Genomic DNA, 57,671 nt, shown 5'->3' with positions numbered 1-57,671 from the left:
GCGGATTCAGTGAACACAGGCCGTTGGATAAAATTTCCGGCAGCATCGGGATAACTTGCTCAGGAAAGTACACCGAGGTGCTGCGATTATGCGCTTCCTTGTCCAATTCACTGCCAATTTGTACGTAATGCGACACATCGGCAATAGCAACCAGCAGTTTCCAGCCTTTCGGGGTTTTTTTGCAGTACACGGCATCGTCAAAATCGCGTGCATCTTCACCGTCAATAGTCACCAAAGGAATTTTGCGTAAATCGGTGCGGCTTTCTTTAACCGATTCGGGTACTTCTGCGGTCAAAGGTTTGATTTCTTCCAGCAGCGCATCCGGCCAGATATGTGGTAAATCATGTGAACGCAGCGCCATTTCTATTTCCATGCCTGGTGCAAGATGGTCACCCAAAATTTCGGTGATGCGACCTATGGGCTGGCGTTGTTTGGTGGGCTGTTCGATGATCTCGGCAACCACGATCTGGCCTTGTGTAGCGCCACCAATGCCGTCTTTTTGCAGCAAAATGGTTTGTGCGATATTTTTCTTGTCCGGCACGACATAGGTAAAGCCATTTTCCTGATACAAACGCCCAACCACAAAATGCGTGTTGCGCTCCAGAATTTCAACAACCGCGCCTTCCCTGCGGCCTTTTTTATCGATGCCAACAATGCGCACCATCGCACGGTCATTGTGCAGCAGCGGATCCATTTCGCGCGGTGACAGGAATAAGTCATCCGAACCGTCGTCCGGCTTGATAAAGCCAAAGCCGTCGATATGGCCGATCACACGGCCAACGATTAAGTCTTTATTATTAACCAGACAGTATTTTTGGCCACGGTTGAACAACAATTGGCCATCACGTTCCATCGCTCTTAGGCGGCGGCGCAAGGCTTCTAATTGGTCTTCATCGGTAAGGGAAAACGCTTCGGCAATATCGGTGCGTGAAAGAGGCTTACCTTTATGCTCAATCAGTTGCAGGATCAGTTCCCGGCTGGGAATCGGTTGTTCGTATTTTTCAGCTTCGCGCTGAGCGTAGGGATCTTTGGTTGAGGTGAAATCAACCTCTTTTTTAGTTTTTGGGGGCATTGATAGAGCTAAGTAAGGAATAAGAGTGACAATAAGTGATAATGTACATGACGACGGGTTGGTTTGAGTGAAAAGGCGTGTTTATTTTATAGAACACGAATCATGTGGCTTGGACAAGTTTACACCGGATTTAGTTGCATCAGCTTGTAAGTTGGGGTGGATACGAGGAACCCAAACACATGATCACCGTAAGCGTTGGGGTTCGTTACCTCACCCCAACCTACAAAACGTGTCTCAACAACTAAGATCGTCTTTTCAATCAAGCGACCCATAACTCTTCAACCTTACGAATATACGGTACTTGCCCAGACTCAAGGTCAATTAACAAGTCTTTCAAGTTTTCGATAAGCTCTTCTTTAGTCAAACCTTGGGTTTGATAATCAGGGTATTCATTAAGAAAACCCATAAAAAAACGGTCTTCTTGCCACGAGGTAAATTTGATTGCTCTCATGATAAACGACTCAACACCTTAATGTTAAATGACCGACACGGTTTAAGCCAAGCCACCAGCACAAGCGCACTAATTTTTAATGCCAATGCCTTTGTGCAACAAGATCAAGCTAACCAGCGTTAACAGCACAATAAACCCGCCCATCATAGCAAACGCTACTGGCACATCAACATCGGTAATGCCAATCAAACCGTAGCGAAAGCTATTGATCATGTACAGTATAGGATTTCCCAACGATATTTTTTGCCAAATAGCGGGCAGCATATCAACAGAATAAAATACGCCGCCTAAGTAACTGAGTGGCGTTAACACGAAGTTGGGGATCAGCGATATATCGTCAAAACTTTCAGCCAGTGTGGCGTTGATAAAGCCCGCCAAGGCAAACACGGTGGCGGTTAATAGCGCACTTGTTAGGGCAATCATAGCATTGTTAACGGCAATATCGGTAAATATCTGTGATATTAACGCCACAACTGCGCCTACCAGTAAACCTCTGGCAACCCCGCCACAAATATAACCTGCCAAAATTACCCCATTGGGTACCGGTGCCACCAGTAATTCTTCAATATTGCGCTGAAATTTAGTGGAGTAAAAAGACGACACCACGTTGGAATACGCGTGGCTGATCACCGACATTAAAATAATGCCCGGCACAATGTAATCCATATAACTTGCGCCATTCACCGCGCCAATGCGCTCACCCATCAACTTGCCGAATATTAAAAAATACAAGGCGGTGGTAATCGCCGGTGGCAACAAAGTTTGTGGCCAAATACGCAAAAAACGGTAAATTTCTTTTCTAACAATGGTTTTAAAGGCAATGAAGTGGTTCATGGGGGGGCACTAACGGGCTTGGATTCAATTAAATCCATAAACAATTGTTCCAGGCGATTGGTTTTGTTTTTCAGGCTGACAACCTTGATGTTTTGTGCGCTGAGCTGGCTAAACAGATGGTTAAGGCCGACTTCTTTGGGCACAGCGACATTCAGCACCTTAGCGGAAAATTTTTCCACCTGATAGCCATCCAGTTGTGGCGACATGACCAGTGGCTCCGCCAAATCCAACACAAAATGATCCAGATTCAGCCTCGCCAGCAAACTGGCCATATCGGTGTTTTCGACAATTCTGCCCTGGTCGATAATGGCGATATTGCGGCACAGGCTTTCAGCCTCTTCCAGATAATGCGTGGTTAAAATAATGGTGGTGCCTTGCTCGTTGACTTCCTTCATCAATTTCCACATGGCACGACGAATTTCTATGTCTACACCTGCTGTCGGCTCATCTAAAATCAACAATTTGGGGTCATGCACCATCGCACGGGCTATCATCACACGACGCTTCATACCACCGGACAAGCGTCTGGAGATACTGTCGCGCTTATCCCATAAATCCATTTGTTTAAGGCAGATTTCGGTGCGCTGCAACGCCAGTTTACGCGGCATGCCATAATAACCAGCCTGATTAAAAACAATGGCTTTGACCGTATCAAACTGGTTAAAATTAACCTCTTGCGGTACTAAACCAATACAACTTTTGGCTTTATCGCGCTCACGTTTTAAATCATGACCAAACACACTGACGCTACCGCTGGTAGGGTTCACCAAGGAGCTAATAATGCCAATTGCACTGGACTTACCGGCACCATTGGGGCCGAGCAGTGCGAAAAAATCGCCCGCTTCCACGTCCAAATCGATGCCTTTAAGCGCTTGAAAGCCATTATTGTAGGTTTTTGTGAGATTACGTAGGGACAATGCGTGCATAGTGAAACTATTACTTAACGGAATCTCGGAAATAAGTTAAATTAATACCTGTCTTAGACGGCAATATCATTAAGAACGGCAGTGTAAAGCCGTTGATTTTAGCAGAAACTACCAAGTTTTGTAGGTAAAAAACCGGAATCCTCGTGCCAAAAAAAGTCCCCGAAATTGTTGCTGCTGTAGATTTAGGCTCAAATAGCTTTCACATGATCATCTGTAGTTACCATAACGGCAGCCTGCAAATTATTGATCGGCTGAAAGAAATGGTGAGATTAGCGGCGGGTTTAGACAAAAAAAACCTGCTCGACATCAAAACCCAGGAACGCGCGTTAAGTTGCTTAGAACGCTTTAGCCAGCGACTTCGCGATGTGCCGCCTGGTAATGTGCGCGTGGTAGGAACCAATACCTTACGCACCGCCAAAAACGCCCCACAATTTTTACTGCTCGCCGAGCAAGCGTTAAACCATCCCATTCATATTATTTCCGGTATTGAAGAAGCGCGCTTGATTTATATGGGCGTGGCATACAGTCTGGGCGGCAATGGCAATAAACGCTTTGTCATGGACATTGGCGGTGGCAGTACCGAGTGTATTATTGGCACTGGCAACACACCGTTAAAAAAAGAAAGCCTGAATATGGGCTGTGTGTCTATGAGCAATCAGTTTTTTAAAGATGGCCGTTTATCAAAAAGCGCTTTTACGCAAGCGACATTATTTGCCGAACAACGTTTAGAACCGTTTGAAAAAGATTACCACAGCAAACATTGGCAAGAAGCGATAGGTGCATCTGGGAGTTTGCGTTCAATTGCCAAAGTGTTACAGGCCAAAAATTGGAGTAATAACGGCATTACCCGTGATGGTTTGGAACAATTAGTTGCTTATATGAGCCAGTGTAATCATGTTAATGAATTAAATTTGCCTGAATTAGATGACGAACGCTTACCGGTCTTTGTCGGTGGTGTGGCCATTGTCTATGCCGTGTTTAAAAGCCTGAAGATTGAGCAAATGACAATTTCAGACGGTGCGTTACGCGAAGGTTTGGTCTTAGATTTATTAGGCCGTTTATACGATGACGATATCCGCTCAACCACGGTTAACGCCTTGGCAGAGCGCTACCATACCGACCAGGAACATGCAGCCCGTATTCAGCAAACCATTGCGAATATGCTAACGCAACTGGGTATTGATACACCGCTGTTCACTAACAACACCGTAGTGCAATTTTTAAACTGGGCAGCGGCGCTACACGAAATCGGCATGGACATTGCCCACAGCCAATACCATAAACACAGTGCCTATATTATTGAAAATGGCGATTTAGCCGGATTTTCCAGTCAAGATCAAAAGATTCTGGCCACCGTAGTAAAGGCGCACCGACGTAAATTCTCGAAAACAAATTTCAGTGATTTACCCACGCCGTGGGATGAGCAAGGCATTTTTCTGAGTGTTATTTTACGCTTGGCCGTGGTGCTACACCGCAATCGCTACGAACATACGCTGTTGGACTTTAAAGTCAACTTAGTAAAAAACAAAATTCGACTACACTTTTCTAAAGACTACTTATTACAACTGCCCTTAACGCATGCCGATCTTATCCAGGAGGCCGATTATCTTAAATCAGCTGGCTTTAAATTGGAGTTTTCGTAAGTTTTCTGTATGAAAACCTTATTACGCCTGATACTTTATGGCTTAGCGGCTCTGTTGTTAGCCTCTGCCGTCTTGGTATTTTGTGCCGTCGGCGATACCCCCGATGTTGCCTTAAAGTGGATCATGAAGCCTGCCGATATTGTGCGTGCCAAAAAAATACTCCACGAAGGCTCTAAAACTAAACCCGATGCAATCGCTACACTGGAATTAAGTCACGCCGATTTAAATCTCGCCGCCAATTATTTATTAAACCGCTACAGTAAAAGTGCCGTCCATATTTCCATCAAAGAAAATAAACTTAAGTTTATTGTTACTGCGACTTTACCGGAAAACCGTTTAGGCAAGTATATCAATATCACCTTCCGCCTAGGCAACGAAGACAATGCGGCATTGCCTAGCCTTACCAAATTTAAAGCCGGAAAATTATTACTGCCGTCTAAATTAGCAGCCTTTATTATCAATCAAGTGATTGAACACAGCTCATTAAAAGATTATTTTATTCTGGCCACTCACCCTATTCAAGCCATTAACATAAGCGATGATAAAATCACCATCACTTACCATCCTAATCGAGAAGCGTTGGTAAAAGCGCGTAACTTATTAGCCCACGGCGGCGAAAGCACTATTAGCAACGCAGTTAATCCGTACCAGCAAACACTGGCAGATGTTATTAAGCGCCACGATCCCAAGTGGCGCTTATCGTTGGCTGAATTACTTAAACCGCTGTTTGCCTTGGCGTACCAGCGCTCAACGCCAGAGACGGCGATTGAAGAAAATAAACAGGTTATTTTTACAATTAATGATTACGTCAATAAAGAAGGCATGCTCGCATTGCCTGGCCATATACTAGATACCACTACGGTTCGGCGAACATCAACGTTTTTATACAAACGAATTGATTTAGCGCAACATTTTATTGCAACAGCGGCGATTACTGCATCGGCTAATGGCCAACTTGCTCAAATGATGGGCGAAGAAAAAGAATTAAGTGATGCCAAAACTGGCAGCGGCTTTAGTTTTATTGATTTAGCCGCCGACAAAGCCGGCACACGTTTTGGCGAAACCGCAACACAATCACCAGAAAGCGCACGACAATTGCAAAAATCTATGTCAGAGATTACCCATTACCGTGATTTTATGCCCGATCCAACAGACTTACCTGAGCACATGAGCGAAGCAGAATTTAAAAAACGCTATAGCTCAATTAACAGCGGCATTTACAAAAGAACGATAAAAGACATTGATACACGGATAGCAAAACTGCCTATTTACAATTAGAAGGCGTAAAATCCAAGCTCAATTAACATTGATTTAAGAGAGAGATTTTTAAAACACGTTTATGGTAAGCTTGCCGAAACAAAAATCCTATGTCCTTCGGCAAATTTAAAATAAATGGATAATTGTTTATATTCGTTAGACTAAAAATGGCTGTAGTAATGTGTTATCACTTCTTATCCGGAAAGCTGTTAACACATCACCCCAAAACGAAGATGACAAAAAATCAACTTACCACTTATCTATGGATTAGCACGGGATTACTGTTATGTCACGCTCTTGCAGCCGAACCATTGGAGGAGCCGCTTGCGCCCCTGCCGCTTACCAACACCGAAAATCCAGGGAAAGTAGCTTTGGGCAAGCGCCTGTTCCATGACAACAGGCTTTCCAATCAACACACACGATCATGCGCCACTTGCCATCCACTCGACAGCGGCGCAATGGATGGCAAACAACGTGCCGAATCAGCCGATGGTGTTGCTGTTTTGCGCAACACGCCCAGCCTGTTCAATGTCGGCTTTAACTACTTTTACAACTGGGACGGCGTAGTAACCACCCTGGAGGCACATACCGAAAAAGTGATGCTAAACCCCAGAATTATGAACGCCACCTGGCCCGAATTGCTGGCCGCCCTCAGTGCTGATGCCAGTTATAAAAAGGATTTTGCCCCTATTTACCCCGATGGCCTGAACAAATTCAATCTGGTTGATGCATTAACCTGTTTTGAACGTAGCTTGGCCACCCCCAATGCCCGTTTTGACCGATTTCTACGCGGTGAAAAAAATGCGCTGAATACGGGAGAACAGCAAGGCTACCAGCTGTTTAAGTCGCTCGGCTGTGTGGCCTGCCACCAAGGGATGAATATCGGCGGCAACCTGTTCCAGAAGTTTGGTATTTTTGGTGAGCCCAAGGGTAATCCCAAAGTGGCCGATGACGGCCGCTATACAGTCACCAAAAATGAACGTGACCTAGGTGTTTACCGCGTACCCAGCCTACGCAATGTGGCTGTTACCGCGCCGTATTTTCATGATGGCCGTGCTACCAGCCTGGAAGAAGCTGTAGATACGATGGCCGAGGATCAGCTAGGCAAGCCGCTTTCCAGCCAAGAGCGTAGTTTGCTCGTCAAGTTCCTAAACAGCTTGACAGGGGAATACCTGGGTAAACCTGTCACCCGAAAGGCCGTGGAGCCCCGCTAATGGCTAACGTCTGGAAGCCTATTTTGATCATTAGCAGCCTGTTATTGGCACTGACTTATTTATGGCTAAAAAGCACCCCCCCGGATCTGGATCGCCGTAACCGCCTGCAGGAAACACTGCGTGTCATTGAATTGCGCGAGGCGGAGCTGATGCGCGATATCCTGCTGGCACGTGCCGGTTTATTGCCCAATTACGATGCGCTGACACTGGCGGGACATGAATTGCTCCGCCTGGCCAATAGCTTAAAAACAGACTCACGCCCTGTCGTTAGCGGGACGGGGCAAAACTTGGCCAAATCGGCTGATGCCTTGGCCACGGTATTACAGGACAAATTGGCAAAGGCCGAATACTTCAAGTCTGACAACGCCTTGTTACGTAATTCAGTCATGTATTTCAACTTGGTTGGCAAAGCATTGAACCCAAGGGGCAAATCGGACACGCCTGCACAAACAGGCCCATTATGGCAAGCCATGTTCAGTTTTATGGCCACGCCTGATCCTGAATCGGCGCAAGCTATACAGGGTGAGCTGAATCGTTTGGCCAAGCTTAAGCCGCTGCCAAAAGATTACCGGATTTTACTGGCACACGGCGGGCTTATCGTTAAGGTACTGCCCAAGCTGGACGAGTTGTTACGTGACATTATCGATACCCCGATCACCGCCGCTGTCGATGATTTCCAGATAGCCCTAAACAGCCACGGCAGCGCGGCGGAAGACAGGGCAAAAACGCATCGGCTGTGGCTTTACCTGGTTGCTGTTGTGCTGGTGGGCTATGTGATTTACCAGTTTTTGCGCCTACGCAAATACACGCTGGATTTACGCCGTGCCCATAGCCATTTGCAGCAGGAGATTGTGGAACGGCAACACGCTGAAGTGGCATTGCGGGATAGTGAAGAGCAATTGTGCGCCATTACGGAATCCGCCCATGAAGCCATTGTATCGGTTAACAGCTATAAAACGATTGTGTCGTGGAACCGGGGTGCTACCGCTATGTTCGGTTACACACGGGATAACGCTTTGGGCATGCCATTGGTGCAGTTGCTACCTGGGTTTACATTTACAGATGGCAATAGCCCGTTAAATCCTAACCGTACCGCACTTGAATGGGTTGGGCGACGGCAGGATGGCAGTGAGTTTCCATTGGAGCTGTCGATTTCCAGCTGGGTACGCGGCGAGGATGTCTATGTAACCGCTATCATACGCGACATCAGCACCCGCAAGCAGTTGGAAGAAACCGCACGCCAACAGGAGCTCAAGCTCATCCAGGCCAACAAGATGACTGCGTTGGGGACGTTGGTGGCCGGTGTGGCGCATGAAATTAACAACCCCAACCAACTGATCTTGATGAATTCCAGCCTGTTGGAAGATAGCTGGGGTGATGCCCAGGAGATATTGGATGACCATGTCCAAGATGCCGGTGATTTCTCTTTAGGTGGCTTGCCGTACAGTGAAATGCGTACGGCTCTGCCTGTGTTAATCCATGACATCAAGGATGGTGCCAAGCGCATTGAACGCATTGTGGCGGATTTAAAGCATTTTTCCCGGCCTCAAGTGGCATGTACCCAGGTACAGTTTTCCCTGAATGAGGCTGTCGAATGTGCAGTGCGCTTGTTAAACCACCTCATTACCCGCAAGAGCGGGCACTTTACCATGCAGCTGGCGGACGGATTGCCCCTGCTGTCGGGCGACCCCCAACAAATAGAACAGGTGGTGGTCAATCTACTGGTCAACGCACTGGAAGCTTTGCCCGACCCAAGCTGTGCCGTGGCCATCACCACTTTTCCGTTGCCGGAGAGCCAAAAAGTCTGCCTTGAAGTCCGTGATGAAGGTTGTGGCATCGCCGCCGAACACCTCACACAACTTTGCGACCCGTTCTTTACCACCAAGCAAGGCTCAGGTGGTACGGGGCTTGGCCTTGCCATTACGGCCTCTTTGGTGCGTGCCCACGCGGGTCGATTGAGTTTTTCTTCGGCTGCCGGTAAAGGTACCCGCGCCCGTGTTGTCTTCCCTGTATCTACCCCTAGGCTCTAACCATGTCCTATAAGTCACTGTCCCATTGTTCGGTGTTGCTGGTTGATGACGAAGCACAGTTATTACACAGCGCCAGCCTGGTGCTCAGAACATCAGGTTTTCCAGAGGTTCATAGCCTTGATGATAGTCGTGCCGTCATGCCATTATTGGCAACACAGACGGTCGATGTGGTCGTGCTGGATCTGATGATGCCGTATTTATCGGGCAGGGATTTGCTGGAACAGATAGCCGCCGAATACCCCGATAAAGCAGTGATTATGATGACCGCCACCAATGACCTGCAAATAGCCGTGCAGTGTATGCAGGCAGGTGCTTGTGATTACCTGGTAAAACCTGTGGATAAAGCCTGCTTGGTCGCCGCTATCCGGCGTGCTATGGAGCTTCGGGTTTTACGTGCTGAATTCCTGTCCATTAAAGACCGCCTGCTGACCAACAGCCCGCACCAACCGGCGGCGTTTGCCGACATTGTCACCCAAAGCCCAGCGATGTTTGCCATCTTCCGCTATATCGAAGCCATTGCCACCTCCCCGCAGCCTGTGTTGATTGCAGGGGAAACCGGCACCGGCAAGGAGCTCATTGCCCAGGTCTTGCACCGCTTGTCAGGACGGCCTGGCCAGTTGGTGGCGGTCAATGTGGCGGGGTTGGATGACACCATGTTTTCAGATACGCTGTTTGGCCATGCCAAGGGTTCGTTTACCGGTGCTGACCGTCCCCGCGAAGGCTTGGTGGCCAGTGCGGGCGAGGGGACTTTGTTTCTTGATGAAATAGGCGACTTGGCGATGGCCTCCCAGGTGAAGCTGTTACGGTTATTGCAAGATGGCAGTTATTATCCCTTAGGTGCTGACCGGCCACGGCAAAACCGCGCACGCGTGGTGGTGGCCACCCATTGTAATGTACGGGGCGATGTCGAGAATGGGACGTTCCGTAAAGACCTGTATTTCCGCCTGCGTACCCACCACATCCAGCTACCTGCCTTGCGTGAACGCCTGGAAGACCTGCCGCAGTTAACTTCGCATTTTGTGGAAAAAGCCGCACTGGCTTTGAATAAACCTGCGCCCAGCATACCGTTGGCACTGTACCAGTGGCTTAGAAATTATCCTTTTCACGGCAATATACGCGAGCTTGAAGGCATGGTGTTTGATGCGGTCGCCCGCTGCCAAGGGACAATGTTACCTATACAAAGCTTTAAAGATGCGGGGGCTGTGGAACTTGGCACACAGGCCATTTTGGATGCCCCACTCGCACAGGTGTCGGCCAACAATTTTCCTGAACGCTTGCCGACCTTAAAAGAATCCGAAGAGTCATTAATTAATGAAGCTTTGCGCCGTGCCGACAGTAACCAGGGCTTGGCGGCCAGCTTGCTGGGCATTTCACGCCAAGCCCTGAACAAACGCCTGCTACGGCGTGAAGATGACTGCTCTGGTGCTGGGCAGTGACTTATATGGCCTGACGACCAGAATAACCCCTCTATCCCTGTTTGACTTTATCTACCCACCATAAAAAACCCTGCAACAAAAGTTGCAGTGAGACAATTTATCGGCATCCATTCCTGTTGGCCTACGGGTCTAATTTACTAGGTATAGCAATTTTTGTCGCAGCCTTTTCATGTCCGCCATCTTATAAAATCAATAAATATAGCATTGATTTATAATGAATATATTTATTTTATTTAAGTTGGCACGGTAATCGCTATGTTATTAATGTAACCCGAATAAGGGAACTACATTAACAACTCTTAACATTATCAATATATTTTAAAAGGTGATTATCATGAAAAACTATCAATCTGTTTTAGTAACCGCTGTTTTGGCTTTAAGCAGCGTCTCCACAACCCACGCCTCAACTGTGCGCATAGAAGGCAACCTCAGTAACGGTGACAACACCGTCTTTTATGTCGGTGATGACCCTGTTAATGGCGGTACTACTGGCGTAAACAACGTGACCGTCTCATATGAATCTTTTGAACTGACTGGGAAATTTCCTGATGGTTACTACGTCGAAGACAAGACGGGCATTACCGCAGGTGCTGGCTGTAAACAACAAAGCAGAACATTAGCGATTTGCGGTATAGGCGGCATGCCTAAAAAAGTAAAAGCTGACTTAAAAGGCGGTAACGATATTTTTACCCCGGTTCCCTACACTTTTTCTGACTTGTCCTTTGGCCTGGATCCTATCATGGAAGTGAATGGTGGCGCTGGTGATGACACGCTTAACGGCAACCAAAGAAACGATGTGCTGTCTGGCGGTGCGGGAAAAGACATCATTAATGGCCAACTGGGTGACGATACCCTTTTGGGTGGCGATGGTAACGACACCATCAACGGCAACAGTGGCAAAGACACCATTAATGGCCAGGCAGGGGATGATATTTTAAACGGTAATGAAAACGATGATGTCATCTTCGGCGGCTCTGGTAAGGATAATATTTGGGGCGGTGCTGGCAAAGACAAGATCAGTGCGGAAAGCGGCGATGATTTTATCAACAGTGACGATAAGGAAGCTGACAATCTTTCCTGTGGTATTGGGCTTGATCGCGTAAAAATTGGCAAAGATGCCCTAATTGATGTTATCAACCGCGACTGTGAAGATTTGTTCTAAGTCTTATGGTTTCTAGACTCTTTAGCTCTAGCGATACCTCGAAATTGACTGGGTTTGTTCAGTAAAATGAACCCAGTCATCAACTTGATTTCTGAATCCTTAGAAGGTGATTATCATGAAAACGACTAACACTCACTTTAACACCACGTTTAGCTTGTTGGCCTGCGCTGTTTGCTTAACCGTTAGCCAAACAGTCCACGCCGTAGATGGCTTAGTCATTCCTGAAAAACTAAAAGTACCTGCCGGTAACCAGGTGGTCTTGGAAACCTTTGTGACTGAAGGTGTGCAAACCTACAAATGCTCATCCGCCTATAAATACGAGTTTCTTGGCCCAACCGCGATGTTGCGAGGCACTGCCGGACAATACGTAGCGCATTTTTTTGGTCCTCGCTTTGATTACCACGATGGCAGCGGTGTTTTGGTAAAACTGGTAGCCAGCAATCCACGCGATAACGCCATTGCAGAATTGCTGCTCAAGGTGGGCGAACACAAAGGCTTGGGCGCATTTAGCAAGGTAAATTATGTGCAGCGATTGCAAACGTCGGGTGGTGTGCCACCTACACAATGTAATCCTGCGGTTGATAAAAAAACCTTACCGGTACCGTATTTTGCCCATTATCGGTTTTGGGCACCAAAACAGTAAGGTCTGTAACCTTTGTAATGCCTTGCATGTCGATGCACTGACAATGACTGGACTAAGTTGGGTTGAAAAAAATATTCAACCCAACCTATATTTTTGTCTCAGTTTAAGTGACTAGTTGTATTACCACTTAAACTTAGTTAAACGTACTACCGGGCGTGCCAGGTAAAACCGGCATTTTTTGTTCAGGGAATTCACCGGTCAGTGCATTTAAAAATGCCACGATGTCAGCAATTTCTTCCTTAGACAAGTCTTTGTTTAACTGGGTTTTGGCCATTACTTGTACCGCAGTATCCAAATTTTTAACCGCACCATTGTGGAAATACGGTGCTGTTAAACCAATATTACGCAAGGTAGGCACTTTCCAGAAATGCTCGTCTTCTGCTTTTTTAGACACTTCAGCTAAACCTTTATCTTTATTGAAGTGATATTGCGCTTCAAAAAAACCGTTGCTAATAACAGGGAATTTTTGGAATACGCCAGGACCATTAAACGCAGGGCCACTGTGGCAACTGGTGCAGCCTAATTCCGCTACTTTTTCCATACCTTTGACTTGTTGCGGGGTTAACGCAGCTTTATCGCCACCGACAAACTTATCGTACGGGCTGTTTGGGGTGATGAGGGTTCTTTCATACGCGGCAATCGCTCTCGTGGCATTATCTTTAGAGATTGGCTCGGTGCCAAACGCGGCATCAAAGGCTCTTTGGTAGCCTTCAATTTTATCTAAACGCGCCACGACATCATCCCAGCTTTTCATACCCATTTCAATAGGGTTGGTGACAGGACCTGCCGCTTGTGCTTCTAAACTGTCCGCACGACCATCCCAGAATTGAACGGTATTAAACGCAGAGTTCCATACGGTAGGCGCACTGCGGCCACCGGTTTGGCCATTAACGCCCATCGAATTAGGCCGATTATCTTCGCCACCCAACATAGTGTTATGGCAGGATGAACACGAGACCGTGCCGGTAGAAGACAAGCGTGGATCGTGGTACAGCATTTTACCTAACGCAATTTTAGCGTCGGTAGTTGGATTGCCCGCAGGTGCAGGTGCAGTGGTTGGCAAGGCTTCCCACGCAGACGCTGCGGAAATTGAACCCAGCAAAGCAATTGCTGTGACCAATGAGCGAATTTTAAACATATTACCCTCCAAAACTTACTTATTATATTTAGGGTGGCTTTCTTACAGCACGGTAAGAAAAACCAGAGACTCTACACATCCAACTGAATTGTAAAATATAAAACCAGCGAGGTATATCAAATTTCTATGCCGTATCTACAGACTGTAGGCTATTCATTAATGTGGGACAAAAAATAACAACATTCAAGTCGGTTGGGCTACCTGCTGTTGGCAACCCACCATTTACACTGCCTTGGAAAGGATGGGTTGAAAAAAGCGTTTAACCCAACCTCCATGTTGTCCCTTATTAAGCCAGTAGCCCGATTACTCTAAACGGCTAGGCAAACACTTACCACTGCGACTCGCCAGTTTCTGGATCGTACATTTCATGGACAATTTTAGTGCGGTTAGCAATTAATTCTTCAATGCTTGGAGAATTACTCATGGCACGAGAAATAGCCAATTTCATGGCTTCGTAATTGGTACGGTATAAGTCTTTGCGATCTAAATCAGGATTGGTGGCGCATTCAGGCGCAATCCATACCATAGCAATAATACACAGATCATTAGCTTGGTCTGCGGGGATAACACCAGCTATCACGCTGTCTAATACCGCATCAGCAATAGCAGACTGTACGGGGCCACCGAATAAATTGATGTAAGCACTCGATTTCATAGTGACTTTAGGCACGATGATAGTGGCTGGCTTGACTTGTTGGTTGCATGCGCGAATAGCAAACATGCGCGTGTGGCCTTCGGTTTGTCCCATTAAATTAGCAAACGCATGACCAGCCGGGCCTTTTACGTTACCGATTAATATTTCCGGCATGGCATCAGTACCTTGGCCATCACTGGAAAATACCGTGGCTTCTGCGGTTCTAAACCAAATTGAATCTGACATTGATTATTCCTATAGCGTATAAATTAAGAGAGGCATTTTATGATGGATAAACACAGATGAGCAACAGGTAAGATGTCAAAAGTTGCAAATACTACAGGTATTTGGTTTTGGTGTTACTCAAAATGTACTAATTAATTTTCAAGGCTTTATTTTAAAAGTTTATCCAGTAAACTATTGCTATTGTTACTGGCTACACACAAGGAAAACTAATGCAGATTACCCTGCCCCACGTTAACACATTTATCAGCGGTATTATTTTGCTTGGCGTTAGCCTTAACGCGACAGCAGCGGAAAAATTTAAAGTCTGCGCCGACCCGCTCAATCCGCCTTACTCCAGCAAAAAACAGGATGGCTTTGAAAACAAGATAGCCGAACTGTTCGCCAAAGATTTGGGGCAAACCCTGGAATATACCTGGCTACCCCAGCGCATTGGTTTTATCCGTAACACCTTGAATGCACCGGTCAATGACAAAATCGTCGATTCCAAGGACTTTAAATGCGATGTGGTCATGGGCTTGCCGACCGGCTACGACATGGCGCTAACGACTGAGCCTTACTACCAATCCACCTACGTGCTATTAATGGCCAAAGGCCGTGGCTATGATGAGGTGACTCAAGATGCTGCACAATTAACCCATCTGCCGCTAGAAAAACAGGAAAAATTGAAAATCGCCATGTTTGACAGAGGCCCTGGCACCACTTGGCTACAGCAAAGCGGTTTATTAGATCAAGGCATTCCGTACCAAAGCATGACCAGCGACGAAAACAACAATGTCGCCATGCAAATAGACCAGGATTTAAAAGCAAAAAAAATTGATATGGTGATTTTATGGGGGCCAATGGCAGGCTACGTCATCTCACAAAGCCCGAAAAATACCTATAACGTCGTGCCGATGAAATCATCGACCAAGTTAAAGTTTGATTTCCCCATGTCAATGGGTGTGCGCAAGAGTGATAAAGACAAGAAAGCCTTGCTGGACAAACTCATTAACAAATATCAAAAACAAATTCAGGACATTATAGCAACCTATAACATCCCGTTGTTACCCATCAGCAAAAGCGCCACCAAGGATGATGACTGAAAAAATGCGGCTTACGCACGACGATTAAACAAACCCACTAAATGCGTCAATCGAGCCACCCGCTCCGGCGTTAATTGCTGCCATTGGAAACGCCAGTGCCAATTGCCCTCGGTAGTGCCCGGCGTGTTCATGCGATGTTCCGTACCCAATTCCAAAATATCCTGCATCGGAATAATGGCCAAATTAGCTACCGAACCCAACGCTGCATGAATTAACGCACAATGCAAAGGCACTTGTGGGTAATCCAAATACTCATTGATATACCGGCGCTCATCATCAGTTAACTTATCCACCCAACCCACGGTGGTGTCGTTATCATGCGTGCCGGTATACACCACGGAGTTCTTCTCATGCCGATGCGGCAAATAGGGATTGTCTGCACCGCCACCAAAAGCAAATTGCAAAATCTTCATACCCGGTAACTGGAAATCATCACGCAAGGCATCAACTTCCGCAGTAATAATGCCCAAATCTTCTGCTACTAAAGCAATCTGGCCAAATTTAGCCATAATCGCCGCTAGCAGGGGTTTGCCTGGTGCGGTTACCCAAGTGCCGTGTATCGCGGTTTCCTCGTGTGCAGGGATTTCCCAGGCCGCTTCCAGACCACGAAAATGATCGATACGCAGCACATCAAACTGTTCCAGCTGGGTTTGCATTCTGTCCAGCCACCAGGCAAAACCGGTGGCTTGCAAATACTCCCAGTTGTAATGCGGATTACCCCAACGCTGTCCGGTTTCGGAGAAATAATCCGGTGGCACACCCGCCACCACCAGCATTTCACCCGACGCATCCAGCTTAAATACCTGTCGATTCGCCCACACATCGGCGCTGTCGTAAGACACAAAAATGGGAATATCGCCGAATAAATACACATTTTTTTGCTCAGCGTAAGCTTTTAACGCCAGCCACTGGGTAAAAAACACATATTGCTGAAATTTAATTACCTCAATCTGGCGCTTAAATTTACGCTGTGCCGCAGCCAATGCTTTAGTGTCACGCTCTTTTAAAGCCTGTGGCCATTGATTCCAGCATTGCTGCGCAAACTCTTGGCGCAATACCGTATACAACGCAAAATCCTCCAGCCAAAACGCCTTATCTAAGCAAAATTGCTTAAAAGCCTTTTTTTGTACAGCACTCGCCCGTTGGCTAAAACCATGAAACGCTTCCGTCAAGAGATACGCTCTGTCATGGTCGGCGACATCAGAATAGCTGGCAGAATTCACCGGCGCGTACAACCAGGTTTGCTGAACCAACCCATCTAAGCTAATTAGCCCAGGGTTACCGGCGTGTGCAGACAAACATTGATACGGCGAACCATCATAATGGGTAACACCTAGCGGCAATGTTTGCCATACACTCACACCTGTTTCATGCAAAAAATTAACAAAATGATAGGCTTCCTGCCCCAAATCACCTTGTTGCTGATTGCCGGGCAGCGACGTGATGTGCAATAACACTCCGGCACGACGCGTGTTTAAAATATCATTCATTGTTTCTAAATTCCCTGATTACATCTGTCTAATGCTGCTGAAAAACCAACCACAAAACTTCCGGGCTATTTAGCGAACATAACGCAATTTTTGCCCTAACATATCCGGTGTCACCAACACCACACCGCCGGGACTGACGTGAAAACGTTTTTCATCATCGGCTCTGTTTTCACCAATAATCGTGCCTTCTGGCACTTCACAGCCTTTTTCAATAATGGCTTTGGTAATACGGCAATGGCGACCAATATTCACCTGTGGCAACACAATGGTATCTTCCACCGTGGTGTAAGAATTAACCCGTACATTGGAAAACAACAACGAATGCCGTACTTTCGCACCCGATACGATGCAACCACCGGAAATCATAGAATCCACCGCTTCACCGCGTCTGTCATCGTCGTCAAACACAAATTTAGCGGGGGGGCATTGTTCTTGGTAAGTCCAGATAGGCCACGCTTTATCATAAATATTCATATTGGGTTTAACGCCAATCAATTCCATATTAGCCGACCAATAGGCATCAATTGTACCTACATCGCGCCAATAGCTTTGTTCGCCGCTTTGCAAATCTAAGAAGGGATAGGCATTGACCATGTATTTGTCAATCACGGCAGGGATAATATCTTTACCAAAATCGTGCGTTGTACCTTTGGTATCAGCATCTTTAATCAATTGCTCATACAAAAAGTCGGCGTTAAAAATATAAATACCCATTGATGCCAATGCGGTATCGGTACGCCCTGGCATAACTGGCGGATTGGCCGGCTTTTCCACAAACGCTTTTACCCGACGATTAGCATCGACATCCATCACGCCAAACGCAGTGGCTTCTTCCAGCGAGACTTCTATGCAACCTATTGTTAAATCAGCATTTTTTTCAACATGATCCGCCAGCATCGCGCCATAATCCATTTTGTAAATATGATCACCGGCCAAAATTAAAATATGTTTGGGCTTGCGAGTGCGTAAAATATCAATGTTCTGAAATACCGCATCGGCGGTGCCTTTATACCAGGAGTCTTCATCGTGGCGCTGTTGCGCGGGAAATAATTCCACGTATTCGCCAAACTCGCCGCGTAAAAATCCCCAGCCTTGTTGGATATGCAAAATTAATGAATGCGCCTTGTACTGGGTTAATACGCCTATCTTGCGTATGCCGGAATTAACGCAATTGGATAAGGGAAAATCGATAATCCGAAACTTACCGCCAAACGGTACGGCGGGCTTAGCACGCCAGTCCGTCATATTCATCAACCGTGAACCCCGACCGCCGGCCAAGATTAACGCGATAGTGTTTCGGGCTAATTGATGAGTATTTTGTTGATTTGAGCTTGGCATGCGTAATCTCCTGATGAATAGATTCACTTCTATGGTGGTGTTTGGTAACATCTGCGTAGCGATTATTCTATACTACAGCGGGACTCTTACAAGTGCAAAAAACTACAAAAAAAACAAATAATGCGACAGCTCCCACGGAAACACCGGAATTACCTCCAGCTGTAGCCCCCAAAGCCACGCGCAGCACCAAAACTAAAACACCGGCTACGCCTGTTATAGCGCCCGAACCTGCCGCCGTTGTTGCCAGCGAAATAGCCAAAAAATCGGCTAAGCCACAAAAAACCGCCACAAAAACCTCATTGCAACCCACAGCCGAGGCTATTCCAGTGCCAACAAACCCACTTAATGCCGATTTTACAAAAATAGCCGATGCCAAACACCATGATCCGTTTGCGGTGCTGGGTCGTCATGAGGTGGATGGTCAGTTACACATCCGCGTGTATTTGCCATCGGCAGAAACTGTGCGATTAGGTAACAATGATGTCATTTTTGAGCGTGTCGTCGGTACAGATTTTTTTATCGCGCCTGTTAACGCGGATACATTACCGGCACATTACACACTGGCGTGGACCGATAAAAATCAGCAAGCCCATGAAAATTATGACCCTTATGATTTTACCGCACAATTACCGGCTTTCGATCAGCACTTATTTGGTGAGGGCAAACATTGGCATATTTACCAAAAACTCGGCGGCCATTTACACAGTATAGACAGTATCGACGGGGTATTATTTTCGGTATGGGCTCCCAATGCCGGTAGAGTGAGCATAGTCGGTGATTTTAATCACTGGGATGGCCGTTGCCACCCGATGCGTAGCTTGGGCGGAAGCGGTATCTGGGAATTATTTATTCCAGGGTTAAGCATTGGTTGTTTGTATAAGTTTGAAATTTTAAACCGTTACAGTAACGAGATTTTGCTGAAATCTGATCCTTACGGCCAGCAATTTGAATTCCGCCCCAATACCTCATCCATTATTGTTGATGAAAAAAATTACCGTTGGCAAGATCAACACTGGCTAACACAACGTGGCCAACGTGATTGGCAACATACCCCAATGTCGATATACGAAGTACACCTAGGTTCGTGGCGACGTGATCCGTTGGGCAATTTTCTAAGCTATCGGGAATTAGCGGTAGAGCTGGTTGAATATGTTAAATTTATGGGTTACACCCATATTGAATTACTGCCGATTACTGAACACCCGTTTGATGGCTCGTGGGGTTACCAAACCACCGGCTATTTTGCTCCCACCAGTCGTCATGGTTCGCCGGATGATTTCCGGTTTTTTGTCGATACCTGTCATCAAAATAATCTGGGGGTGATTTTAGATTGGGTACCGGCACATTTTCCTAAAGATGCCTTTGCTTTGGCTAATTTTGACGGCAGTGCCTTGTATGAACACGCCGATCCGCGCAAAGGCGAACACCGCGACTGGGGCACGTTAATTTATAACTATGGCCGTAACGAGGTGAAAAACTTTTTGATCGCCAGCGCCATGTTCTGGCTGGAAGAATTCCATATCGACGGCTTGCGCGTGGATGCAGTGGCTTCTATGTTGTATTTGGATTATTCACGCGAAGCCAATGACTGGATACCCAATATCTACGGCGGTAACGAGAATCTGGAAGCCATCGAGTTTTTACGGGAATTAAACACCGTCACTCACTCGCAACACCCTGGCACGGTGATGATGGCCGAAGAATCCACCTCATGGCCACAAGTAACGCGCCCCACCTGGACAGGCGGCCTGGGTTTCTCCATGAAATGGAATATGGGCTGGATGCACGATATTTTAAGCTACATGAGCCAAGAACCTATCCACCGGCAATATCATCACGACAAGCTGACGTTTGGCATGTTATACGCCTTTTCCGAGAACTTCGCCCTGCCCTTCTCACACGATGAAGTGGTGCATGGCAAGGGCTCGATGATTAATAAAATGCCAGGTGATATGTGGCAGCGGTTTGCCAATCTACGCTTGTTATACACCATGATGTACACTTATCCTGGCAAAAAACTGTTGTTTATGGGCTGTGAATTTGGCCAAGGCACCGAATGGAGCGCCAATAAAACCCTGGACTGGTACGTATTGGATTACCCACATCACCGTGGCGTACAATCCTTGGTAAAAGACTTAAATCAGCTGTACAAAAGCCATCCGGCACTGTATGCGCATGATTTTGAAGGCGACGGTTTTGAATGGATCGATTGCCATGACGTACAGCAATCCATCATCAGTTACCGCCGGAAGAGTGATTTGGAAGATTTAATTGTGATTCTTAATTTTACCCCTGTGCCCAGACACAATTACCGTATCGGTGTGCCTGAAGCGGGCATCTACAAAGAGATTTTCAACTCAGATTCCGAATACTACTACGGCAGTAATGCCGGTAATGGCATGGCGGTATCAGAACCTAAGCCGTGGATGAGCCAATTACAATCGATTAATCTGACTTTGCCACCGTTGGGGGCTATTATTTTTAAGCGGATTTAAAGCGCACTAATGTAAATCGGTGTTACGCTCGTTCTTAGGCTCAGGACTTAGATCGGGTGTAATGCTGAAGCTTGTTGGACTAACAAACACATACAAGAACGGAGATATTACTAAATCGAAGGAATTGTGGCTTTAATTTCAGCAAATAAACTATCTACGCTATAGGTTTTTTGCCATTCCTGACGATCAAGCGTGTAATTACCGTAGCCTTTGTCATACTGTTGCATAAACCTAATTAAACCGACTACGCCAAGACTGCTGTGTAGTGCTTGAAAAGCTTGCTGCTGAATTTCATGCTCGGTTGGGTAATGTATTACAGCACTCATGGTAAAACCTCTTCTAGCCATTGCAACGGGTTCAATACTTTAACGGTTAAGCTGGAAAACTGTTGTGCCTTTTTATAAAATTTGTCATCTGTTGTTAGAACCGACATTCCGCACCCCTAAATAAAAATTCAGCATTTAAATAACATATTGATATTTAATGAATTTTAGTATTTTTTTGGATTTTAGACTTTCGAATTAAAACAAGAAAAATTCATCTCTCGTTTTTTTTTCTTAAATATAAGCTGATATAAATGACTTTGAAAATACGCCAAAAATTCGACAAATTTATAACGTACTGAAATTATTAAATTAAATTTAATCATAAAATTATGAATAGGGGTGCGGAATGTCGGTTAGAAAAACATCGACCTCACCTTCAGCACTTGCCAAATGTAAGGCATCAAACGCTTGCAAGCCCGAAGTTTCATAGATTTTTGCTCTTTGCCTGATACTCTCTGTCAGGGGAATAACTTTGCTTGATTGTTGACCAATCAATTGGAGAATTCTTTTACGCTGTATATCCGGTGCATTATTAATTTCAAAAGCCAATACATCACTACTAACAAGCAACCACCGCCCTTCTCCGCATAAAGAAATAATGGCCTTTACCGCCTCTGCCTCCAAATGAACACGTGGACTCGATTGATCATCGAACGGTCTATTCAGGCAACAGTTATCAAGATATATTTTCATCCCTGCAGTATATCAAAGGGAATAAACAACAAGCAGCATTTGTTCGATTTAAAAGTACAATCCACTCTCACAATAAAACCAAAACCTAACGTCTATTTTTCTTACTTGGACGCACTGTAATGATAGGTGGGAGTGGCTTATTATCTTCGTAATCATCGTCATAGTCGTTATGATAATCAGAAACAGTGGAATCCTTAATCCATAACTGCCAGATAAGCGCCAACTGCGTACTTTATTTCAATGTCATCACACCCGCATCTTTATTTTCCAGCACCACAACAGATTGTGCCGCCACCGTATAATGCGGTTTAGTAACACACTGCTGATGCTCTGGCGCAATATTATCGTGCGGTGATGCTAAAGCCGTATCCACCGCCAAATACCATATCTTGCCGGTTATCAGCGGCAACTCTACCGCTATTACTTGATCGGACATATTCATCACAATGTGCAGATCAGCCTCTTCGGCATCGTAACCTGCTAAGGTAAACGCCAATAATCGAGCCTCCGCGTCATCCCACAGCGGCTTATTAACCTGAATACCGTGCCAGGTAATATCGGCAATATCCCTGCCCTCCACAAGTTTGCCGGTTAAAAAGCGCCGACGCATAATAGACGCATGACGTTTACGCAAGGCAATCATATTACGAACAAAACATAAAATATCCGCATTTTGCTGAGTTTTTCGCCAATCAATCCAGCTAATAGCATTATCCTGACAGTAACTGTTGTTATTGCCTTGTTGACTGTTGAGTATTTCATCACCGGCCAACAACATGGGTACGCCTTGACTTAGCAACAAAATAGCAAAAACATTTTTGGCCAATTTTCTGCGTAGGCGCAAAATTGAAATTTCATTAGTAGCTCCTTCCACCCCGCAATTAAAGCTGTTACTGTTATTACAGCCATCGCGATTGTCTTCACCATTGGCCAGATTGTGCTTCTGGTTATAACTGAACAAATCGCTCAGGGTAAAACCGTCATGGCAGGTGACAAAATTAATACTGCTGATCGGTAAACGTCCTTGGTGCTCGTACAAATCGCTGCTGCCACATAATCGGGTGGCCAAATCTTTAATGACACCTTTATCACCACGCACAAAACGCCGCACTATATCTCGGTATATACCATTCCATTCTGCCCACCGGTAACCTGGAAAACTCCCTACCTGATACAAACCCGCCGCATCCCAGGCTTCGGCAATTAATTTGGTTTTGGCTAGCCGCTTGGATAATTCAATACCCCATAACACCGGTGGGTCGGGCAGCACTTCGCCGTCTTCACCGCGTGATAAGGCACTGGCCAAATCAAAGCGAAAACCATCAACGTGCATTTCCTTAACCCAGTACTCCAGACAACTGATGATAAAGCGGGTGACCAACGGGTGATTGGCATTAATGGTATTACCGCAACCGGTATAATCGCGAAAAATACTTTTATCATATTTATCATGATGATAAAAAATATTGTCGCCAATACCCCTGAAGTTAATAATCGGCCCATCCACGCCAGATTCCGAGGTATGATTGAATACCACGTCCATGATAATGGCTATTTTGGCCTTGTGCAGCGCCTTTACCAGATCACGAAATTCCTGAATATGCGTGCCCTGTTCCGGTGTAACGCAATAGCCTGGGTGCGGACTGAAAAAACTGTGCGTGCTGTAACCCCAGTAATTTTTTAAACCTAAGGCGGCGGTTGAATGCGGTACATCTTGCTCATCAAATGCCATAACAGGCAATAATTCAACATGAGTAATACCCAGCTCTTGCAGATAAGGGATTTTTTCTATCAAGCCCGAAAACGTGCCTGGGTGTGTTACTTTGGAAGACGGGTGCTTGGTAAAACCACCTACATGCAGTTCATAAATAATCGACTTCTCGCTACTCACCCGCAGCGGCGTATCACCTTGCCAATCATAGCTGTCGTCAACCACCACACAGCGCATCGCAGTTGTACTATTATCACCCGCTCTACACGCCGCCGCCCGATCCCAGTTTTTATGACTGACCGCACGCGCCCACGGATCAAGCAACAACTTATCTTTGTCAAAGTGCAAACCGGTTTCACGGACATTATTCGGCCCGTCCATCCGCCAGGCATACCAAGTGCCTACGGGCAAATCCAATATATACACATGCCAAGAAAAAAAAGTACGATTAATTTCCCGCTGTAATTCGATAACTTGAAACGGCTCTGCGCTGTCCGAGCTATCAAATAATAATAATTCCACGCGCGTAGTATGGCGACTAAAAATTGAGAAATTAATCCCGCCGTGACTCAGCTTAGAGCCTGAAGGATACGGTGTGCCTGGCTTTATTTGGTACAGTTTTTTTTCCATAAATCTTTACGCCCTAACTAGGTGTATTTGTCCTCATAGCAAGCGCCAAACTTAGGCGTGCTGATTAATTATTGGGTTTACTGCGAGTATTTGGGGCGGCAATTTTAGTCTTTCGTGAACACAGTATTCAAGTTCTAAATTACAATACATTTACAATCACCGCAGAATAGAATTGCTTGTATCTTAACAGAGCGTTGGTGGTTTGCTATCAAGTACCGTTAAAATTGTAAGAAATCTTAAGAGAACCTGAAAAAACACCATGAAAAAAATACTTTTTGTTACCAGCGAAGCTCATCCTTTTATTAAAACGGGCGGTTTAGCCGACGTGTCCGGCAGCTTGCCTAAAGCCTTGGCCGAATTAGGTCAGGATATTAAAATTATTATGCCGTATTACCAGGCCATAAAAACTTTTTCCAAGGTGTATGTCAGATGCTCATTACGCATAGATAACCGCGACATTAAAATATTGGAAACCCACATGCCAGGTAGCCTGATTGCGGTATGGTTAATTGATTGCCCTGAATTTTTTCAACAAGCCGGTAATCCTTATGTTGATGAACTGGGCAATCCGTGGAGCAATAATGCCGAACGCTTTGCTTTGCTATGCCAGATTGCCGTTGAAGTGGCCATGAACCGAGCGCAACTGGATTGGCAAGCCGATATTGTGCATTGCAACGATTGGCAAACCGGTCTGGTGCCTGCCTTGTTATCATTGGAAGATAACCGCCCTGCCTGTATTTTTACTATTCATAACTTGGCTTATCAGGGCTTGTTCCCCTCCAGCGTACTGACATCCTTGAACCTACCAGGGCAATTATGGCAACCGGAAGGCTTGGAATTTCATAGCATGTTATCGTTTATTAAAGGCGGCTTAGTATATGCTGATCGCATTACCACCGTTAGTCCAAGCTATGCACAAGAAATTCAGAATGCAGAATTTGGTTACGGACTTGAAGGTTTATTAAGCCACCACAACGAACGTTTACTCGGCATTATTAACGGTATTGATGTTAATGAGTGGAATCCTGAAACCGATAGTTATCTGCATAAACACTATAACAGCGACACTTTAAACCAAAAGCAAGACAATAAGACCGCCCTACAAAATCAGCTGTCCTTACCCATCAACAATAACATACCGCTAATTGGCTTAATTAGTCGATTGGTAGAGCAAAAAGGGATTGATTTAATTTTAGACTGCCTGCCAGAATTATTAACCATGCCGGTGCAATTTGTTTTATTGGGCAGTGGCGACAAAGTCTATGAGCAGCAGTTACACCACCTAATGGACTTACACCCTGGCAAAATGTCTATTACTATTGGCTATAATGAAGCATTAGCGCATTTAATTGAAGCCGGTGCCGATATTTTCTTAATGCCATCACGTTTTGAGCCGTGTGGTCTAAACCAAATGTACAGCCAGCGTTATGGTACTATTCCTATTGTTAGAAAAACCGGTGGCCTGGCGGATACGGTTATTGACAGCATTCCAGAAACCATCGCTAATAACACCGCAACCGGTGTGGTGTTTAACGCTGCCAATGCCAGTGCGTTAATGGAAGCCATCAAACGCACTTTAATTTTGTATGACATGTGCGATATTTGGGAAGACATGCAAAAAAATGCCATGAGTGCTGATTTTTCCTGGCAACAAAGTGCCAAGCAGTATCTTGCCTTATACAACACGATCCTACCACTGAAGCGGCATTGATTTATCGGTTAGATTGTTAAAACTACTCTTCGTGCGTTTGTTGAATCCTAAGTCAACGGCTTTTTAGCCAACGCACGGTGCGCAGTTAGTATGCTATCGCGCGGAACAAATACATCACAGTTACAGCGTTTTCACAGTTCAATAGTTACAGCGTAACCGTTCGCACTGAGCTTGTCGAAGTGTGCCGTTCATGCTTCGACAAGCTCAGCACGAACGGTGGCTGTAACTGTCCTACGTTGAAAACGCTGTAACTATTTAATCGTTATGGTAACTGTCGCTGGCAATGTTGATACACCATTGGCTGTTGTATTGTATGTGAATTGGTATACGCCTCGCTTAGCGGCTTGTTTTTGAGCATTTGTTAACGCTAAAACAGGTGTAGTAAGTGTATAACTAAAAGCCCCTGTTGTGGTATTAAGTTTTAACGCAATATACGCCTTGCCCGTGCCGCCAATTCTTTTTATGCGACTGCTGACAGCAAATGTACGCCCAATAAAGTCTACAGGAAAGTCATTTTTACCAATACTGTTAAGCGCCGTCACTGAAAAAGTTTGGCTGCTAGCGCTATTGGCAACGCCGGTGTAGGTGTCGTTTTTAGAGTACAGCACAGCAACATCCACTGTCGATGTATTAGAAAGCCCGGCCGCATTTTGCAAAGCGTAACGAAAGCTGTCTGTGCCTGCAAAACCACGATTGGGCGTGTATTCAATACTGCCACAACAAGACGGCAGCACAGAACCGTGTGTTGGTGCGCCCATAATAACGGCTTTACTGTCAGCGGCATTATTATCGTTTTTAGTCACCTCAATAATGCTGCTCAGACCTAATCGCGTTGCTGCGGTATCTGGCATTGTAACTGTCGGGTTATGTAAACCGGTTGTTTTGCTAAGAAAATTAGCCGTACTGCCTATTTTTTTGCCCGTGGCAACAAACTCAAGATCACGGCCATTAAGGCTTAAGGTATCGGTAATTTGATCTTGTGTCACCAGCCCATAAACACGTAAATTTTGCGGCACAACCGTCCAATCGGTATAAATATCCACCTTAGCGGCTAAGCCCCAATGCAAACCTGAGTCAGTTGACTTCCACAGATGAAGTTTCTTTTCCGTGGCAAGGCTGTCTCTAAAAGAAGCCCAATAAATATTACCGGTAGTGCTACGTGCGCCCAATATCGGCGGAATATGATCAACATAAGGCACTTCGCCAGTAGCTTCAAGCCCTGTTAAATCGTAATTAGCCCGTTGTCCGTAAAGTTTTTCACCTGGCTTCAGCGTGTCAACATCGGGAATCCAAACACATTTACCATTGGGGGGTGGGGTAAAAACCAAATCTCCTGTTCTTACGCGTTGTGAGCCAGCGGTAATTTTCCAACCTTTATAATCAGCTATTTTATCAAGTGCTGTATTGTCGAGCGGTGCTACTGAAACGCCGTCCCAGGCAATAATAGCGGATTCCGAATCGGTATCGCCTAATAATATATAAATCCAGCCGTTGTAGGGATTTTGTACAATGCCACGAATGTTCCGTGTTTGCTGACCGACAGTATTCCACTCGATGACTTTGTCCCAAGTATCCCCCATAGTCGTGGATTTCCACAGTGCCACCCAGTTTTTATCACTGACATTGTATTCGCCATAAAATAATGCGGTTTTATTATGGGGTAGCTTAGCAAACAACACAGAACGGTGATGTAAACTACGAATGTTCGCTTGCGGCACGCCACCGCGTTCGCCCATGTTCATCAGCGCTTGTTTATTATCGTAATTGGGCGGATTATTTCCCACCGTTCCGGTTTTGGAATTGAATTTGTACAGATAACTGGAGCGTTTAGGAAGAATTTCGCTAGTAAATAAAACATCGCCATTTGGTAAAGGCCAAACTTGCTCTACATAACCACTGGCGTTATCTAAACCGTGTGAAATTTCACTGTTTTTCGGCTTAAGATCAGCAATATAAGAATTAGGATACGCTGTTCGACTAACGCTGCCATTAGTATTAATATGAAAACCGACTAATTGACTGCCGTCATTAGCGCTCGCACTTTGATCCGTACCCCAAAAGTCAGTGCTGTTATTAATTGCCCCGAACGATTCCCGACTTTCTTCTTTGCTGTCTAAAAAGCTAAAAATCTCAGCAGCGTAAACGTGCGTCATTGCGCAAAAACCGATAACGCTAATCAGCCATTGTGCATGTTTCATAGTAAACCTCATTTATAAAAAAACCGAACGTTGAGTAACACGTTATTCTTTACCCGATAAAAAGGGTACAAAACTGACATTTTCGAGTGTCTCAATAGAAAAACCATCTACTTTACGCACAACACGATAGAGCTTTTGGCTAATATCATTACCAACAGGAATAACCATAACACCGCCAATAACCAAGTGTTGTAACAGTGTTTGTGGAATAATTGGCGGTGCCGCAGTCACAATAATGCCATCAAACGGCGCATAATCTGGCCAGCCACTGCCGCCATCACTGTGCAAATAACTGATGTTTTTAAGTTTTAATTCTCGTAGATTGTTTATTGCTTTGCGCTGCAAAGGTAAAATTCTTTCAACCGTATACACATGGCCTACCAGTTGCGACAAAATAGCCGCTTGATAACCACAACCTGTGCCGATCTCCAGTACTTTTTGTAAATAACCAAACTCTAATAATAATTCGGTCATTTTAGCAACAATATAAGGTTGCGAAATAGTTTGATTATAGCCAATAGGTAATGCAGTATCTTCATAAGCTCTGCTGTCTAGCGCTTCATCGACAAAAATATGCCGAGGCGTTTTACTGATAACGTCCAAAACTTTCTGATTGGTAATACCTTGCTCTGATAAGCGTGTAATTAAACGATCACGGGTACGCTGGGATGTCATGCCAATGCCTTGCAAATGCGGCATCATTGCGTATTAACCGTTGGTAACCAGGCTTGCACTTGTTGAATACGATCGTACCAGGTTAAATCCAGTTGCAGCGGTGTAACCGAGACGTAACCTGCATTAATCGCATAAAAATCAGTACCTTCTCCTGCATCTTGCTCAGCACCAGGCGGCCCTACCCAATAGATTAAGCGCCCTCGTGGATCGGTGCTGGTGATCACAGGCTCGGATTTATGGCGTTGACCCAGGCGCGTGGCCTGATAACCTTTTAATTCGTTTAGCGGAATATCCGGTACGTTAACATTCAAAATAGTATCTTTAGGTAAAGGCTGCTTGATAAGTTGTTGCAACAAGGTTATGGCAACGTGGGCGGCGGTCTCAAAATGTACCGCAGGATAACCCACTAAAGAAATAGCGACCGCTGGCAAGCCTAAAAAACGGCCTTCGGTAGCGGCGGCCACTGTGCCCGAATACAACACATCATCGCCTAAATTGCCACCGTGATTAATGCCAGCAAACACCATATCGGGTTCTTTGGCCAGTAAACCGGTAATCGCCAAATGCACGCAATCGGTGGGCGTACCATCGACTTTTATAAAACCATTTTCAGTTTCAGTGGCACGCAGTGGCATTTCCAATGTTAAGGAATTACTGGCAGCACTGCGGTTTCTATCCGGTGCTACCACGGTAATAGTGGCGTAGCTACGTAACGCATCCGCCAATGCCGTCAAACCCTCGGCAAGATACCCGTCATCATTACTCAACAAAATGTGCATTTATCAATCGCTCTAAAGCGGAATACGCTATAAAATCAAACATACTAGCAACTATAGCCAACAAAATCAGCTTTCGTGCCAAAAAAAAATATTAGTTCAGAAGATAGTCACTTGTTTAGAAATACAGTGGGCAAGGTGCAGTTAATTAACAGCGACAAAGTATTACTTAATCAACCTGTTAAAACCAAGCCTGTGCCTAAACGCCAACAGATAACCATAGACGATTATTTTTTAGCCCATGATGACACCGTGCTGGAAAAACTCAGTATTGAAGATACCTTGAGTTTTAGTGCCGATGGCTTACAAAAAAATGTGCTCAAACGCTTGCGGCAAGGCTATTTTGGCCAAGATGCAGAAATTGATTTGCATGGCTTAAGCAGTGCGGCGGCTAAGCAACAGTTAATACAATTTTTGCATCATAGCGTGGAAAACGGCAGACGCTGTGTGCATATTATCCACGGTAAAGGCTATCGTTCACCAGACAATCATCCGGTATTAAAAAACAATCTGAATAGTTGGCTAAGACAGCACAGATACGTACTGGCATTTTGTTCGGCACCCCCTAGACACGGTGGTGCTGGGGCATTGGTAGTCTTGTTGCAGCTGGCTGAAAAGTACGATGATTTAAGTGGCGAGGCTTATTAGTGGCTGATGACACCCTTTTTCGTGTTTTTGTGTTTTCTATGGACAATCTACCCCCTAAAAATGAAACATTTTTAAACATCTTGTGTCTATTGGAGTATGCTTCAACTATGCGATAACAGTGCCAATTAATGGGCTGTTAACTCACCGAATCAACCTTTACAGGAGAATACACAATGAAAAACGTTGTTATTGCCGGTTATTGTCGCTCCCCTTTCGCACCTGCGCACAAAGGCTTATTAAGCAAAATACGCCCAGACGACTTAGTTGCACAAGTTGTCAAAGGCTTAATGGCCAAAACCAGCGTTAATCCTGAGGATATTGAAGATTTAATTTTAGGTTGCGCGTTCCCAGAGGCTGAGCAAGGCATGAATTTAGCCCGCTTAGTGGTTTTCTTGGCCGATTTGCCGGTCACAGTAGCGGGTATGACGCTCAACCGCTTTTGCGGCTCGTCCATGCAGGCTATTCACATTGCTGCCGGTGCTATCCAAATGAATGCCGGTGAGGTGTTTATTTGTGCTGGCGTTGAATCGATGACCCGCATCCCGATGGGCGGTTATAACTTTATGCCCAATCCTGCCCTTTACGAGCGTTTCCCACAGGCTTATATGAGCATGGGCAATACCGCAGAAAATCTGGCACGGCGCTATAAAATTGATCGTATTGATCAGGAAATATTCGCCTTATCCAGCCAGCAAAAAACCTATTTAGCTCAGCAACAAGGTCGGTTGGACGGCGAAATTATCACCATTGCCGGCATGAGCAAAGACAGTTGTTTACGCCCCGATTCTACCGTGCATGATTTAGAGCAACTGCCACCAGCTTTTCAAAAAGACGGCACAGTAACCGCAGGCACTTCTTCACCGCTTACCGATGGCGCAGCCGCTGTGTTAGTGTGCAGTGAGGATTACGCCGATGCGCACGGTTTGAAAAAAATGGCGCGTATTAAAGCCACCGCCGTCTCTGGCTGTGAACCTGACATCATGGGCATGGGGCCTGTGGCGGCAACCCATAAAATTTTGCAGCGTGCGGTATTAAAACTGGAAGATATTGATATTGTCGAACTGAATGAAGCCTTTGCTGCGCAAGCGTTAGCGGTGCTGCAAAAATTGCCAATAGCCTTGGACAAACTTAATTTGGATGGTGGCGCACTGGCGTTAGGTCATCCTTTGGGCGCAACGGGGGCGCGTATTGTTGGCAAGGCGGCTAGCTTGTTGCAACGCGAAGGCAAACAATACGCCTTGGCCACGCAGTGTATAGGAGGTGGCCAAGGCATTGCCACGCTTTTGGAGGCAATCTAATGGCCATCAATAAAGTTGCCGTTATCGGCGCAGGCGTTATGGGGGCGGCTATTGCGGCACAGTTTACCAATGCCGGTACTCCTGTGTATTTACTAGACATTGTCCCTGAGCAAGGCAGCAATCGTAACGCAATTGCTGAAACCGCCATCCAAAAGTTGCTTAAAGCCGACCCCGCCGCTTTTATGCACCCCAGCAATGCCCGCTTAATTACCCCTGGCAATATTGAAGATCATTTAGCGTTATTGGCTGATGTGGATTGGGTGATTGAAGCTGTGGTCGAAAAACCGCAGATTAAACAAGCGTTGTACCAAAAATTAGTAACGGTATGTCATAAAGATTGCATTATCTCTTCCAATACCTCTACCTTACCGTTAGCGGTATTGGTAGACGGCCTGGGCGAGGGCTTTGCCGAACGCTTTATGATCAGTCATTTTTTTAACCCGCCACGTTACATGCGCTTATTAGAATTGGTAACGGCTGTAAACACGCGCCCTGATCTCATCAACACCGTTACAGATTTTGCCGATGTAAAACTGGGTAAAAATTGCGTGTTGTGCAACGACACCCCAGGTTTTATCGCTAATCGCATCGGTATTTACTGGTTGCAATGCGCTATTTTGGAGGCGATTGAGCTGGAACTAAGTGTAGAGCAAGCCGATAGCATATTATCCACACCGTTTGGCATCCCTAAAACCGGCGTGTTTGGTTTGCTGGATTTAATCGGTCTGGATTTAATTCCACCGATTTTGCACAGCATGAGCCACGCCTTGCCGCCTGACGATGCGTTTCAGGCCATCAGTCAGCTGGCGCAACGCGTACAAGATATGATTGCGGCAGGATTTACCGGCAGAAAAGCCAAAGGCGGCTTTTACCGTTTAAATACTCAGCATATTAAAGAATCGATTAATTTGCGTACCGGCGAATACAGCCCTAGCCATAAAATCGACGCGCCTAAAACTGACAATTTAGCCGCATTGCTGGTGGCACCGGATAAGCTGTCTCAATACGCTTGGCGGGTGTTATCCCAAACCTTGCAGTATGCCGCAAGTTTAATACCGGAGATTGCCGACGATATCGTCACCGTAGATGCAGCGATGCGCGATGGTTACAATTGGGCATACGGGCCGTTTGAGTTGCTGGATCGCATCGGTGTGGACAACTTTGTGGCTAGACTACAGGCAGAACAACGCCCAGTGCCGGCGTTATTGCGCAATAAACAAGCCTTGTATCTGGTTAATACGGGGCAGTTGCATTTTGCTACCTTAACCAGTGTGTATCAGCCGGTGCGTCGTGACAAAGCCTTGTTACAACTGGCCGATATGAAACGCCTGCACCCGACTATCTTAAGCAATGCCTCGGCCAGTTTATGGGATATTGGCGATGGCGTGGCTTGTCTGGAGTTCCACAGCAAAATGAACACGCTGGATATGGACAGCATGGCGTTGATTCGGCACAGTATTGATAAGGTGAATGCCGGTTTTAGCGCCTTGGTGATACACAATGACGGCGAACATTTTTCTGCCGGTGCCAATTTAGGCTTATTGATTAAGGCTATTCATCATCAGGATTGGTCGGCGGTGGAATTATTAATCAGCCAAGGCCAACACACTTATCAGGCGTTAAAATACGCGCCTTTTCCGGTGGTTGCAGCGCCCTCTGGTTTGGCGTTGGGCGGTGGCTGCGAAATCCTGTTACATTGCGATGCGATCCAGGCTCATGCCGAATTGTATATGGGTTTAGTGGAAGTGGGTGTTGGTCTTATCCCTGGCTGGGGCGGTTGCAAAGAATATTTACGCCGCTGGCTGAATTTTGCCAAATTGCCCAAAGGCCCAGTGCCGCCGGTAGTCAAAGCTTTTGAAACCCTGGGGCTGGCCAAGGTATCTAAATCAGCCGCAGAAGCCAAAGAACTGTTATTTTTAAGTGCCAGCGATGGCATTAGCATGAATAAAAATCGCTTGCTGGCGGATGCCAAAGCTAAGGCGTTGCTGTTGAGCAAAAATTATACACCACCACAGCCGAGTGTTTACCCCTTGCCTGGTAAAACCGCTGATGTATTGTTACTGATGGAGGTTAACAGTTTGCAGGCGCAAGGTAAAGCCACCGAGTACGATGTAAGCGTGGCCACACAACTGGCTTATGTATTAAGTGGTGGTGATTGCGATATCACCGAACCGCTGTCGGAAGCTGATATGCTTGAGTTGGAGCTGAATGCCTTTGTAACACTGACCAAGCAAGCCGGTACGTTAGCTAGGTTAGAGCACATGTTAAAAACTGGCAAACCGTTAAGAAATTAGTGTTTTTTATTTAAGATTATAACGAGGCTTGTAATATTGTTAAGCCCCTGTTTTAGGTGTAGCATTAGAATTCAGTGTGGAGAATATCACTGTGTTCAAATAAGTCAGAACAGAATTATAAGCGGTTTTATTAGTTAATCCCAAAGTCGCGCTTGGGCAATTTAAGCTAAATACACTCTTAATTCATAAATAAGGAAAAAATCATGCTAAACAAACTTATTAATTTTTCATGTCAACTGATTATCCCTGTAATAGCAATTGGCTCATTATCTTTTAGTGCAACGGTAATGGCCAACAACGGGTGGAATCCTGTCATCCCGTATAATCCGCCAGGCGTAGTACTTAACTTAAAGAAAAAAAATATCGGATTAGTTAGAACCGGTAGCTATTTGGTCAACGCTATTGGCAATTGCAACAGTTGCCATGTCGCACCAACAAAAACCACACCGCCTTCCAGTAGTGTTTACTCATCTGGAGATCCTTTTAAGGGTGAAGTGGCCGTTATCGATTTTGCTAGATATCTTGGTGGCGGCAGAATATTTGGTGCCATCGCCGCTAAACCAGCCACAGCAACAACGCCTGAAGTTATCGCTTTTAAAGGATATACCGCAGATAATCTCAGACCCGATATCAGTGGGAAGCCAGCGGGCTTAACGAAAGATGAGTTTATAAATGTGATGCGGACGGGTAAAGATCCACATGATGCAACGCGAATAATTCAAGTAATGCCGTGGCCAGTTTACCAAAATCTAAGTACAACTGATTTAAAAGCAATGTACGAATATTTCCGTGCATTGCCTACAGCCTCACCTTTAACGCCTTAAAACTTAGTTAAACAGGCGGTAATAGGATTCTCCTGTTACCGCTCTCGTACTCATTATAGGAGCTGAAATAATGACGGAAGATTATCACCCTATAAAAGGGGAATAACAATGTTCTGGCTATTGGCGCTGTTGATTACCGTATCAATCCTGTTTTATTACAGAATTTGTATCCCTGTTGCAACCTTAGTCGTGGGCGTGTTACTAGCAGATTATCTTTTATTTCAAGGTTTAACCCCCTTCAATCAAAGTCTATGGGCGTGTTACTTAGGTATTTTTATACCACTTAACATACCTGCTATTCGCCGTCATCTGGTCAGTCGCTGGCTGTTTCAATGGATGAAAAAAGCCTTGCCACCTATTTCTAAAACCGAACAAGAAGCCTTAGATGCCGGTAATACCTGGTGGGATGCCGAATTATTTTCGGGTAATCCGGATTGGCGTATTTTACAAAATTTACCCGCCGCTCAATTAACGGCCAAAGAGCAAGCTTACATTGATGGCCCTGTTGAAACCCTGTGTGCCATGCTCGATGACTGGGATATTACCCACCACCGTAACGACTTACCCAAAGAAGTCTGGGACTACATTAAGCAGCACAAGTTTTGCGGCATTATCATCCCCAAAAACTACGGTGGATTGGCGTTTTCTGAAACCGCACATTCAATCATTGTAATGAAAATAGCCAGCCGCTGCACCACGGCGGCGGTAACCGTGATGGTACCTAATTCCTTAGGGCCTGCAAAACTGCTGCTTAACTACGGTACGGAACAGCAAAAAAACTTTTACTTACCCCGCTTGGTCAGCGGTGAAGAAATCCCTGCATTTGCTTTAACAGGCCCCCATGCCGGTAGCGATGCCAGCGCCATCCCTGATACAGGCATCGTCTGCCGCAGCACGTTTAACGGCAAGCGCAACGTACTGGGCATACGCTTAAATTGGGAAAAACGCTATATCACCCTAGGCCCTGTGGCCAGTGTTTTAGGCTTGGCCTTTAAGCTCTATGACCCTGACAAGCTCATCGGTGACGTGCAAGATATTGGCATTACCGTGGCTTTGATACCCACTGATACCAAAGGTGTCTCCATAGGCCGCCGTCATTATCCGCTAGACTCTGCTTTCCAAAACGGCCCTAACTGGGGCAAAGACGTGTTTATTCCGATGGACTGGATTATTGGTGGCGTGGCCCAAGTGGGCAACGGCTGGAAAATGCTCATGCAAAGTTTGAGTACCGGACGCGCCATTTCATTGCCTGCGCTCAGTGTGGGTGCGGGTAAATTAGTGTGCCGTAACACCGGCGCTTACGCACGTATCCGCAAGCAATTTAACCTGCCCATTGGTGAATTTGAAGGCATAGAAGAACCGTTGGCACGCATGGCCGGTGAGACGTATATATTAGATGCCGCGCGGTGTGTGACCAATGCCGCTCTGGATAATGGCCAAAAACCGGCGGTGATTTCCGCCATATTAAAATATGAACTCACCGAACGTATGCGCCGTGTGGTGAATGATGCGATGGATATACAAGGCGGTTCGGGTATTTGCCTTGGGCCTAAAAATTATTTGGGACGTTTATATCAGGTGATTCCAGTCAGTATTACCGTGGAAGGTGCTAATATTTTAACCCGCACGCTGATGATTTTTGGCCAAGGTGCAATCCGTTGTCACCCGTACATACAACAGGAAATGGCCGCCATACAGCAAGGCAATCTGGCCGAATTTGACCGTTTATTATTCCAGCATATTGGTTTTTGGGGGCGCAATAAAGTGGCTGCCTTGTGGTTTGGTTTAACCGATGCCCGCTTTATTAAAACCCCTGGCGATAATGACACCAGGCGGTATTATCAACACATTACCCGTTTGAGCGTGGGCTTTGCACTATTGGCGGATTTTGCCTTGCTAACACTGGGTGGCTCATTGAAACGCAAAGAACGCTTGTCGGGGCGTTTTGCCGATGTGCTCAGCAATCTGTATTTGTGTTCGTGCGTGCTCAAGCATTATCAAAATCAAGGTTGTCTTAAAGACGATTTGCCGTTGCTGCATTGGGCGTGCCAGCATACGTTGTACCGTGCCCAACAAGCGTTATTGGCGATTTATTGGAAATTACCGCTGCGTCCTGTAGCTTGGCTGTTGCGTGGCCTTATGTTTCCATTGGGGAAACCTTGTTCACCGCCGAGTGACCGTTTAATACACCAAACGGCAAGCGTGTTGCTATCTGAGAGTGCCAGCCGTGACCGTTTAACCCTAGGGATTTATATCAACAATCATCCTGAAGATGCCACCGGCAGAATTGAAGTGGCTTTCAAAGCGGTGTTAGCCGCAGCACCGGTAGAGGCCAAGCTGCGTAACGCACAAAAATTAAAACAATTACCCAAAGCCGCATTAACGCAAATTATTGATGAAGCACGGGTAAAGTCGATTATTAACCAAGCAGAATATGAGTTGTTTATAAACGCTGAGGCGGCGCGATTTGCAGCGATTAGCGTTGATGATTTTAGTGCCGAACAATTAAATGCCAAACAATAAGGCGTGTTTAAGATTAGGCGCTTATGGTTAACTCTCTATTAAAATTAGGTTTTTGAATAAGATATTCAGAATTGGATCTACCGTAGCAACATAAAATAACGTGTTTGCTATTTTATACCCAGCCTTAAACCGCTAGCATTCAGTCAATTTTGGTATGTCGGGTATATTTTTGATCAGCGTGAGACCTACGAGGTTTTAAAAACCTCGTAGGTCTTTGCAACACACGACAAAATCAAGATATAACGGTGAATTCGCCGCCAGGCAATCCGCCACAATACGTCTACTGGACATTGGCATAAGCATTGATTAGCGGTTTGCTGGCACGAAACCACCCTACAAGCTCTTTGCAATACTCAACAAAATAAATCGGTAGCCTTTTCTGATTAAAATCACTGTAAGTTTATGCGTGGCTTAAGAACGCGCACGAAATAACTTGAGCATTTAATCCCCTCAAACTAAGCTTTTCCTCTTAAAGAGACGCTTTAGCTGTTCACGTTATTTCATACACATTTCTTAAACTGATCTTGTCAAAAAATAAAAAGCGTACGGTTATTACTGGTTCAGCTAATAACGTTCTGTGTCTATGACCACCCCTTAAATGTAAAAGTAAAATTATGCCCATGAAAAAAAACATATCTCGATTAGCCCGTTTTTTATGCACGTCATTATTAATTATTACAACGGTGACACAATTTAAAAGCCTAGCCGCAACATTGCCAGATGCCATACGCAGCGGTGGCCCATCTAGACCGCATCAAACGAAAATTGCTGTTGTAGTATCACAGCGTTCTTACGCCGATAAAGCCTTTACGCTAGACAATGAGAAAGGTGAGACCGTTTTCACAGGTAAGCTAAAAGCAGCTAATACCTCAGAACCGTGGGCTTATGCCGCAAGCGCTGATTTTTCCAGTTTTAAATCCGTTGGCCGCTACCGTATTCACGTCGATAAATTGAAATCTGAGCCTTGGGTTATTGATGCTAAGGCTAATAGCGAATTAGTTATCGCCTTACTGGGGATATTTCTTGCTAATCGCGATGGCAAAGAAAACTCTTCTTTGCATAAGCCAGCACATTTACATGATGCCACCGTAAAAGGCGGGCGTTACGATAACAAAAAATTTGATTTTACCGGCGGGTGGATGGATGCAGGTGATCAAATACATTTTACCGACACCACTGCCTATGCGGCTATTATCCTGCAAATAGCTGCCAAGCTTGATCCTGTCAATGCCGATGCGTTAAATAATGAAGCCGATGTGGGTATTCGCTGGCTACTGAAGGCGCACCCACGACCCGATTTATTTATTGGCCAGATAGGCGATATGAGCGACCATGCGCTTGGTTTTCGTGATCCGGCTACAGACGATCAATCTAAACTACCTGGCATAGGTCATCGGCTTGCTTATCCTTCGGTTTTATCGGGCATGATGGGCAAAACAGCCGCAGCACTGGCATTCGCCGCTGAACGCAATAGTGGTAAAGCGCGTCGAAAACTGTTAACACAGGCTAAGCAGTGGTATGAACAAGGTAAAGCCAATCATTCCGATCAACAGCTACCTGGGCATTTTTACGACAATTTAACGTGGCACGACGATATGAGCATCGCTGCTGTTATGTTATGGCGTTTAACCGGAAAAACCCAATACCAACAAGACGCTTACCGCTATTTGGATGATATTGATCATACGTTATCAGTCGCTTCGGTAGGGGTGCTGACTGCTGCCAATTTATGTGGTGCGCTAAATCATGACGCGACCAAAAATATCAAAATACAAAAATTCGCCTGTGATTATTTACACACCGCAGCACAAGAGGCGATTTCCACAGCAACTATCGATAATGCACCGTGGGGCACACCAGGGCACATGTATTGGGGGCAATCAGGATTTAATGGCTCGCACGGTGCAATTATCGCTTTTGCTAAGCGTGCCAATTTAATTAAAGATGCGTCTGTAGCCAGCCGAGCGCGTGACTGGCTATTGGGGCTTAATCCGTGGGGAGCCAGCTTTGTTGTAGGTTATGGTTTAAACTCACCTGCAACACCACATCATTGGGCCAGTGTTTTCGGTAATAACCTACCTAAAGGCGCGGTGGTTGGTGGAGCGGCTGCCATGACAGAAATGAAAAAAACTAATTTTTCAAAAAAAGAACTCCTTGATTCTGATAGAGCTGTGTATTCCCCAAAAATTGAAAGTTATGCCAACAGTGAACCTTCGCTAGTTTATAGCGCTAATTCAATTTTACTTATTACGTCATTAAATACGTTAAAAAACTAACGGTTGTTCTCCTATACGGTTCATATACAGCGTTTTCAACTTAGGACAGTTACAGCCACCGTTCGTGCTGAGCTTGTCGAAGCATGAACTTGCTTAAGTTATTTCGTGCGCGTTCCTAAGTTGCTAGTACTCAGTCAATATTATTCTGTCGGATGCTATAAAGACCTACGAGGTTTTAAAAACCTCTTAGGCCTCACACCGGTCAAAAATATACCCGACATATCAAGATTGACTAAGTACTAGTCGAAACTGTATGTCTGTTTTTTTATCAGTCAGCGTAAAAAATTTCACCCACTCCCTATTGAGACGCTGCCAATGAAATTGTAGTTATCTGATAAAACGGTATTTTATTTTTATATTTAAACATGGCATAATTTTTGCTTTTATGTCTTTTGAGCCTAGGATCAAAAACATAATACCTGCGGTTGGTAGTGCTGGTTTTTTTGATAACCTGTTCATTAGCGTGAGCTCAGTCACTACATCATATAATTATATTCCGCCAGGGACTCTCATTATGAAACACCACCACGGTAGATGCGTCTCTGCCCTTATGCTTTTGTGCTCAGTAATTACGCCAGCTTTTGCAACGGTTATCAGTACCGATATTTTTAAAAAATCGCCTGAGATACACTGGCGGCGAACATCAACCGCGATGAGATTAAATACCAACAACGACCAAAGCACAAACACTAGCAGCGTCTATTTTTTTTACAATCTTTTAAGCGAGCGAACGCTATCAATCACGTCTCCTGCAATCAACTCTTACACGGCATTCCTATCAATAACAGCAGACGCATTTATGAGTAATCTCGGCTTAACGACAGATGAAACGTATCAGTTAGATTCGTTATGGTCGCCGCATACTATTTACGATGACGCAACGCACGATAAAATAAATTTTACAAAAACAAATCTTTATTTTGAAGCACCCGCATACGAACTAGAGTCACTCAATTTTCGCATGTGGAAAAGTCTGGGTGTTAGACAAGTTATGTGGGATGGGATGTTTAATCAAAGCCTAAACTCAGCCTCTAACGAACCAGAACCTGCCCCTATGGGAGCACTAGGCATTGGTATGGTGAGTTTTGCATCATTAAAAAGGCGTAGCCAACATAAACGTGCCTAATTTTTGGTAGTGCTTATGGCTGTTTAATTTTCTTGATAGCACGCATAAGCACTGGCTGTCTCCCAGAGTGTTACTTGAGTAACATTAAAACCAGACTTTTTAATATGCTGATAAATCATTTTACTGATCACCTCAGCCGTTGGATGCTCATCAAGCGCTAAAAAACGCTCATTATTTGCGTGTAGCACGGGCATGATTGGATCATCTTTATGGAGCAAAAAGTTATGATCCAAATATTCATCAATATAACTTTCAACACACTGTTTTATTTCTGAAAAATCACATACCATTGCGTGGTCATTAAGTTGTTCACTGGCAATAGAAATCGCTGCTTTAACGCTGTGGCCGTGCAAATTTCGGCATTTTCCGGCATGATTCATTAATCGATGACCGTAACAAAAATATACTTCTTTAGTGATGATAAACATAATAGGCCGTTAAAATTTAGAACAAAGCTGCCTGAACAGGCAATATCTGGCAAGTGTACTATGAAAAAAATGCAATCAACGTATTTTTGTTGACATAACACCTGTTAATCCTCAACACCGCTTGTCTGGTATCTCGCCGGTACAGCGACAAAAAACCCTTACCATAATGCCAGTGACTGCCATTATGGTATGCCAGCATATTCTCTTGAAAAATAAAATACTTATTATTCAAATAAATATAAAATGGCGTGATTTGTGCTTTTATAATAAAACTTTCTCTGTAAAACAGAGATCTGGCTGTGAGCAAGAGTAGCTTATTTTGAGTATGCATTAAACGCAGCGACGCTTATTATTAAGTTGCTCTTAATATAAATCCAATACAGTAATTTCAACACTGTGAAGTAATCTTGTATTAATTGTAATTTTTATCGGAAATAATCATGTTGAATAAAAACATAAGCCAAATTTTCCTGACACTTATAGCAGGTGCCTTTAGCGCATCAATACACGCCACTGAAGCAGGGCAAGCCGCGCCACAATTTGCACTACCCACGTTACAGCAAGATCAAGTTGTCACCTTAAGCCAATATTCAGGCAAAGTGGTTTATATTGATTTTTGGGCTTCTTGGTGCGCACCTTGCCGCACGTCATTTCCGCTCCTTAATAAGCTACATAAAAAACTCAAAAGCCAAGGCTTTGAAATCATTGCTATCAATTTAGATGAAGATAAAACCAAGGCAGCACAGTTTTTAAAAGAAATTCCCGTTGGTTTTAACGTATTAACCGATGCTAAAGGCGAGTGGGCTGATAAATTTGTGGTGGAATCAATGCCCACCTCGTTTATTGTGGATAAGTTGGGCGTGGTACAGCACGTACATCATGGCTTTACGGCAAACGATATAACCGAGCTTGAAAAGAAAATCACCGAATTATTGGCAAAAAAATAAATTCCGCTTAAATTGAATCCGTCGCCTTATATTGGGTGATAATTACTTTAAGTTTATTTTTTATAATGTTACCCCCCTCCCCTTATGACACAATCATACTTTAAAACAGCTTTTGCAATAATATTAACCACAGCCAGTGTTAGCATGGTAACCAACGCTTATGGAAAACCAGAATTTGCTGATGCACTGGGTGTTTCGGGTCAATGCCTGCTTTGTCATACAAGCCCAGATGGGGGATCAGATACGGTAAAGCCAGCAGCCAAAAAGGCTTACGATAATGGCCAGATTGATGGTCTTCGGGATTTTCTCAACCCGCCAGTGCCAGTAACCGATGCCATACCAATAATTTCACCCATTAATAATGAATGGAATGCTCAAGTCGGAGAAGTGCCTTTGTCTATTCCCTTAATTATAAATGACGAAGAAAAAAGTGGTTTCTTGATTGATTTAATCGGTGCCACACCTTCTTTAGTAGCTAAAAGCTACAGCTTTTCTATGCTGTATCTGGAATCAGCCAAAAAACGGCCTACCATAGATTTCAGATGGACACCTTCTGCTAAACAAAAAATAACCAAGTACACCGTCACTTTTCGAGCTAACGAAGTTATTGATAATGGCAGCAAACAATTCTCTCCGCCCATAAAAACCAGCATTTATCTGTGGCCAGCACGCACTGTTTCATCTAAAAACGTTATCAGTCAATTTATTATCAACAACGCTAACTGGGCAACAAATAAACTCACCTTAAACGGAAACATCACCTTTAAAAAAACCGCTTCGGCTGTAGCGCGAACAAATGCATTGAAAAACTTACGCTTGAGTCTTAAGAGTAACAACGGCGTAGCTGTTGGAAGTCTAGCCATTTTAAAGCCTAATACCCAGGGAGTCTGGACTAGCACTTTTACATTAAACAACACTCAAGTGCCATGTTTTGTTAAGGCAGAATACGAAAAACTCAATGCCGCACGCACGGTTAATCACGCACCAACATTGTGTAAAAAATAACAGTATGATTTTAAGGTTTCTCAGTATTGCTTACCGCACTGAGAAACCGCAGTAACCGTTCACACTCCTCTTGCAAATACAATCGATTACTCAAAAAATTGAGTTACCAACTTTAAATGGGGCAATTGTCGTCATAGTGGGCAACGTTTTTCTGCCCACGCGGACTATTACCGTAATATGGCCGGTGGGCAAAACAGCTAGGCTACCCTACGTCTTGTTGGGTGTCCCGCTTTAGAAGTTGCACGCTGAAATAAGCTACGCTTTCTTATTGTTAGAACGTTAACTAAAGACAGTAGGAATTCAATTCATTGGATAAGCTTTTTAAGCTAGGCCACGTATTTCTAGCGCTAATGTTATTCAAACTTTTATGAAACCATCGTAAAAAATGGTTTTTTATTTAAAAGTACTATACTTTTATAACTCAGGAGATTTTTATGACCCAAAAATATTTTAAACAAACATACAAAACGGCTTCTGCCCTAGTATTAACCATTGCCAGTATGTCAATAATGACTGATGCTGTCGCAAAACCAGAATGGGCAATACAACTAAAGGTTTATCCAACCTGTACAGGTTGTCATACCAAAGCAGTTGGCGAGGATGATAATGTAATGGTCGCAGCAAGAACAGCCTATAAGAGTGGTGGCGTAGTTCCAGGGCTCCAAAATTTTCTTAAGCCAGCTGTTGTTAATAAATTTAGCGTTAGCAGCGCTAAATGGCTAGCCAATAAATTAACCGTGTCTGGACTTGTTGTTTTCAAAAAAACCACAACGGCAGCGGCAAAAGCAGCAGCACTGAGGACATTACGGTTAACTATTAAAAGCAATGCCGGCAAGGCTGTCGGTACTCCAGTGCCTTTAGTAGTAAATGCAACAACTGGCGCATGGACTAAAATTTTTGCTTTAACCGCTGTGCAAGTGCCTTGTCTTGTTAAAGCAGAATACGAAGGCCTTAAAACCAAATCACTTGCGGTTAAACCGACCTCTAAAACCTGTGTGAAGTAATTACCTTCTAATAACCCAGTGCTGATTATTGGCACTGGGTTATTGTATTTTTTAAATACATCAAAACAGCCTGTGTTCCTTCAACATGTTATGTATTAAGCGTTTTTAAACCCCACCGCATCAAACTCACCGCTGTATGAGCCGTTAAATTCGCCGCTGCCTCCTAAAAAAATAACCGTATCAGTTGTATTTACAGGGATTGTAGCCATCCTGTTATTGTGGCCTTTTCAATAACTTGAAAAAAGCATATAATAGGAAGTTCAATTGGGCATTAGCCCTCTCCTTGCTTTACCTGTGTTATGTGTTAACACGGGAAGGCTTAACCGAAAGGAAAAATATGCGACACTACGAAATTGTCTTTTTAGTCCATCCGGACCAAAGTTCACAAGTTCCTGCAATGATTGACCGTTACAGAACCATTATTGAATCTGCTGCTGGTACTATTCATCGCTTAGAAGATTGGGGACGTAGACATTTAGCCTACCCCATTAAAAAAATCCATAAAGCGCATTACGTGTTGATGAATGTTGAATGTGATCAAGCAACATTGGTTGAACTGGAAAGTGGCTTCCGTTTTAACGACGCTATTTTACGTAGCATGACATTATTGCAAAAAGATGCCATAACAGGCCCGTCTATTATTGCTACGTCCACAGCGGAAGAAAACAAAATGGCGGAAGCCAGAGCCAAAGATGCTGCTGCAAAAGAAGCTGCTGTCGAACTTGAAAAAGCAGATGTTGCTATCGACGATGCTGATGCGGACGACGAACTGCTTGCAGAATAAACACATTCACTTATTAGATTACGAGTAACCTATGGCCCGCAATATTAGACGTAAAAAATTCTGCCGTTTTAGTTCAGAAGACGGCACACAGATTGACTATAAAGATCTGGAATTATTAAAAGACTACATCACTGAAACCGGCAAGATTGTTCCAAGCCGCGTAACAGGCACTGGCGCAAAATACCAAAGACAATTGTGTGTGGCTATTAAACGCGCACGCTTTGTTGCTTTGTTGCCATTTTGCGACGCGCACGAATAAATCTTAAGAGATACCGGTTGTGAAATCTTTAGCGACATACATTATGCAAGGTCGGATTCCGGCCATGATAGCGGCTTCCTGTCTTGCTTTGTTGTCCCTTAAATATCCGCCGGTCAGTGTAGTAAGTTCAGCCTCTGTTGCGTTAGTCACTTTAAGACGCGGCGGCTCTGAAGGCTTATATATATTGGGCTGTGCAGCATTGGCAGCAAGCTTGATGGGCTTTTTCATTCTGGGTAATTTTCAGTTTGCTTTAGCTTATGTCATGATACTGTGGTTACCAATATGGCTAATTTCCATTGTATTGCGCGAAGGTCGGTATTTATCGTTAGCGGTTGAGATTGCTGTATTTTTGGGTGTGCTAGGTGTTATCGTCGCGCACAGTTTTATGGCAGACCCTACTGCAACCTGGAAACAGATACTGATACAGATGGCACCCGCCAGTGCGCCGCTTGGCAATACCCAGCGTACCATAGAAATGCTGTCCCAATTCATGACCGGTGTTATTGCTACCGGCAGTGTAGTGGGACTGTTATTGGGATTGTTTTTAGCACGCTGGTGGCAAGCGACACTCTATAATCCGGGCGGATTCAGACAAGAATTTTTATCGCTGAACACGCACCCGCGTTACACCGTGTTGACTGTGCTGGTTATTGTTGTCGCATTGCTGCATTTGGGCACAATTTCCGATGTCGCTAAAAATATCGGTCTTGTACTGATAGTACATCATATCTTTATTGGTGCTGCGATCTTACATACTATCTTTGCGGCTAAAAAGCTAGCACGCTATAGCGTACCTATATTATATGTGTCGATGATCTTGATCCCACATATTTTATTACTGGTAGCTTTAGTTGGCTTAACCGATAGACTGCTGAACTTACGAAAAAACAAATTTGAACCATCAGGCGCAAAATAGCGTAACTGTTTGGTTAACATCTGAAAAAATGAGGCATTAAACGATGGAAGTCATTCTTCTTGAAAAAATAGCGAATTTGGGTAACCTGGGCGACAAAGTCACCATTAAATCGGGTTACGGCAGAAACTATTTGGTTCCACAAGGTAAAGCAGTTCCTGCAACCGCGCAAAAAATCGCTGAATTTGAAGCACGCCGTGCTGAGCTTGAAAAAGCAGCAGCGGCAAAATTGAGTGCAGCGCAAGCACGCGCAACTGCATTGGCTAAATTAGCGGTGGTTATCGCGCATAAAGCCGGTGACGAAGGCAGATTGTTTGGCTCTATCGGTACGCACAACATTGCAGAAGCCATTAGTGCCTTAGGTGTTACTGTCGGTAAACATGAAATTCGTTTACCTAACGGTACTATTCGCCATATTGGTGAATTCCCTATCGATATTAATTTACATACCGATGTAGTCACCACGATTACTATCAAAGTTGCTGCTGAGTAATCAGTAGTATTGCTCGTTACTTGTGCTGTTTTGTTTGTGCAGCACAGGTTGCGAGGCGTTATGAATTTTCCGCAACACCCCTATTATTCCTATTTATCAGCTGCTCGGTTGCGTATCCTGCAACGGATGATGCTCTCTTCGCATCCACAAGCTTAGATGCGTATAAGTTCTCTTAGTCTACATACACTGTATACCGTGCTATTTTATGGACTGATACCGTTTATTGTTGCGCGTTTGTTATGGCGTAGCATCAAAGCACCCGCTTATCGGCAACGCTGGCAAGAACGTTTTGGTTATTATCAAAGCGCTGCTCAACACGATGTTATTTGGTTTCATGCGGTTTCCGTTGGCGAAACCGAAACCCTATTTCCGCTGATAAAAATCATTCAACAAAAACACCCCGGTGCAAGATTATTAATTACCACCACCACACCAACCGGCTCTGCGCGTGTTAGCGCCGTTTTAAAAAATACTGTACAGCACGTTTATTTGCCTTACGATATTCCAGGCGCAGTCAATCGTTTTATGCGGCATTTTAAGCCCCGTATAGCGGTCATCATGGAAACAGAAATCTGGCCGAATCTGTTTAACGCGTGCGCTAAACAGGCGATTCCACTAACGCTCATCAATGCCCGTTTGTCTGAGCGCTCGACACGCGGCTATCAAAAAATCCCCACATTAATTAAACCTGTCTTAGCACACGTTCATATTGTTAGCCAATCGCAGCAAGATACCGAGCGCTTTGTGGCGATCGGCGCTAACCGCCAGCAACTTAAAACCGTGGGCAACATGAAGTTTGATATAGATACCTCACCCGATTTACTGGCACATGGCGCAGTAATGAAAGCGGCGCTATTTAACACACGGTTTGTGTGGCTAATTGCCAGTACTCACCACGGTGAGGAAGCTATTTTTCTCAGTATTTACCAGGAAATAAAGCAGCATATCCCTGAATTACTGTTAGTGATAGTACCGCGTCACCCTGAGCGTTTTGCCGATGTTAAAAAATTATGCGAACAGCAGCAGCTCAAAGTAATCACCCGTACCTCTAAAGATAATCTTCATGCCAATACTGACGTGTATTTATTAGATGTCATGGGCGAATTGAAACATTTTTATGCCACAGCCGATGTAGCTTTTGTTGGTGGCAGCATGGTCAATATCGGCGGACATAATATATTGGAAGCAGCTGCGGTAGGTATTCCTGTTCTGTTCGGGCCTTTTATGGCTAATTTTAAAGCCATTGCCGACAATGTGTTACGCGCAGAAGCGGCTATACAATGCCACAATAAACCTGCATTAATTGCGGCGATTACCCACTTATATCAAGATACAGTGTACCGCGAAACACTGGCTAAAAAAGGCCAAGCCTTTGTTGCAAATAACACAGGTATCGTCACAAAAGTCTATGACATATTGGCTACCCAGCTTACTCCGGAATGTTCATTTTATTAATATCGCAGCCTGTACGATAAAAGGTAAATGCAGCAGGAAAAGCCGTTATATCAATTGTCAAGCTGGTTTCTTGTTGAAATTTATCAATCTCATCAGCGACTGCACTTTTAAAACTACTCGCCACTTGCTTGGCTAGCTTTTGATTTGCTTCGTACTCACCCAAGGCAAATGGATCTTCAGACATACTGGTGGTATTGATAACACTTTCAAAAACCTGCGCGGAAAATCTTTCGATCTTTTGTTCAAAACTGTGAAATATTTTTTCACCTTTTTGCTGTTTAATACGATCAATATCCAAAGGGTCAGCGTATAACAAAAACTCGCCCAGTGCGCCTTGCTGATCATTTTTACACACAGCACCGTCTAAAACTCTAACCAAATTTAATGTTTTACCCGCTTTCATCACCGTGGAATCAGGTTGTTTTTTAGACAATTCCAAAGCGGCTTTATCTTCAGACACAGGCTCTGCAACATCAGGTTTAACGTGTTGAGTTGAACAGCCTGTCATTGTTATAGCGACAATAGTCATAATGGCTAAAGTTTTTGTACTTTTTTTCATACGTGTTCCTTTGTATCCGCGTGTTAAGAGTATTTAATGTGAATCAATATTTAAAATTTCGTAAAGCTGGTAAGGCTTATCAGGTAAACCTATTACTCTGTGTCTAAGTTGTATCTACTTTAATACAGGGTGAATAAAACACTTCTGCTCACCATTACTCATCAAAGCGTTTATTTTGCATGCGCACGAACAGCATGTACCCACCTCACACGGTTTTGTCATAAAATTTAAAATAGATACGCCAGATTTTTAGTTTCTTCAAAATGGCAAATTTGACCTAAAATCTCTATTACAAAAAAATAATCCACAATACTAAAAATGAGCTATATTTAATTTATGGAAATAAATAAGCTATTTTTATTCAGCTTAAGTTCAGTTTAGATTTATTACTATGCACTTGCCGCCAAAATCATTACACTTTTTTGCTATCTAGTTAAAGAGAGACAAAAGCAATAATGCTCAAAACGGAGAACCATGCAAACTTATTTTTCACGAATTTAATAAAGCTCACAACATATAGGATATATATCGTGCTTAAGCGCAATCTAGTAATCAATACAATAGTATTAAATGGCCTCGTAGGCGCATTTTGCAGCGCTGCATGGGCTACACAAGTCAGCAATATTGACTGTGCCACGGCAGGAGCAAGTGCAGGCGAAGCCATCGGAACACTGCCTCTGACGCAAGCAGGCACATTAATAACCGATACAAATGGTCTTGCATCATCTGATTTTTATAAATACACCGGTACTCCCGGTACTTTACTCAAAATCATATTAAAACCCAAAGTGGTTGCGTCTCCTCCCCTGGTCTTACCCATACCCTTATCCATAAAAATTGATCCAATCTTCCCCCAACCCACACCACAGATGTACCCGACTATAAATGTGTTGGACAGCGACTGTGGCGTTTTTAGATCAATATCTGGCTACAACACAGCTTCAGTGGTATTAAGCGTACCGGATGACGGCGTATTAATTGTAAATGCAACCAGCTATGGCATAGGTGGAGACTATAAATTAACAGCAAAACCAACCAATGCACTGGGCTCTATTACCGCAACAGTCGTTGATTCAGTAACCAAGCAGCCGCTGATTAATTCGGTAAGTGACTATACATCTGCCGATCTTTTACATTGCGACAGCACTAAAAATAATTGTCAATACATAGCTTCTGGACAATCTGATGAAGACGGAAAAATCAGCTGGAGCATTGAACAAGACGGCACACCGTTAGAAGTAGGTTTCTACCAAATTGTTGCATCCAGTAATCAGTACGAACCAAAAACCTCATCTATCTTTGCCGTTGCAAAAGATATAGATAAGTCCATAGTGGTTGGGCTCAAATCTTCCCCAGTCAGAGTTTCAACTACAAATTGCACTGTTCCAAAAACAGGTGGCGTGTGTAAATTTAGCGTAACGTTTACCACTTCTCAGGCAAAAATATCCGCCACTGCATGGGGTATTGTTGATGGCAACGGTATTAATAATTTAGGCCAACGGACACAGTTCCCATTACCGGCTCAATCGCTGACACTGTCTAGCACCGACAATGCCAAAACACTAAATTATCAATTTAACGTGCCCGCTAATGTACAAGATGGAGCATCCATCTGTCCTAATATTTATGTCGGTGGCTTAGGTGCCGATCCAAGCTTTGATATTAAAGGCACAAATTCTTTCTGTCTGATTAAAGGCGAAGGTAACACAGGCTTCCAAATTTTACCGGCTAACCAGCTACCCATAACACGCAACAAATAGTTAGGCAATTTAGTACCGCTAACAAAAAACACTTGGCGCAATACCAAGGCCTGTTTGCTGTTTAAAACGCGATATCCACGTTTTTAGTGTCTGCAAAATAACAACGTGGGTATCCCGTATTACGCATTAGCGTAATGCGCCGAATGTTGGGTATGCCATAACGGCGGAATACGTTGCCGCTATTGCGCCCTATCATTCTAAATGATAGGGGTAGATTGAGGAATATTGCCAACATATGATATTTTATAAATTCCCCGTACTTTTAATCACACCCACTCTACACGGCTACATCACAACTCATCTCGATTAAAAATACGCTGCGTGGCAGGTTTCATCAAAATATACGACAATAAATCTACAAATCAAGTTATTGATAAAAATTTATTAACAGCCTTTCGCCATTTCAAAGAGCGCTTCTTAACACGTATCTCTACGCTATAATAGACAATGAGGCAAGCTTACAAGCTACCCCGCACATTTATGATATTAAGCATCGGGTTCAGAGAAAAAACATGGCAAGAGCGAGCGAGTTTAAAAAAGGCATGGTTGTTGAAATCAACGGCGTAGCACACAGCATTAAACAAATAGAAGTCCGTAATCCAAGCTCCCGTGGCGCATCGACGCTGTATAAAATTCGCTTGAACAATTTAAAAACCGGCCAAAAACTAGACGAAACCTTTAAAGGCGATGACTTTCTTAAAGAAGCCGATTGCGTGCGCGCCAAAGTACAGTATTCTTATGTTGATGGCAATAATTACATTTTTATGAATCAAGATGACTACAGCCAATACACCTTAAGTGCCGAAGACCTGGACGGTAAAATTGAATACTTAACCGAAGGTCTTGAAGGCATCGTCGCTTTGTTAATAGACGATTTACCCATTACCATTGAATTACCCAGCTCCGTGATCATGGAAATTATTGAAACACCACCCAATATTAAGGGTGCATCCGCCTCTGGCCGTACCAAAACCGCACGTTTACCAACAAATCTTGAAGTACAAATACCCGAATACCTAGAAACCGGTGAACTTATCAAAATTAATACCGAGACGGGTAAATTTATGTCTCGTGTTTAAAGCACTGACGCTATCTGGCGTGTCATATTACGGACAAAAAAAATCCTGATTCACTGAACCAGGACTGAGAGGTCAAACAAGACTAATTGAGGAGTCGATGTTTGTGGTATATACCAGGAGGAGGTAAATATTGCATGAGCCAGTCTGCGTTTAATATTAACCAGACAAGAGCGATGAGACATACTATAGGCTATCCATTATCAGTTAACAATACGGCTAATTGTAGATTCATAGTTTCATAATAAGCAACAATACCTTTGTTGTGCGGTTATTTAACGAAGTTCCCATAGCGCAATAACACACTGGGTAGCAGTAATAAATTTAATAACGTTGAAGAGCTTAAGCCACCAACAATAATCGCTGCCATTGGCCCCATAATTTCCAAACCCGGATTATCGCTGCTAAAAGTCACCGGCAACATTGCTAAGGCAGTTACTAACGCGGTCATTAATACCGAGGGAAAACGTTGTTGAGCGCCTTGAATCGCGGTGGCTTTATTCCAGGCTTTACCTTCTACGTCAACCAAATGATGATAGTGCGACAATAGCATAATGCTATTACGCACGGTAATACCAAATAAAGTCACAAAGCCCACCACAGAACCTACCGAGACCGTTGCACCCGTGAGCAACACCGCCAGCACGCCACCAATTAACGCAAACGGCACATTCAGCAAGGTTAAACACAGATGGCGCACACTGCCGATGGCAATATAAATAAATATCAGTACACCGACACTGGCCAGCAAAGCGTGCAAAATTAAAGTATGCCGCGCTTTTTTTTGCTCAACCGCTGCGCCGGTAAATTCAGGATAGCTAAGCCCCATACTGTTGTGTGTTGCTGGGTTTGATGGTTGTCCATTAACCACATGAACGCTAGGTAGCCAAGCAATATCCGTTAATACCCGCGTTTTTAGCTCTTCCATAAACCCCGTCACATCTCGATTAATAACATGACTGGTTACGGTTTGCCGCCGCTGTGCGCCTTGGTGCAAGACATTGTAGCGCCCTACGCTATGGCGAATATCGGCAATTTCATTAAAACTTACCAAATTGCCATCTTGCGTTCTCAGCATTAACTGGGCGATGGATTCCGTTAGTCCGCGTAATTCTGGCGCTAACGTCACCGCAATATCATAGCTTTTATTGCCTTGAATAACCTTGCCGACGCTTCGGGTTTCGTAAGCGCTTTGCAGGGTTTGCACTACCTGTGTCGGTAACACGCCCTTAAAAGCCAGCTGATCAAGATCCATTGCCACCTGCATCATCGGCGTGCCCAGTGGTGATCGTACTTGTACCTCGGTAGCGCCTTTTATGTGCTTCATAATCTCTGCAACCGCCTGTGCCTTGGCATCCAGCGCGTTAAGATCATTACCGTAAATATTCACTACCACCGGCGAGGTGTAGCCTGAAATAGTTTCGTCAACACGCTCGGTTAAAAACGTATTGACCTCAAACACAACGCCTGGAAAATGCGCCAAAATAGCACGTAATTTATCCTTAATGTGCTGTTGCCCTGCACCCGATAACGGCTCAAGCCGCACTTCATACTCGCTGTAATGGCTGCCATAGGTATCCGCACCGCGCTCGGCACGCCCTGCCCATTGTGACACCGATTGTACGCCGGTAAGCTGCATAAATTGTTTAGTCAGTTGCTTGCCCATTCTTAATGATTCTTGCAATGACGTGCCAGGCAAACTGGTGGTATGAACAATATAATGACCTTCGCGCAGTTCCGGCAAAAATTCATTATCTACCTTAACCAGCGCACTCAAACCCGCCAAGCATACCAGCAAACAACACAGCGCAACGATTTTAAAATGCTTGAAAACACATTTTAAAAGCTTACCGTAAAGCGGCGTTAACCACCTAATTAACGGTGGCTCAACAATCTTTGCCATACGGTGCTGCAATAAGGCATAACACAGCGCGGGCACTAACGTCAGTGCCACCACTAAAGACACCAAAATAGCCAAAATATACGAATACCCCAGCGGGGCAAACAAGCGTCCGGTAACGCCTTCCAACGTTAATAATGGCACAAACACCAGTGCAACTATAAAACTGGCATACACCACTGAACTGCGCACTTCCAACGAAGCGCTGTGAATAACCTGTGCTATCGCCAAGGGGTGCGTCAGGTTTTGATTTTCGCGCAAGCGGCGGAAAATATTTTCCACATCAATAATGGCATCATCAACCACCTCGCCAAGCGCAATGGCAAGTCCACCCAATACCATAATATTGAGATTAACACCCGATTCCAATAACACCAACACTGCCCCTGTCAACGACACCGGAATCGCCAGCATAGAAATCAATGCCACCCGCAGGTTAAACAAAAACACGTACAGGATAATCAGCACAAAAACAGCGCCAATAACTAAATGCTCAGCCAAATTGGCCACCGAGCGCTCGATGTAATCTGCCGGACGGAATAAATGCGAATAAAAATGTAGCGCTTGCTTGCTAAACAGTGGCCCAAACTCTTTAAGCGCCTGTTCAACATGGCGCGACACCGATAAAGTATTGGCATTGTATTGACCTATTACCATCATCACGATAGCCGGTTTGCCCATGATTTGCGCCGCGCCAATGGCCGGTGCCGGTGCATAAGTAATATGCGCAACTTCACCCAAACTGACATTGCGACCTTGCTCACGTTTAACAATAATTTTGGCGAATTGCTCAGGTGTTACCGGCTGTCCGGTGATATGCAAGGTAAAACGTTGATTGGCATTTTCAATAAAACCACCCCCCTGAATCGTGCCTGCCTGCGTTGCTGCTTGCACAATATCATCCAGTGCCAAATTGAAACGTTTTAAGGTGTCAGGATTGACCTGGATTTGTAATTGCTGAATATCACCGCCAAACACATTGACATCGGCCACGCCTGGCACGGCCAATAAGCGCGGTACTATTGTCCAGTCTACCAAGCTACGCAGTGCCATTAAGTTACTGTTTTCCGAGCTTAAACCGATGGTTAACACCGTCGCCGAAGACGATGATAACGGCACTAACATCGGGGTAATATTCGCGGGTAGTTTCGCCGATAAGCTCGATAAACGCTCGTTGACCAATTGCCGGTTACGGTAAACATCGGTACTTTCGGCAAAGATGACAGTCACCACCGATAAACCCTGTATGGATTCTGAATGCACCGAGCTCATGTCGATTAAACCACTGACCGCAGTTTCGATGATTTGGGTAACTAAAACTTCAACCTGTTCTGGTGCAAGCCCTGGGGCTTCGGTTTGAATAATAACTTGCTTGGGTGACAGTTCCGGAAAAATATCCAGCCCTGCGCTAGTAAAACGGTACGTGCCATACAGCAAAATCACTACGGCTAACGCAATGACCACGCCATAATAGCGTATGGAAAAGCGTACCAGAGCAGCTAGCATTACAAAAGTGCAGCCTTGCCCGCACAAGGTAATTGCAGGTATTGAATGTTATAAAAGCGAATATTAATGCGTTCGACTTTAAACAACGCATCGCAACGTTTATTCAGTACCAATAACAGCATAGTTTACGCAGCATTACGCAAAAACTGCCGCATAACTTTAATCATGGCAGCATGATCAAACACCCCTGCACTTTCTCTGATACTGTGCATTGCCCACATCGGACAGCCCACATCGACAGTACGAATCCCTAACTTAGCAGAAGTAATCGGGCCGATAGTGCTGCCGCACGGTAAATCACAGCGATGCGAATAGCGTTGATACGGTACGTCTACCTGATGACAGCATTGTGCAAACAACGCTTCGGAGACGCTTTCTGAACTGTAGCGATGACTGGCATTAACTTTAACCACAGGGCCTTTATTGACCATGACTTTGTGGTCAAGGTCATAGGCATTGGGAAAATTAGGTTGATAGGCGTGCGCCATATCGGCACTGAGCATAAAGCTTTTCGCTAACGCACGGTGCAAGTCCTGGCCTTGCATATTGGTAGCCAAGGCAATACGCTGCACGACATCCGGTAAAAAGCTGCCATCGGCACCTTTGCTGCTTTCACTGCCAATTTCTTCGTGATCGAACAAAGCACACATTAATGTTGCATCGTTTTGCATAACACTGTCATCTAACAGGGCTTGCAAAGCCGCATGACACGAGGCCAGATTATCCAACTGACTATTAGCATAAAACTGATTTTCCGCCCCCCAAAAACTGCCTTTCTGCGTATCGTATACCGCTAAATCCCAAGCCAATATCTGTTTGGCATCAACACCAGATTGTTGTTGTAATAAATCAGTAAAATACGGCTGTGGCAATTGTTCGGTGCTTAGTGTTGATAGCAGCAACGGCAATTCCAAGTGTTTTTGCAATTTTAACCCGTCTTCATTGACACCTCGATTCATGTGTATGGCCAGATTGGGTAAGCGCAGCAACGGTTTATCAAAATGAACCAGCGTACGATCAACATTACCCTGCGTGTTTTTATAACTGATGCGCCCTGCGAGACTTAAATCTCGGTCGGTAAACGTGGCTAAAATAGGTCCACCATAAATATCGACAGCTAAACGCAATAAACCATCAACACAGTGTGCGGCATTGGGTTTAATACGCAGGCCTGGCGAATCGGTATGTGCGCCAATAATCTTAAAACCGCTGTGCTGTACCGGCTGTTGGCCTTGTACAAAAATAATAATCGATGAGTCATCACGCACTACGTAATATCGACCGCCAGGCTGTAATGCCCAGGTTTCAGTTTCCAGTAGCTTGCTAAACTGATGTGTGGCAAGTACGCTTTCAATGCGTGCCACAACATGCCAAGGGCTAGGGCTGGCATCAATAAAATCCAGTAAATGTTGAACCTGATCGTGTGCTGTTAACATTTTTTGTGCAAGTCCAAAGCCGCTGAATTAATGCAATACCGAAGCCCCGTAGGTTGCGGGCCATCTTGAAACACATGGCCTAAATGTGCTGCACAATTTTTACAGGTAACTTCCACGCGCCGCATACCGTGGCTGTCATCAACGTGTTCCGCAACATTTTGCTCGGCGCTTACCGCGTAAAAACTCGGCCAGCCAGACCCTGAATTGTATTTGGTATCTGAGCCAAATAAGGGGCTGGCACAGCAGATACACACATAGATACCGTCGTCTTTGCAATCGGTATATTTGCCGGTAAACGGTGCTTCAGTGCCTTTCATACGGCAAATTGAAAACTGTTCCGGGCTGAGTTTTTCGCGCCATTGGGCATCATTGCTAGCGGGGTTGTCTGTCATAATAGATCTTTCACGTTTTGGAGTTTGCAAAAATACACCACGAATTATCGGTGTTTTGTAACTGTTTATTGTACGCTGTCATGCTGAATTCACCAAAACACCTCTGCGCTCTTATCACACAGGACATCATGCTTTCAAAAAATATTTTTAATCAAGATTGTCAACAATGCCCAAGGTTAGCTAATTTTTTATGTGACATAAAACAACAATATCCGCATTATCACGCATTACCGGTTGCGCCGTTTGGTGATGCTAATGCACAGTTATTGATTGTAGGGCTAGCACCTGGCATGCACGGCGCTAATGCCACCGGTAGACCGTTTACCGGTGATTATGCAGGCTTACTGCTCTACGAAACCTTGTATGAATTCGGTTACAGTAATCAAAGACTTTCGGAAGCGTTGGACGATGGCTTAACGCTAAAAAATTGCCGTATTACCAATGCGGTTAAGTGTCTACCGCCACAAAATAAACCGGTGGGAGCGGAAATTAATCAGTGCAATCACTATTTAGCCGCCGAACTGAAGACCTTACCCGACACTGCGGTTATCTTGGCATTAGGAACCATCGCGCATCAGGCGGTATTAAAAGCCTATCAGCTTAAAGCCTCTTACGCAGCGTTCGGCCATAACGCACTGCACAATTTAAATCAGGGCGTGTTTCTGGTGGATTCTTATCATACCAGTCGCTACAACATGCAAACCAAACGGTTGACTAAAGCCATGTTCAGCGACGTGTTTTGCACTATTGGACGCGTGCTGGATAAAACGGCATAAACGCCTATTTTTAGTGAAATACGTCACAGACATCACACACGCACTCCTGTACAGTGAATAGCCACAACAGTTACAGCGTTTTCAACTTAGGACAGTTACAGCCACCGTTCGTGCTGAGCTTGTCGAAGCATGAACGGCACACTTCGACAAGCTCAGTGCGAACGGTTACGCTGTAACT

General features: G+C 44.7%; 47 protein-coding genes (1 of these 47 running past the window's edge). 28 read left to right on the top strand and 19 right to left on the bottom strand.

What is annotated here, in order from left to right; genetic code table 11:
* The 4 genes from rnr to CRENPOLYSF2_RS17325 form a co-directional block, all read right to left on the bottom strand.
* A protein-coding gene (gene rnr, locus CRENPOLYSF2_RS17340) for a ribonuclease R (protein ID WP_087145211.1) crosses the window boundary here: on the bottom strand, positions 1-1,072 show its start. 1,190 nt of this gene lie to the left of the window's left edge; only the first 1,072 of its 2,262 coding nucleotides appear in the window; the start codon lies at positions 1,070-1,072; its stop codon lies beyond the left edge, outside the window.
* 259 nt (positions 1,073-1,331) lie between these two features.
* Positions 1,332-1,523 (bottom strand): hypothetical protein, encoded by a 192-nt coding sequence (locus CRENPOLYSF2_RS17335; RefSeq protein ID WP_087145210.1) that lies wholly within the window; start codon positions 1,521-1,523, stop codon positions 1,332-1,334.
* 69 nt (positions 1,524-1,592) lie between these two features.
* The gene (locus CRENPOLYSF2_RS17330) at positions 1,593-2,357 is read right to left on the bottom strand and encodes an ABC transporter permease (protein ID WP_087145209.1); all 765 of its coding nucleotides are present in this window, start codon (positions 2,355-2,357) and stop codon (positions 1,593-1,595) included.
* Complete coding sequence (locus CRENPOLYSF2_RS17325; protein WP_087145208.1) at positions 2,354-3,283, bottom strand: ABC transporter ATP-binding protein; 930 nt, start codon at positions 3,281-3,283, stop codon at positions 2,354-2,356. The genes CRENPOLYSF2_RS17330 and CRENPOLYSF2_RS17325 overlap by 4 nt, the downstream gene beginning before the upstream one ends.
* 143 nt (positions 3,284-3,426) lie before the next feature.
* Between CRENPOLYSF2_RS17325 and ppx the strand changes: the two genes are divergently transcribed.
* The 7 genes from ppx (at position 3,427) to CRENPOLYSF2_RS17290 (ending at position 12,668) form a co-directional block, all read left to right on the top strand.
* The gene (gene ppx, locus CRENPOLYSF2_RS17320) at positions 3,427-4,926 is read left to right on the top strand and encodes an exopolyphosphatase (protein ID WP_087145207.1); all 1,500 of its coding nucleotides are present in this window, start codon (positions 3,427-3,429) and stop codon (positions 4,924-4,926) included.
* A 9-nt stretch (positions 4,927-4,935) separates the two neighbouring features.
* The gene (locus CRENPOLYSF2_RS17315; protein WP_087145206.1) at positions 4,936-6,204 is read left to right on the top strand and encodes a hypothetical protein; all 1,269 of its coding nucleotides are present in this window, start codon (positions 4,936-4,938) and stop codon (positions 6,202-6,204) included.
* A 212-nt stretch (positions 6,205-6,416) separates the two neighbouring features.
* Positions 6,417-7,397, top strand: a complete 981-nt coding sequence (locus CRENPOLYSF2_RS17310; protein ID WP_087145205.1) for a cytochrome-c peroxidase — start codon at positions 6,417-6,419, stop codon at positions 7,395-7,397.
* Positions 7,397-9,427 (top strand): DAHL domain-containing protein, encoded by a 2,031-nt coding sequence (locus CRENPOLYSF2_RS17305; protein WP_087145204.1) that lies wholly within the window; start codon positions 7,397-7,399, stop codon positions 9,425-9,427. The genes CRENPOLYSF2_RS17310 and CRENPOLYSF2_RS17305 overlap by 1 nt, the downstream gene beginning before the upstream one ends.
* 2 nt (positions 9,428-9,429) lie before the next feature.
* A complete protein-coding gene (locus CRENPOLYSF2_RS17300) occupies positions 9,430-10,863 on the top strand; it encodes a sigma-54-dependent transcriptional regulator (RefSeq protein ID WP_087145203.1) in 1,434 nt (477 codons plus the stop codon).
* A 334-nt stretch (positions 10,864-11,197) separates the two neighbouring features.
* Positions 11,198-12,025 (top strand): calcium-binding protein, encoded by an 828-nt coding sequence (locus CRENPOLYSF2_RS17295; RefSeq protein WP_087145202.1) that lies wholly within the window; start codon positions 11,198-11,200, stop codon positions 12,023-12,025.
* A 115-nt stretch (positions 12,026-12,140) separates the two neighbouring features.
* Entirely contained in the window at positions 12,141-12,668 is a 528-nt protein-coding gene (locus CRENPOLYSF2_RS17290; RefSeq protein WP_087145201.1) for a DUF3455 domain-containing protein, read from the top strand.
* Between the two features lie 133 nt (positions 12,669-12,801).
* On the opposite strand, the gene CRENPOLYSF2_RS17285 is transcribed toward CRENPOLYSF2_RS17290, so the two are convergent.
* Positions 12,802-13,806, bottom strand: coding sequence for a cytochrome-c peroxidase (locus CRENPOLYSF2_RS17285; RefSeq protein WP_087145200.1), 1,005 nt, complete (start codon positions 13,804-13,806; stop codon positions 12,802-12,804).
* Positions 13,807-14,134: 328 nt separating this feature from the next.
* A complete protein-coding gene (gene fae, locus CRENPOLYSF2_RS17280; RefSeq protein WP_087145199.1) occupies positions 14,135-14,686 on the bottom strand; it encodes a formaldehyde-activating enzyme in 552 nt (183 codons plus the stop codon).
* Positions 14,687-14,895: 209 nt separating this feature from the next.
* Here fae and CRENPOLYSF2_RS17275 point away from each other — a divergent pair, with 209 nt between their 5' ends.
* Positions 14,896-15,768 carry a quinoprotein dehydrogenase-associated putative ABC transporter substrate-binding protein gene (locus CRENPOLYSF2_RS17275; RefSeq protein WP_087145198.1) on the top strand — a complete coding sequence of 291 codons (873 nt, stop codon included), beginning with the start codon at positions 14,896-14,898 and terminating at the stop codon, positions 15,766-15,768.
* 11 nt (positions 15,769-15,779) lie between these two features.
* On the opposite strand, the gene malQ is transcribed toward CRENPOLYSF2_RS17275, so the two are convergent.
* Together malQ and glgC are read right to left on the bottom strand one after the other, a co-directional pair.
* Positions 15,780-17,258, bottom strand: a complete 1,479-nt coding sequence (malQ, locus tag CRENPOLYSF2_RS17270) for a 4-alpha-glucanotransferase (protein ID WP_087145197.1) — start codon at positions 17,256-17,258, stop codon at positions 15,780-15,782.
* Positions 17,259-17,327: 69 nt separating this feature from the next.
* The gene (gene glgC / locus CRENPOLYSF2_RS17265) at positions 17,328-18,596 is read right to left on the bottom strand and encodes a glucose-1-phosphate adenylyltransferase (protein ID WP_087145196.1); all 1,269 of its coding nucleotides are present in this window, start codon (positions 18,594-18,596) and stop codon (positions 17,328-17,330) included.
* Between the two features lie 326 nt (positions 18,597-18,922).
* On the opposite strand from glgC, the gene glgB reads away from it, so the two are divergent.
* Positions 18,923-21,091, top strand: a complete 2,169-nt coding sequence (gene glgB, locus CRENPOLYSF2_RS17260) for a 1,4-alpha-glucan branching protein GlgB (protein ID WP_419185586.1) — start codon at positions 18,923-18,925, stop codon at positions 21,089-21,091.
* 110 nt (positions 21,092-21,201) lie between these two features.
* Here the strand turns inward: glgB and CRENPOLYSF2_RS17255 are convergent, their stop codons facing one another.
* The 3 genes from CRENPOLYSF2_RS17255 to glgX form a co-directional block, all read right to left on the bottom strand.
* On the bottom strand, positions 21,202-21,417 hold the full coding sequence (locus CRENPOLYSF2_RS17255) for a hypothetical protein (RefSeq protein ID WP_087145195.1): 216 nt from the start codon (positions 21,415-21,417) through the stop codon (positions 21,202-21,204).
* A gap of 327 nt (positions 21,418-21,744) precedes the next feature.
* Positions 21,745-21,987 (bottom strand): PIN domain-containing protein, encoded by a 243-nt coding sequence (locus CRENPOLYSF2_RS17250; RefSeq protein WP_087145194.1) that lies wholly within the window; start codon positions 21,985-21,987, stop codon positions 21,745-21,747.
* A gap of 355 nt (positions 21,988-22,342) precedes the next feature.
* Positions 22,343-24,451 (bottom strand): glycogen debranching protein GlgX, encoded by a 2,109-nt coding sequence (glgX, locus tag CRENPOLYSF2_RS17245; RefSeq protein WP_087145193.1) that lies wholly within the window; start codon positions 24,449-24,451, stop codon positions 22,343-22,345.
* A gap of 259 nt (positions 24,452-24,710) precedes the next feature.
* Between glgX and glgA the strand changes: the two genes are divergently transcribed.
* Entirely contained in the window at positions 24,711-26,162 is a 1,452-nt protein-coding gene (gene glgA / locus CRENPOLYSF2_RS17240) for a glycogen synthase GlgA (RefSeq protein ID WP_087145192.1), read from the top strand.
* 251 nt (positions 26,163-26,413) lie between these two features.
* On the opposite strand, the gene CRENPOLYSF2_RS17235 is transcribed toward glgA, so the two are convergent.
* From CRENPOLYSF2_RS17235 to surE, 3 genes are read right to left on the bottom strand one after another with little or no spacing between them, the layout of a single operon-like run.
* A complete protein-coding gene (locus tag CRENPOLYSF2_RS17235) occupies positions 26,414-28,360 on the bottom strand; it encodes an Ig-like domain-containing protein (RefSeq protein ID WP_087145191.1) in 1,947 nt (648 codons plus the stop codon).
* Between the two features lie 42 nt (positions 28,361-28,402).
* Positions 28,403-29,062, bottom strand: coding sequence for a protein-L-isoaspartate(D-aspartate) O-methyltransferase (locus tag CRENPOLYSF2_RS17230; protein ID WP_087145190.1), 660 nt, complete (start codon positions 29,060-29,062; stop codon positions 28,403-28,405).
* Entirely contained in the window at positions 29,059-29,814 is a 756-nt protein-coding gene (gene surE, locus CRENPOLYSF2_RS17225) for a 5'/3'-nucleotidase SurE (protein WP_087145189.1), read from the bottom strand. Before surE ends, CRENPOLYSF2_RS17230 begins: the two co-directional genes overlap by 4 nt.
* A gap of 111 nt (positions 29,815-29,925) precedes the next feature.
* Here surE and CRENPOLYSF2_RS17220 point away from each other — a divergent pair, with 111 nt between their 5' ends.
* The 7 genes from CRENPOLYSF2_RS17220 to CRENPOLYSF2_RS17190 all read left to right on the top strand — a co-directional run bounded on the left by CRENPOLYSF2_RS17220 (position 29,926) and on the right by CRENPOLYSF2_RS17190 (position 40,800).
* Positions 29,926-30,459 carry a Smr/MutS family protein gene (locus CRENPOLYSF2_RS17220; protein ID WP_245808048.1) on the top strand — a complete coding sequence of 178 codons (534 nt, stop codon included), beginning with the start codon at positions 29,926-29,928 and terminating at the stop codon, positions 30,457-30,459.
* Between the two features lie 173 nt (positions 30,460-30,632).
* Positions 30,633-31,757: a thiolase family protein gene (locus CRENPOLYSF2_RS17215; protein WP_087145187.1), complete on the top strand. Its 1,125-nt coding sequence runs from the start codon at positions 30,633-30,635 to the stop codon at positions 31,755-31,757.
* A complete protein-coding gene (locus tag CRENPOLYSF2_RS17210) occupies positions 31,757-34,051 on the top strand; it encodes a 3-hydroxyacyl-CoA dehydrogenase/enoyl-CoA hydratase family protein (RefSeq protein ID WP_087145186.1) in 2,295 nt (764 codons plus the stop codon). Before CRENPOLYSF2_RS17215 ends, CRENPOLYSF2_RS17210 begins: the two co-directional genes overlap by 1 nt.
* A 203-nt stretch (positions 34,052-34,254) precedes the next feature.
* Complete coding sequence (locus CRENPOLYSF2_RS17205; protein ID WP_087145185.1) at positions 34,255-34,875, top strand: hypothetical protein; 621 nt, start codon at positions 34,255-34,257, stop codon at positions 34,873-34,875.
* A 108-nt stretch (positions 34,876-34,983) separates the two neighbouring features.
* Positions 34,984-37,398, top strand: a complete 2,415-nt coding sequence (locus tag CRENPOLYSF2_RS17200) for an acyl-CoA dehydrogenase (RefSeq protein WP_087145184.1) — start codon at positions 34,984-34,986, stop codon at positions 37,396-37,398.
* A gap of 620 nt (positions 37,399-38,018) precedes the next feature.
* On the top strand, positions 38,019-39,674 hold the full coding sequence (locus tag CRENPOLYSF2_RS17195; protein ID WP_176371163.1) for a glycoside hydrolase family 9 protein: 1,656 nt from the start codon (positions 38,019-38,021) through the stop codon (positions 39,672-39,674).
* 514 nt (positions 39,675-40,188) lie between these two features.
* A complete protein-coding gene (locus tag CRENPOLYSF2_RS17190; RefSeq protein WP_176371162.1) occupies positions 40,189-40,800 on the top strand; it encodes a PEP-CTERM sorting domain-containing protein in 612 nt (203 codons plus the stop codon).
* 23 nt (positions 40,801-40,823) lie between these two features.
* On the opposite strand, the gene CRENPOLYSF2_RS17185 is transcribed toward CRENPOLYSF2_RS17190, so the two are convergent.
* Positions 40,824-41,228, bottom strand: a complete 405-nt coding sequence (locus CRENPOLYSF2_RS17185; RefSeq protein WP_087145181.1) for a 6-pyruvoyl trahydropterin synthase family protein — start codon at positions 41,226-41,228, stop codon at positions 40,824-40,826.
* 440 nt (positions 41,229-41,668) lie between these two features.
* Between CRENPOLYSF2_RS17185 and CRENPOLYSF2_RS17175 the strand changes: the two genes are divergently transcribed.
* The 8 genes from CRENPOLYSF2_RS17175 (at position 41,669) to waaA (ending at position 48,088) form a co-directional block, all read left to right on the top strand.
* Complete coding sequence (locus CRENPOLYSF2_RS17175; protein ID WP_087145179.1) at positions 41,669-42,175, top strand: TlpA family protein disulfide reductase; 507 nt, start codon at positions 41,669-41,671, stop codon at positions 42,173-42,175.
* A 144-nt stretch (positions 42,176-42,319) separates the two neighbouring features.
* On the top strand, positions 42,320-43,180 hold the full coding sequence (locus CRENPOLYSF2_RS17170; RefSeq protein WP_176371161.1) for a hypothetical protein: 861 nt from the start codon (positions 42,320-42,322) through the stop codon (positions 43,178-43,180).
* A 434-nt stretch (positions 43,181-43,614) separates the two neighbouring features.
* Complete coding sequence (locus CRENPOLYSF2_RS17165) at positions 43,615-44,184, top strand: hypothetical protein (protein ID WP_087145177.1); 570 nt, start codon at positions 43,615-43,617, stop codon at positions 44,182-44,184.
* Between the two features lie 337 nt (positions 44,185-44,521).
* Positions 44,522-44,968: a 30S ribosomal protein S6 gene (gene rpsF, locus CRENPOLYSF2_RS17160; protein ID WP_087145176.1), complete on the top strand. Its 447-nt coding sequence runs from the start codon at positions 44,522-44,524 to the stop codon at positions 44,966-44,968.
* A 31-nt stretch (positions 44,969-44,999) separates the two neighbouring features.
* Positions 45,000-45,227: a 30S ribosomal protein S18 gene (gene rpsR, locus CRENPOLYSF2_RS17155; protein ID WP_087145175.1), complete on the top strand. Its 228-nt coding sequence runs from the start codon at positions 45,000-45,002 to the stop codon at positions 45,225-45,227.
* A 19-nt stretch (positions 45,228-45,246) separates the two neighbouring features.
* Complete coding sequence (locus CRENPOLYSF2_RS17150) at positions 45,247-46,143, top strand: hypothetical protein (RefSeq protein ID WP_087145174.1); 897 nt, start codon at positions 45,247-45,249, stop codon at positions 46,141-46,143.
* 43 nt (positions 46,144-46,186) lie between these two features.
* Complete coding sequence (gene rplI / locus CRENPOLYSF2_RS17145) at positions 46,187-46,633, top strand: 50S ribosomal protein L9 (RefSeq protein WP_087145173.1); 447 nt, start codon at positions 46,187-46,189, stop codon at positions 46,631-46,633.
* 156 nt (positions 46,634-46,789) lie between these two features.
* Positions 46,790-48,088: a lipid IV(A) 3-deoxy-D-manno-octulosonic acid transferase gene (gene waaA, locus CRENPOLYSF2_RS17140; RefSeq protein WP_087145172.1), complete on the top strand. Its 1,299-nt coding sequence runs from the start codon at positions 46,790-46,792 to the stop codon at positions 48,086-48,088.
* Here waaA and CRENPOLYSF2_RS17135 read toward each other — a convergent pair.
* Entirely contained in the window at positions 48,063-48,647 is a 585-nt protein-coding gene (locus CRENPOLYSF2_RS17135; RefSeq protein WP_245808047.1) for a hypothetical protein, read from the bottom strand. The genes waaA and CRENPOLYSF2_RS17135 overlap by 26 nt on opposite strands.
* Before the next feature lie 530 nt (positions 48,648-49,177).
* On the opposite strand from CRENPOLYSF2_RS17135, the gene CRENPOLYSF2_RS17130 reads away from it, so the two are divergent.
* The gene (locus CRENPOLYSF2_RS17130) at positions 49,178-50,407 is read left to right on the top strand and encodes a hypothetical protein (protein WP_087145171.1); all 1,230 of its coding nucleotides are present in this window, start codon (positions 49,178-49,180) and stop codon (positions 50,405-50,407) included.
* A 512-nt stretch (positions 50,408-50,919) separates the two neighbouring features.
* A complete protein-coding gene (gene efpL, locus CRENPOLYSF2_RS17125; protein ID WP_087145170.1) occupies positions 50,920-51,486 on the top strand; it encodes an elongation factor P-like protein EfpL in 567 nt (188 codons plus the stop codon).
* A gap of 268 nt (positions 51,487-51,754) precedes the next feature.
* Here the strand turns inward: efpL and CRENPOLYSF2_RS17120 are convergent, their stop codons facing one another.
* The 3 genes from CRENPOLYSF2_RS17120 to msrB form a co-directional block, all read right to left on the bottom strand.
* Positions 51,755-54,889 (bottom strand): efflux RND transporter permease subunit, encoded by a 3,135-nt coding sequence (locus CRENPOLYSF2_RS17120; RefSeq protein ID WP_087145169.1) that lies wholly within the window; start codon positions 54,887-54,889, stop codon positions 51,755-51,757.
* 125 nt (positions 54,890-55,014) lie between these two features.
* Complete coding sequence (locus CRENPOLYSF2_RS17115; RefSeq protein ID WP_087145168.1) at positions 55,015-56,325, bottom strand: M18 family aminopeptidase; 1,311 nt, start codon at positions 56,323-56,325, stop codon at positions 55,015-55,017.
* The gene (gene msrB, locus CRENPOLYSF2_RS17110; protein ID WP_087145167.1) at positions 56,319-56,717 is read right to left on the bottom strand and encodes a peptide-methionine (R)-S-oxide reductase MsrB; all 399 of its coding nucleotides are present in this window, start codon (positions 56,715-56,717) and stop codon (positions 56,319-56,321) included. Before msrB ends, CRENPOLYSF2_RS17115 begins: the two co-directional genes overlap by 7 nt.
* A 128-nt stretch (positions 56,718-56,845) precedes the next feature.
* Between msrB and CRENPOLYSF2_RS17105 the strand changes: the two genes are divergently transcribed.
* On the top strand, positions 56,846-57,493 hold the full coding sequence (locus CRENPOLYSF2_RS17105) for a uracil-DNA glycosylase (RefSeq protein ID WP_087145166.1): 648 nt from the start codon (positions 56,846-56,848) through the stop codon (positions 57,491-57,493).
* Positions 57,494-57,671 lie beyond the last annotated feature (178 nt).

Source organism: Crenothrix polyspora, from assembly GCF_900163755.1.
GTDB classification, from domain to species: Bacteria; Pseudomonadota; Gammaproteobacteria; order Methylococcales; family Methylomonadaceae; genus Crenothrix; species Crenothrix polyspora.
This window is presented reverse-complemented; position numbering and strand designations above follow the sequence as displayed.

What these genes read in the sequence shown, in the direction of transcription:
- glgX (WP_087145193.1), bottom strand. Translation starts at nt 24,451, where the DNA reads ATGGAAAAAAAACTGTACCAAATAAAGCCAGGCACACCGTATCCTTCA.
- CRENPOLYSF2_RS17290 (WP_087145201.1), top strand. Translation starts at nt 12,141, where the DNA reads ATGAAAACGACTAACACTCACTTTAACACCACGTTTAGCTTGTTGGCC.
- CRENPOLYSF2_RS17115 (WP_087145168.1), bottom strand. Translation starts at nt 56,325, where the DNA reads ATGTTAACAGCACACGATCAGGTTCAACATTTACTGGATTTTATTGAT.
- surE (WP_087145189.1), bottom strand. Translation starts at nt 29,814, where the DNA reads ATGCACATTTTGTTGAGTAATGATGACGGGTATCTTGCCGAGGGTTTG.
- CRENPOLYSF2_RS17315 (WP_087145206.1), top strand. Translation starts at nt 4,936, where the DNA reads ATGAAAACCTTATTACGCCTGATACTTTATGGCTTAGCGGCTCTGTTG.
- CRENPOLYSF2_RS17255 (WP_087145195.1), bottom strand. Translation starts at nt 21,417, where the DNA reads ATGAGTGCTGTAATACATTACCCAACCGAGCATGAAATTCAGCAGCAA.
- rpsF (WP_087145176.1), top strand. Translation starts at nt 44,522, where the DNA reads ATGCGACACTACGAAATTGTCTTTTTAGTCCATCCGGACCAAAGTTCA.
- CRENPOLYSF2_RS17335 (WP_087145210.1), bottom strand. Translation starts at nt 1,523, where the DNA reads ATGAGAGCAATCAAATTTACCTCGTGGCAAGAAGACCGTTTTTTTATG.
- CRENPOLYSF2_RS17185 (WP_087145181.1), bottom strand. Translation starts at nt 41,228, where the DNA reads ATGTTTATCATCACTAAAGAAGTATATTTTTGTTACGGTCATCGATTA.
- CRENPOLYSF2_RS17235 (WP_087145191.1), bottom strand. Translation starts at nt 28,360, where the DNA reads ATGAAACATGCACAATGGCTGATTAGCGTTATCGGTTTTTGCGCAATG.
- CRENPOLYSF2_RS17135 (WP_245808047.1), bottom strand. Translation starts at nt 48,647, where the DNA reads ATGAAAAAAAGTACAAAAACTTTAGCCATTATGACTATTGTCGCTATA.
- CRENPOLYSF2_RS17295 (WP_087145202.1), top strand. Translation starts at nt 11,198, where the DNA reads ATGAAAAACTATCAATCTGTTTTAGTAACCGCTGTTTTGGCTTTAAGC.
- CRENPOLYSF2_RS17200 (WP_087145184.1), top strand. Translation starts at nt 34,984, where the DNA reads ATGTTCTGGCTATTGGCGCTGTTGATTACCGTATCAATCCTGTTTTAT.
- CRENPOLYSF2_RS17275 (WP_087145198.1), top strand. Translation starts at nt 14,896, where the DNA reads ATGCAGATTACCCTGCCCCACGTTAACACATTTATCAGCGGTATTATT.
- fae (WP_087145199.1), bottom strand. Translation starts at nt 14,686, where the DNA reads ATGTCAGATTCAATTTGGTTTAGAACCGCAGAAGCCACGGTATTTTCC.
- CRENPOLYSF2_RS17330 (WP_087145209.1), bottom strand. Translation starts at nt 2,357, where the DNA reads ATGAACCACTTCATTGCCTTTAAAACCATTGTTAGAAAAGAAATTTAC.
- CRENPOLYSF2_RS17170 (WP_176371161.1), top strand. Translation starts at nt 42,320, where the DNA reads ATGGTAACCAACGCTTATGGAAAACCAGAATTTGCTGATGCACTGGGT.
- CRENPOLYSF2_RS17300 (WP_087145203.1), top strand. Translation starts at nt 9,430, where the DNA reads ATGTCCTATAAGTCACTGTCCCATTGTTCGGTGTTGCTGGTTGATGAC.
- glgA (WP_087145192.1), top strand. Translation starts at nt 24,711, where the DNA reads ATGAAAAAAATACTTTTTGTTACCAGCGAAGCTCATCCTTTTATTAAA.
- CRENPOLYSF2_RS17310 (WP_087145205.1), top strand. Translation starts at nt 6,417, where the DNA reads ATGACAAAAAATCAACTTACCACTTATCTATGGATTAGCACGGGATTA.
- CRENPOLYSF2_RS17190 (WP_176371162.1), top strand. Translation starts at nt 40,189, where the DNA reads ATGAAACACCACCACGGTAGATGCGTCTCTGCCCTTATGCTTTTGTGC.
- CRENPOLYSF2_RS17325 (WP_087145208.1), bottom strand. Translation starts at nt 3,283, where the DNA reads ATGCACGCATTGTCCCTACGTAATCTCACAAAAACCTACAATAATGGC.
- efpL (WP_087145170.1), top strand. Translation starts at nt 50,920, where the DNA reads ATGGCAAGAGCGAGCGAGTTTAAAAAAGGCATGGTTGTTGAAATCAAC.
- malQ (WP_087145197.1), bottom strand. Translation starts at nt 17,258, where the DNA reads ATGAATGATATTTTAAACACGCGTCGTGCCGGAGTGTTATTGCACATC.
- CRENPOLYSF2_RS17210 (WP_087145186.1), top strand. Translation starts at nt 31,757, where the DNA reads ATGGCCATCAATAAAGTTGCCGTTATCGGCGCAGGCGTTATGGGGGCG.
- CRENPOLYSF2_RS17195 (WP_176371163.1), top strand. Translation starts at nt 38,019, where the DNA reads ATGAAAAAAAACATATCTCGATTAGCCCGTTTTTTATGCACGTCATTA.
- CRENPOLYSF2_RS17165 (WP_087145177.1), top strand. Translation starts at nt 43,615, where the DNA reads ATGACCCAAAAATATTTTAAACAAACATACAAAACGGCTTCTGCCCTA.
- CRENPOLYSF2_RS17105 (WP_087145166.1), top strand. Translation starts at nt 56,846, where the DNA reads ATGCTTTCAAAAAATATTTTTAATCAAGATTGTCAACAATGCCCAAGG.
- CRENPOLYSF2_RS17285 (WP_087145200.1), bottom strand. Translation starts at nt 13,806, where the DNA reads ATGTTTAAAATTCGCTCATTGGTCACAGCAATTGCTTTGCTGGGTTCA.
- waaA (WP_087145172.1), top strand. Translation starts at nt 46,790, where the DNA reads ATGCGTATAAGTTCTCTTAGTCTACATACACTGTATACCGTGCTATTT.
- CRENPOLYSF2_RS17305 (WP_087145204.1), top strand. Translation starts at nt 7,397, where the DNA reads ATGGCTAACGTCTGGAAGCCTATTTTGATCATTAGCAGCCTGTTATTG.
- CRENPOLYSF2_RS17175 (WP_087145179.1), top strand. Translation starts at nt 41,669, where the DNA reads ATGTTGAATAAAAACATAAGCCAAATTTTCCTGACACTTATAGCAGGT.
- msrB (WP_087145167.1), bottom strand. Translation starts at nt 56,717, where the DNA reads ATGACAGACAACCCCGCTAGCAATGATGCCCAATGGCGCGAAAAACTC.
- CRENPOLYSF2_RS17205 (WP_087145185.1), top strand. Translation starts at nt 34,255, where the DNA reads ATGCTAAACAAACTTATTAATTTTTCATGTCAACTGATTATCCCTGTA.
- CRENPOLYSF2_RS17230 (WP_087145190.1), bottom strand. Translation starts at nt 29,062, where the DNA reads ATGATGCCGCATTTGCAAGGCATTGGCATGACATCCCAGCGTACCCGT.
- rpsR (WP_087145175.1), top strand. Translation starts at nt 45,000, where the DNA reads ATGGCCCGCAATATTAGACGTAAAAAATTCTGCCGTTTTAGTTCAGAA.
- glgC (WP_087145196.1), bottom strand. Translation starts at nt 18,596, where the DNA reads ATGCCAAGCTCAAATCAACAAAATACTCATCAATTAGCCCGAAACACT.
- CRENPOLYSF2_RS17215 (WP_087145187.1), top strand. Translation starts at nt 30,633, where the DNA reads ATGAAAAACGTTGTTATTGCCGGTTATTGTCGCTCCCCTTTCGCACCT.
- CRENPOLYSF2_RS17120 (WP_087145169.1), bottom strand. Translation starts at nt 54,889, where the DNA reads ATGCTAGCTGCTCTGGTACGCTTTTCCATACGCTATTATGGCGTGGTC.
- rplI (WP_087145173.1), top strand. Translation starts at nt 46,187, where the DNA reads ATGGAAGTCATTCTTCTTGAAAAAATAGCGAATTTGGGTAACCTGGGC.